The sequence below is a fragment of the Bradyrhizobium sp. LTSP849 genome, from assembly GCF_000938255.1.
Taxonomy (GTDB): domain Bacteria; phylum Pseudomonadota; class Alphaproteobacteria; order Rhizobiales; family Xanthobacteraceae; genus Bradyrhizobium.
The window spans coordinates 282475-338918 of record NZ_JYMR01000004.1 but is presented as its reverse complement, the minus strand read 5'-3'; the positions used below and the strand labels follow the sequence as shown (position 1 = coordinate 338918).

Below are 56444 nucleotides of genomic sequence, written 5' to 3'. Positions count from 1 at the left end.
CGGCGCCTGGTCCGGATAGCGCTCGACATCGCGGCAGGCAAAGCCGGTGCGCACGCCATAGGTCTTCAGTCCCATCGCGCGACCGGCGCCGATATCGCGCAGGCTGTCGCCGATCAGCACGGAGCGGCCGAGGTCGATGCCGAAATCGGCAATGGCCCTGCGAAACAGCAGCGTTCCGGGCTTGCGGCATTCGCAGGCGATCTGGAAGTCCGGCGCGCCGCCCGGCCTTCCCCGCTCCGGATGGTGCGGGCAGAAATAGATGGCATCGACGAGGCCGCCGTCCTGCGCCAGCAATTCGCGGACCCGTGCGAAAATCGTCTCAAGGCCGGCGAGCGTGACAAAGCCCTTTGCCACCTGGGCGCGGTTGGTGACGATGATCGCGAGATAGCCGGCCTCGTGCGAAGCCCGCACGGCCTCACCCGCGCCCGGGATGAGCCGCACGTCATCCGGCCCCAGCACGCCATGGCCGCCGGGCTCCTCGTTCAGCACGCCGTCGCAGTCGAAGAAGATGGCAGGGCGCATCAGGCGGATTTTCCGGCCGGTTCGGTATGCTTTTAGTGCGTCACCTGGACGGAGCGAAGCGAAAATCCCATATCCAAACCCTATTGTGCTGCGCGTCGTCCGCGGTCTATGAGCTGCGGCAAAGCCGCCATCCATGGAGATTCTATGCCAGCCCCAGGCCAAAGCCCTGAGCGGAGCGCGAAGGCGCTGCTGCTCGAAGGCGTCAATGACAGCGCCGTCGACCTGTTCAAAAGCGCGGGCTTCACCAATGTCGAGCGGCTGACCAAGGCGCTGGACGGCGAGGCGCTGCGGCAGGCGCTCAAGGGCGTGTCGCTGCTCGGCATCCGCTCGCGCACCCAGATCACGGACGACGTGCTGGAGGCCGCCGATGGGTTGCTCGCGGTCGGCTGCTTCAGCGTCGGCACCAACCAGGTCGATCTGTTAGCGGCGCGCAAGCGCGGCATTCCCGTGTTCAACGCGCCATTCTCCAACACGCGCAGCGTCGCCGAGCTCGTGATCGGCGAGATCGTGATGCTGCTGCGGCAGATTTTTCCCCGCTCGGTGTCGGCTCATGACGGCGGCTGGGACAAGTCCGCGACCGGCAGCCGCGAGGTGCGCGGTCGCACGCTGGGCATCATCGGTTATGGCAATATCGGTTCGCAGCTCTCGACATTGGCCGAAGCGATGGGCATGCGGGTGATCTATTACGACCGCACCGACAAGCTCCGCCACGGCAACACCGAGCCGGTCGATAAGCTGGAGGAACTGTTGGCGCAGAGCGACGTGGTCAGCCTGCACGTGCCGGAAACGCCGGAGACCGCCGGCATGATCGGCGGGGCCGAGCTGCGGGCGATGAAGCCTGGCTCGTTCCTGATCAACAACAGCCGCGGCACCGTGGTCGATCTCGACGCGCTGGCGGCCGCGCTGCGCGACGGTCATCTTGCGGGTGCCGCCATCGACGTGTTTCCGGTCGAGCCGTCCTCGAACGCGGAACGCTTCAAGAGCCCGATGCAGGGCCTCGGCAACGTCATCCTCACGCCGCATGTCGGTGGTTCGACCGAGGAGGCGCAGGAGCGCATCGGCGGCGAGGTGGCGCGCAAGCTGGTCGACTTTTTCATCACCGGTTCCACCATGGGCGCGGTGAATTTCCCCGAAGTGCAGTTGCACTTACGCCCCTCCGGCGCACGCTTCAGCCACGTTCACCGCAACGTGCCGGGCATGCTGCGCCGTCTGAACGAGGTCTTCCTCCAGCGCGACATCAACATCGCCGCGCAATATCTGGAGACCGCGGGCGACCTCGGCTACGTCGTGCTCGATGCCGACCTCGGCGGCCAGGATTCGGCGACGTTGTTGGCGCAAATCCGCGGCCTCGATGGTACGATCGGGGCGCGGCTCGTGTTCGAACACTAAACGGCGAGAGCCCCACGTTCCAGTTGCATTCCGCCGCAAAGGCTCTCTACACTGCGCTGCCGTCTTCGACGCGGATGTGACAAATCGCGTCGAATTTGAGTTTCAGTTGCGTGGGTGCCGCCATGGAACGGGACGCCGTACTGATCGATCTCGCGCTTCAGGGCGGCGGTTCGCACGGCGCCTTTACCTGGGGCGTGCTCGATCGCCTGCTGGAGGAAAAGTGGCTCACCATCGCCGCGATCTCCGGAACCTCCGCAGGCGCGATGAATGCGGCTGTGCTGGCCGATGGCTGGACAGCCGGTGGCGCCGAGGGTGCGCGTGATGCGCTCGAACAATACTGGCGCCGTGTTTCGAAGGCCGCGGCCTTCAGCCCGCTCCAGCGCTCGCCGCTCGACCGGCTGATGGGGCGCTGGACGCTCGATACGTCGCCCTTCTACATCCTTACCGATCTGATGTCGCGCGTGCTGTCGCCCTATGACCTCAATCCGACCGGCTACAATCCGCTGAGCAAGGTTCTGGCCGAGAGCATCGATTTCGAGCGCCTCGCGCGTTCGCCAATCAAACTGTTCATCACCGCGACGCGCGTACGCACGGGGCGCGGGCGGATCTTCCGCAACGCGGAGATCACGGCTGACGTGCTGCTGGCATCGGCCTGCCTGCCGACCATGTTCCGCGCGATCGAAATCGACGGTGAAGCCTACTGGGACGGCGGCTTTGCCGGCAACCCGACGATCACGCCGCTGATCCGCGAGAGCGACGCGCACGACACCATCCTGGTGCAGATCAATCCGACCGAGACGCTCGAAGAGCCGCGGACGGCAGCGGAGATTCTCAATCGACTGAACGAGATTTCGTTCAATTCGCCGCTGATGAAAGAGTTGCGCATGATCGCGCTGCTGCGCCAGGCTGCCGACCCTGGCAGCGGCGAAGGCGCGCGCTGGGCGCAGATGCGGACGCACCGCGTCAAGAGCGACATGCTGGCGAAGTTCGGCGCCTCATCCAAGCTCAACGCCGAATGGGAGTTCGTCTCGATGCTGCGCGCCGAAGGACGTCAGGCGGCCGAGACGTTTCTCGACGAGCATGGCGCGGATGTCGGCCAGCGCACGACCGCCGATCTCGACGTTCTCTTGTCGGAGTGCTGAGACGTGGGCCTTCTCGGCATTCTGGTGGGGCTCGGCCTGCTCGTGCTCTTTGCCTTTCGCGGCTGGAGCGTCCTGCTGCTTGCGCCGTTCGCGGCCCTGGTGGCGGCGTGGTTCGGCGGCGAGCCGCTGCTGGCGAACCTGACGCAGGTCTTCATGGTGAACGCGGCAGGGTTCCTGGCGCAGTTCTTCCCGATTTTCCTGCTCGGCGCCGTCTTCGGCAAGTTGATGGACGATAGTGGGGCGGTCACGTCGGTTGCCGGCTTCATGGCGAAGCGCCTCGGCGAGCGGCGCGTGATCCTGGCGGTCGTGCTGGCCGGTGCCATGGTTACCTATGGCGGCGTCAGCCTGTTCGTCGCGTTCTTCGTTATCGTTCCGATGGCCCGCTCGCTGTTCCGTGCGGCTGCGATTCCCCGGCGGCTGATCCCGGCGGCGATCGTGCTGGGGACGTCGACCTTCACCATGTCGGCGCTGCCGGGCACGCCGTCGATCCAGAATGCGATCCCGATGCCGTTCTTCGGCACGACGCCGTTTGCCGCGCCGGGCCTCGGCATCATCGCCTCCCTCATCATGTGTGGTGCGGGATTGTGGTGGCTGCATCGCGCCGAGGCCGCGGCTCGCCGGGCCGGAGAAGGCTATGGCGAAGACGTCGAGGATGGGACGGAGTACGTCGTCGATGACGAACTGGTCCGTGAACACGCGACGAGGGCGCGGGAGTTCGATCCGGCCGAGATTCGGCATGGACGGCGCAGCGAGGCATCTTCTCCGGTAGTGAGTGCCATCCTGCCGCTGGCCGTCGTCGTCGCTGTCAATCTCGCGATGTCGCTCCTGGTGCTGCCGCGGCTCGATGTCTCGTATCTGAGCGAGCAACGCTTCGGCGAGACATCGTTGGCCGCGGTCGCAGGTGTGTGGTCGGTCAGCGTCGCGCTCGGCGCGGCCATCGTCACGACCATCATCCTGAACTGGACCCGGCTTCCCTCTCTGCGGCAGACCATGGACGCCGGAGCCAATGCGTCGGTCCTGCCGGCGTTGAGTGTCGCCAGCCTCGTCGGATTCGGCGCGGTCATCGCGGCACTGCCGGCGTTTGCGACCGTGCGCGACTGGGTGCTCGCGATCGAGGGCGGTCCGCTGGTCTCGCTTGCGGTAGCGACCAACATTCTGGCCGCGCTGACCGGCTCGGCATCCGGCGGCCTGACCATTGCCCTCGACGCGCTCGGCCCGACCTATGTCGAGCTCGCCGCGCGCACCGGCATCGACCTTTCGCTGATGCATCGCGTCGCGGTCATCGGTTCGGGAACGCTGGACATCCTGCCGCACAATGGTGCGGTGGTCAGCCTGCTCGCGATCTGCGGCCTGACCCATCGCGACAGCTATCTTGACATCGTGATGGTGGGCATCGTGACGTCGCTCGTGGCGCTGGTGGCCGTGATCGCCCTGGGCAGCGCGCTCGGATCGTTCTGAACGGAATGACAGCGTGAGCGATTGACGGCAGGGCGAAGGTTGCATTGAATGCGGCCAACTGTCGAACGCAACAAAATCGAGAAAACCGGGTGGAAACGATGGCGCGAATGAGTGCAAGGCTGTGTGCGTTGCTCCTGGGTTCGGCGGCGGCACTGAGTGCGGGTACTTCGTCCGCGGCGACGCTGGCGGAGGACGCCGATACGGCCTGCAAGGGCTTCGTCGGCGGCACTGACGCCGTGAAGATCGATTCCGCGACATTGCAGGCGCCGTCCACGCTCGCCGTTGCCGAGCGCGGGCCGACACCATCGGGGCGCGTCACGCCGGCTAATCCCGCCTTCTGCAAGCTGCTCGGCCATATCGACCCTGCCGATCCCAAGGCGCCGCCGATCAAGTTTCAGGTCAACCTTCCCGTCGAATGGAATGGGCGTTCGGTCCAGTATGGCGGCGGCGGCTTTAACGGCGTGCTGATCACGGGGCTTGGGCTGCCGCCGGCCTATCCCTTCGACAAGCCGTCGCCGCTGGCGCGCGGCTTCGTTACCTACGGCACCGATTCCGGTCATGAGTCCAGACCGGGCGAACCGCCGCAGCTGTTCGCGCTCAACGACGAAGCCTTCGAGAATTTTGCTCATCGCGCCTACAAGAAGGTGCGCGACGCCGCCGTTACGCTGATGGAGCGTGCCTACGGCAAGAAGCCGGAAAAAATGTACTTCATGGGCTCGTCCGAGGGCGGCCGCGAAGGCCTGACCATGGCGCAGCGCTATCCCGACGATTTCGACGGGATTTTCGCACGCGTGCCCGTCATCAACTGGGTCGGCTTGCAGCATGCCGGCACCCGTTCCGGCCTCGTCACCATGGGTGAGGGCTGGATCAACCCGGCGCAGGTGAAGCTGGTCGGCGATGCGGTGCGGGCGGCTTGCGACAAGGCCGACGGCTCTGACGATGCGCTGGTGCAGGATCCCGTCGCCTGCAAGGCGGCGTTCAAGGTCGAGACGCTGCGCTGCGCGAGCGGAAAGACCGGCGATCAGTGCCTGACCGAGGCGCAGATCAAGGCGGTCGATACCTTGCATGCGACCTACAAATTCCCGTTTGCGCTGGCTAACAGTCTCGACGACTATCCGGGCTGGGGCGTCTCCGGCGAGGATACGCCGGCGATCGGGCCGACCGGCGGCTGGCTCGCATGGTGGCTCGGCACAGCCCCGCCGGCGCAGCCGCCTGCACCCAACAACGGCATCGCCTGGATCTACGGCGCCGGCGGCATTCAATATGTGTTCGCGCGCGATCCCAAGCTCGACGTCACCACCTACAAGGTGGAGGAGCACAAGGCACGGCTGCTCGAAGTATCAAACCTGATGGATTCGACCGATCCCGATCTCAGCCGCTTCCGCGCCCGCGGCGGCCGGCTGATCATGCTTGAGCACATGTCAGACTATGCGCAGAGCCCCTACGCCGGCATCCGCTATTTCGAGAGCGTCGAGCGCAAGCTCGGCAAGGCCGAGACCGCGGAGTTCGCGCGGCTCTACACCGCGCCCGGCGTCGATCACGTCGGCTCCGGCGCGCCGGCCAATGTCGACATGCTGAGCGCGCTGGTCGACTGGGTCGAGAAGGGCAACGCACCCGGCGACCTGGAGGTCACCGAGCAGAAGGTCGAGGCGCCGTCATTTGCAACGCTTCGCGCGATGCCACTGTGCCGCTGGCCGGCCTGGCCGCATTACAAGGCGGGTGCGGTGACGGAGGCGGCAAGCTTTACCTGCGCGCCGTAACGAACGGCGCGCAGCTCCGGCGAGGCGTCACCCCGCTGCCATCGCCTGTGCGCCTCCCAGCAATCGCGCATTGAGCCGGCCGCCGGAGAACAGCATGTCGTCCAGGGCTTCGTCGATATCGGCGGAGATGACGGAGTTGCCGCCATCGCGTGCGAGGCTCGCCTGCGCCAGCCGTCGCATCAATTCCTTGATGAATGCGCAACTCGTACCGTCACTGCGCCGGGCCGCCTCGGCGACCACCGCGTCCTCGATCGGCAGTCCTTTGCCGTAGAGCCGGACCAGCTTGTCGCGGCCCGTCTCATCAGGAAGCGGCACTTCGATGGCTTGGTCGATGCGACCGGGGCGACCGGCGAGGGCGCCTTCGAGATCTTCCGGCCGGTTGGTGGTCAGGACGAACAGGATGTCCGCATCCTCCTTCAGCCCATCCATTTCGTTGAGCAACTTGTTCAGCATGGATTCCTCGCACGGTCCCATGTCATCGCGATCGCGAGCAATGAGATCGACATCCTCGATCACCACCATCGAGGGCTGAAGCAGTCGCGCCAGGCTCATATAGGCACCGAGAAGGCCGATCTGCTCGGCGGTGATGATCAGCGTCGTATGTCCGGGCAGATGCGTTGCGAGGTAGCGGATGGTGTGGGTCTTGCCGGTGCCGGGCGGTCCGTACAGCAAAATGCCCTTGCGCGTCGACTGGCCGAGCCGGCGCAGCTGATCGCGGATGCCGACAAAATTCAACACGTTGCGATCGAGCAACCGAAGGGTCTGCTCCGGCAGGATCACCTCGTCCCGTGCAACCGGCGGCAAACGGTGCACGGTGATGCCGCGCGAACGGCCGCGATAGTCGCTGTCGGCATCAAGCGAGAGGATCTTGCCGCGATAGGTCCGCGCAGCCTGTACGGCCTCTTCCAGCTCACTAAAGCATTGCTGGACGAGCGCCGCGCCTGCGGAACCTGACGGCACCAGGATCTCGATCCGAATTCCCGGCTCGCGGCTGTACTCGCGGTGCGCGCAGAGCAAAACCGCATAGCGAAGACCATCGTGCTCGCACAGCCATAGTCCGTTATCCAGACACTTGACCGGGCTCTTCTCGCCGACGTCGACGTCGGAATATTGCAGCGGGGCAATCGCGAGCGCATAGCGGCCCTCCTTGAGGAGCCGCGACACCGATAGCGTTTCATAGCGCTGCTCCTCGTTCAGCCCGAACAATCTGACGGCCTTGCCGAAGAGCCGGTCGACCGCGGCCTGGACGTCGACCCGCATATGGCCCGGAAACTGCCGGATCGTGGTGACAAGCTTGCTGCGCGGGACCTTGGTAAAGTGCCAGTCCATTACGTCGCAGGCAAAATCGAACTCTTCTTCCGCTTCATCGGCCTTGTCATCTGCCGCGCGCATGCAGTCGCTGCACAGCCAGATCGTACGGCTTCCGATCCGTACGTCCATCCGGCCTTCGGGCTTGCCGCAGAGCTCGCAGGGCGTCTTGATCGCCTCGAGCGTGATCCGAAGGCTGTGACCTTGCAGGGAAACGCGTTGCTGCGCCGATGTGAACAAAGCTTCCGCGACGGATTGCGGATAGGGCCCGCAGACCGCCTTTTCTTTCTGCTCGATCTGAGTGATCAGCGCAGCCGCTTCGCGTTCCGACTTGCCGAAAACCTGACGGAGCAAATCGATGACGAACTGATCCGGAGTGTCGTCGTCATTGTGAATGACGAGTTGGGCCGGCTCGTTCTCACCACGCGTACTCATCACGACATGCTCCATGGCAATCTAAGATTGAATGGAACATATAGGGAACATAGAACAATGCGGCCGTCAAGTGTGGCGGCCGCATTAAATTGGCGATCGGCTCTCGAACCCTTTAGTGCGTGCCACCCCCGCCGGCCGCCTTGACGCGCCGCGTCAGCAGCACCGCGATCGCGGCGAGCACCAGCACCACGCCGATCACCGCAAACGTGTCGGAATAGCCCATCACCAGCGCCTGACGCTTGACGGTCTTGCCGAGCGCGATGATGGCCTGCTCACGCGCGGCGTTGGGGTCGGGCACGCCGTGGGCCATGAAATAGTCCGTCAGCTGCGCGATGCGGGTGCGGACTTCTTCGCGGCCGAGCGTGACGGAATGGCCGATGATGTTGGAGTGGAACTGCTCGCGCTTGGTGACGATGGTCGCGAGCACCGCGGTGCCGATGGCGCCGCCGAGGTTACGCATCATGTTGGAGATGCCGGAAGCCGCGGGCGCATCCTGCGGCGCGACGCTGCCGAGGCTGAGCGCAGAGAGCGGCGCCAGGGTGAGCGCCTGGCCGATCGCACGCACGACGTTGGGGACGAAGAACTGATCGCCGGAATAGTCGAGCGACATCATGATGTTCATGAAGGAGCTCGCGGCGAACAACAGCAGGCCGACCGTTGCGATATAGCGCGCGTCGAACCGCTGCATCAGCTTCGGCACCAGCGGAATCAGCAGGAGCTGCGGCAGGCCGGTCCAGGCCAGCACGTTGCCGATCTGCTCGGCATTGTAGCCCTGGACTTGGCCGAGATAGGCGGGCAGCAGATAGACCGAGCCGAACAACGCGAAGCCGAGAAAGACCGCGGCGAGCGTGCCGACGCCGAAATTCCACTGCGTCAGCAGGCGCAGGCGCAGCAGCGGCTTTTCCACCACGAGCTCGTTATAGATGAACAGCGACAGGCTGATCGCGGCGATAATGGCCAGACGCACGATGAAGGGCGAGCCGAACCAGTCGTCCTTGTTGCCCTCCTCGAGCACGGCCTGGAGCGACGCGAGGCCAACCGCCATCGTCGCAATGCCGAACCAGTCGCCTTCGCGCAGCAGCCCGAGATTCATCGGCTGGCGCTCCAGCGTGAAGAACAGGATGGTCACCATGATTGCGGTGGGCAGCACATTGACGAAGAAGATGGTCTGCCAGCCGTAATTCTCGGTGAGATAGCCGCCGATGGTCGGGCCGATCGCTGGCGCAAAGGTCACGGCGAGCGAAAACATGGCGAGCCCGATCGGCTGCTGGCCCTTCGGCAGCTTGGTGAAGACCAGCGTGAAGGCCATCGGGATCAGCACGCCGCCGAAGAAGCCCTGGAGGCCGCGCATCGCGATCATCGAGGGCAGGTCGTGGGTGAAGGCGCAGGCGACGGAGAATGCCGCAAACAGCGTCGCGAAGCTCAGCATGATGTTGCGGAAGGAAAACATCCGCGACAAATAGTCGGTCAGCGGAATCACGATGATCTCGCCGATCAGATACGACGTCGAGATCCAGGAGCCGTTGTCGACACCGGTGCCGATGCCGCCCTCGATGTTGAGCAGCGAGGCGTTGGTGATCTGGATGTTGAGGATCGCCATGAAGGCGCCGATCATTGCCGCGAATACCGCGATCCAGATCGTTGCGCTCGCCCGGTTGGGATCGGCGGCAGTGCGCTCAGGCGTCGCGGCCGGTATTGCGGGTGCTGGCGTCGAGATTGAGAGGCTGTTTGACATGGCACGACCCTCCGGAAACAAGCTTTGCTTTCGATGTTGTTTGGGGCGTCGTTGCCGCTTGCGCGGTCGGCGCTGAACGGGTTGCGATCGTCGGAATCACGGACATGCCGGGCCGCAGCTCGATCGCAGGCGCAGTCTCGGCATCCAGCGCGATCTTCACGGGAATGCGCTGCACGACCTTGGTGAAATTGCCGGTGGCGTTGTCCGGCGGCAGCAACGCGAATTCCTGGCCGCTGGCCGGCGCGATGGAATCGACGTGCCCGTGCACCAAATGGCCCGGGAACGTGTCGACCTCGATCTCGACCTCCTGTCCGGCGCGGACGTGGGTGAGCTGGGTCTCCTTGAAATTGGCCACCACATAGGCGCCCTCGGCCGGCACGATCGACATCAATTGCGTGCCGGCCTGCACGTATTGGCCGACGCGGAGCGTGCGGTTGCCGACGACGCCGTCGATCGGGGACACGATCGTCGAGTAGCCGAGATTGAGCTCGGCCTGATGCTGGAGCGCGGCCGCGCGAGCGGCGGCGGCCTTGGTCTGCGTGATCTCGGCCTTCAGGAGCTCGACCTGCTTGAGGGCTGAGGCGAGATTGGCGGTGTCGCGCTGGATCGAGGCCTCTGCACCGGCGTTGCGCGCCTGTGCTTGCTGCGCGTTCTGCACGCTGCCGTAGCCTGTTGCCGCAAGGTCGGTGTAACGCTTGTTCTCCTGCTGGGCGAACATCTGCGTGGCATTGTCGACATCGATGGTCGCTTTAGCCGCGGCGATCACGGTGTCCTGAACATCGAGCTGGGCCTGTTTGCTCGTCACCGTTGCATTCGCAGCGGCGACATCGGCCTTGGCCTGATCGAGGGCGACCCTGAAGTCGCGGTCGTCGATCCGGGCCAGCACCTGGCCTGCCTTCACATGCTCGTTATCGCCGACCAAAACGCGGTCGAGATAGCCGCTGACCTTCGGCGCGATGGTGGTGTTGTCGGCCTTCACATAGGCGTCATCGGTGGAGACGAGGAAGCGGCCGACCGTCCAATAGTCGTAGCCGTACCAGCTTGCGCCGGCCAGCGCGGCAGCCGCCACACCCACCAGCAACAGCTTGCGAAGGCTGAGCTTTTGACGGCGGGCCGGGGATGGCACGGCGGGCAGGACGCCCTCCGGCGGCAACGTGGGAACCACGGTGGATTCGGTCTTGGGCGGGGCGGTGTGCACGGTCATGGCCGGCTCCCTGAATTAGGAAACTTGATAATTTCCAAAATAGGATTAGCTTCGGGACTGTCAATAGAATGACAGGCATCATGTAAAGACATGGCTCAGGCAAAATCTTCGATGGCAGAATCTTCAACGGCCAAATCTTCAACGGAATACCGCCCGCGCGGGCGGCCGCCAGTGCGCAGCGACGAGGAGACGAAGCGGATCGTGTTCGACGCCGCGCGACACGCCTTCGCCGTCGATGGCTATGCCGCGACCAGCACCGAAGAGCTGGCGCGCGGTGCTGGTATCTCGACCAAGACGCTCTATCGCCTGTTTCCGGGCAAGGCTGCGCTGTTCGAAGCGATGTGCGCTGATCGACTCGAGCGGCTTCTGTCCGCCGTCGATCTCCAGGCCAGCGGCGAGGTCGATATCGAAACGGGACTGCGCGCTGCGCTGCTCGCCTGCGCCGATCTGGCGCTCGATCCGGAAGTCGTCGCTTTGCAGCGCATGGTGCTCCAGGAATCGGCCGCGTTCCCAGATCTCGCTGCGAACTTCTACAAGAACGGCATTTCCCGCACCGCCACCACACTTGCGCGCTGGCTGCGCGCCCAGGTGAAGAAGAAGCTGATCGCGCTAGATGACGTCGACGAGGCCGCCGGCATGCTGATCGGCATGGTCGCCTCGGCGCCGCAACGTGCGGCGATCTATGGTGGCATGCCGCTGCCGTCGCGCAAGGACATCGAGGGACGCGTGCGAACCTGCGCGGCCCTGTTCCTGGACGGCTGTCGCGCCGCATCGGCCTAGCGGTAGCCCTTTGACAAACCTCGTCACCTCCGTTATCTATTTCGCATGCGAAATAAAGAGACCGCGGCGAGGCATCACCGGCTGATCTACCTGCTGAGCGTCGCGCAGCGGCGGTTGCAGCGCTGGATGGCGGCGCGGCCTGAGAATGAGGTGACGCCGGCGCAGGCGGGGCTGCTGTTCATCCTCGGCAAGCAGGACGGCATCTTGATGGGCGAGGCGGGTGCCGCGCTTGATCTTGGGCCGGCCGGCATTTCCGGCCTCGTCGACCGCACCGCAGCCGCAAAGCTGGTCGAACGGCGCGCGGATAGCGAGGACGGACGTGCTTGGCGCGTCTGGCTGACGTCGAAAGGCCGCACTGCACTCGCGCAAGCGAAGGCGGGCGCTGCCGAGGTCAATGCGGCGTTGACGGAAGGATTTACCGGCGCGGAGATCGATATTGTCGCGCGCTGGCTGACGAGCATTCAGGATAAATTCCCAAGAGGAGAGACCAATGACTGAGCATGTCCGGATCGAGAACAACGGCGGAATTCTCACCCTTACGCTGGCGCGTCCCGACAAGAAGAACGCGTTGACGGATGCGATGTATGGCAAGCTTGCCGACACCATCGAATCCGCCGAGCTCGACGCGTCCGTCCGCGTCATCCTGATCCGCGGCGAGGGCGACATGTTCACGGCCGGCAACGACGTCGGCGAGTTCGCGGCTGTCGCGGCGGGCAAGTCGGAAGGGAGCCGTAACGTCGTGCGCTTCCTCCAGTCGCTGGCGCGCAGCACCCGGCCACTGGTGGCAGCTGTGCAGGGCCGCGCCGTCGGCGTCGGCACCACGATGCTCTTGCATTGCGACCTCGTCGTGCTCGCCGACAACGCCCAATTGTCGACGCCGTTCGTCAGCCTCGCGCTGGTGCCGGAAGCTGCCTCCAGCCTGCTGATGCCGGCACGCATCGGCTATGCCCGCGCTTACGAGATGTTTGCGCTCGGCGAAACCGTGCCGGCCAAGTCTGCGCTGGAATGGGGGCTCGCCAACAGGGTCGTGCCGCTCGACAAGCTCGATGCCGAGGCGCTTGCGCTCGCCCAACGTCTCGCCCGCCAGCCGGCCGGCGCGCTCACCGCCACCAAGCGGCTGATGCGCAATGGCGAGGCGCTGGTTGCGCAGATGAATGCGGAAGGCGAGCACTTTGCGCAGCGTCTACGTACTGCCGAGGCGCGCGAGGCCTTCACGGCGTTTGCCGAGCGCCGTCCGCCGGATTTCACCAAGGTCGCGTGATGCCGTAACCTACTAAAAGAATTGGCAAATCTGGAATTCTTGCCAATTCGATTAAAGCCTTAACGGAACATTGGCATGTCGCTGTGCAAGGTGGCCTCTCGCGAAGAGTAGGCCCCGTGACTCATGGCAATGTTTAAGAAATCGGTAAGTTCGCTTCTCCTGACGCTGATGGCCCTGCTGGCGGCCGGTGCGCTGGCCTCTACGGCAATCCAGATGGTCGGGGCTTTCGGCCGCTACAGCGACAGTCTTGAAACTGCGCGACTTGCCGCTGCTGACAAGTCGATCTTCCAGGGCGTGCTCGCACTGCGCAACAATCGCGGTGACGCCCAGAGCGCGCTGCTCGGCGAGGATGACGCGCGAGCGAAACTCGAAACGGCGGAGAAGGCCGAACTGGCCGGTTATGAGGCTGTCGGTGCGGCCCTCGCCACTGTCGATTTCGCTCGACGCGACGAGTTCGCGAGCACGCTGAAGCAGCGCTGGACTGAAGCCGCGCCGCAATTCCAACTGTTTTATGATGAGGCCAAGCGCCCGCGCGCCGAGCGCAAGATGGAGCGCACCGGCGCCTGGTATGATGCCGTCACGAAGGTGATAGATACGGCCAACCTTGCTTCCACCGCGGTCTCGAACCGCGCCTGGATGAACGATCCCTTCATCGCGCGCATGATCCAGGTCCGCCGCCTCGCCTGGCAGGTGCGCGACCGCTACGGCATCCAATGCTCGACGCTGCGTCCGAACGTCAACACCAGCAAGCCGCTCGACGAGGCCCAGAAGCAGACCCTGGCGAACTGGAACGGAGTCATTGCTGCGGGCTGGTCCGGCATGGACGACCTGCTGGCCGCGCCCGACGTGGCTGCGGACATGGTCACCGCCGCAAAGGACGCGCGGGCCAAGACCGACGGCGTACTCAAGCAGATCGGCGATCTCACCAAGAATCTTGACGGCAGCGGCAAGCCAGCGATGGCCGCCGCGGAGTGGAACGTGCTGTGCCAGTCGCCATTCGCCTTCATCGTCGCAGTCGCCACCAAGGCGCTCGATCAGTCGATCGCGCGCGCCGAGACGGTGCAGGCGAAGGCGCTCACCAACCTCGTCGTGCAATCGCTCGCCTTCCTGATGGCGCTCGCCGTGACCTTGGCTGGTGTGTACGTGGTGCGCAATCGCCTGATGCGCCCGGTCCGTGCCATCCTCGACGCCATCGCCCGGATCGGTGCGCGCGACTACGCAACGCCGGTTCCGCAATCCAGATATCCTGACGAGTTCGGCACCATGGCCGCCGCGCTCGAAAGCCTGCGCGAGAGCGCCGCAACCGCGGAGCGTCTGGGCCAGGAGCGCGAATCGCAGCAGGCGCTGCAACTCGCGCGTTCCGGCACCGTGGATGAGGCGTGCCGCAGTTTCGACGACACCGTGCAGGCCGTCATCCACAGCGTTGTCGCGTCGGCCAAGGAGCTCGATGCGACCGCGACCGACGTGCGCACGCTGGTCTCGGAGTCGACCAGCCAGACCGCGGCGGTCTCCAACGCGGCCGAGCAGGCGACCAACAATCTCGAAACCATCGCGGCCGCGACCGAGGAACTCTCCGCCTCCGTCGGCGAAATCTCCGCGCAGGTGCAGTCCAGCGCGCGCGAGGCCCGCGAAGCTGTGTCGCAAGCCGCGCAGACCAACGCCACCGTCGAGATCCTCGACCAGACGGCGAGCCGCATCGGCGAGGTCGTGAAGATGATCAACGCCATCGCCGGCCAGACCAATTTGCTGGCGCTGAACGCCACCATTGAGGCCGCCCGCGCCGGCGAAGCCGGTCGCGGCTTTGCCGTCGTTGCCGGGGAGGTCAAGAGCCTCGCGTCGCAGACGGCAACAGCGACGGAAGAAATCTCCCGGCAGGTCGCCGAGATCCAGGGCGCTACGGGCCAGGCTGTCGCCGCCATCCGCTCCATCGGCGGTTCGATCAGCGGTATCGACGAGAAGATGACGGCGATTGCGGCGGCCGTGGAACAGCAGCGCGCGGCCACCACCGAGATATCGCGCAACTTCCAGCAGGCCGCCCAAGGCACCCGCGAGGTCACCGATACCATCGGTAGCGTCGCCAAACTCAACCAGGAGACCGGCAACGCCGGCACGGTGCTGTCCCAGTCCGTGAAGAAGATGTCGGCCGATGCCGACCGCCTCCGCGTCGCGGTCGAGGGCTTCCTCGGCGCGGTGAAGACCGCATAACTCCCACATTCTCTGTTCCAACGGCGCATGGATCGGCATTGCCGCCGATCCATGCGCCGAGTACATCTGTGACGTCGGGCGCGTGCGGCGACAGACAAGTACATCAGGGACGGAGAGTTCGATGCCGGTGACGCCCCACGACAAGGCCCAGCGCCCCTATCGCGGCGTGTTCCCGGTCGTGCCCACCATCTTCGACGAGCGCGGCGAGCTCGACCTCGACGGACAGCGTCGCTGCGTCGATTTCATGATCGATGCCGGCTCGCACGGCCTCTGTATCCTCGCGAACTTTTCCGAGCAATTCGTGCTCACCGATGCCGAGCGCGAGACCGTGATGCATGCGGTGCTGGAGCATGTGTCGGGCCGGGTGCCTGTGATCGTCACCACCACCCATTTCAGCTCGGCCGTGTGCGCGGCGCGCAGCCAGCAGGCTGAAGCTGCGGGCGCCGCCATGGTCATGGTCATGCCGCCGTATCATGGCGCGACCTTCCGGGTGCCTGAAAAAGGCGTCGTCGAATTCTTCAAGGTGCTCTCGGGCGCGATCAATATTCCCATCATGATCCAGGATGCGCCGGTCGCCGGCACGCCGCTGTCGGTCGAGCTGCTGGCGCGGCTGTCGCACGAATTCTCCAACATCCGCTATTTCAAGATCGAGGTGCCCGGCGCAGCCGCAAAGCTGCGAAGCCTGATCGAGGCGGGTGGCAAGGACATCGAAGGCCCCTGGGACGGCGAGGAAGCGATCACGCTACTCGCCGATCTCGACGCCGGCGCGACCGGTGCGATGACGGGCGGCGGCTATCCCGACGGCATCCGCCAGATCATCGATCCCTATTTCGCAGGCAGACGCGAGGAGGCGAAGGCCGCCTATGAGCGCTGGCTGCCGCTGATCAACTACGAGAACCGCCAATGCGGCCTGATCGCCTGCAAAGTCATGATGCAGGCCGGCGGCGTGATCAAGTCGGACACCGTGCGGCACCCGCTCCAGCCGCTGCATCCGGCAACGCGCGCGGGGCTGTTGGAATTGGCGAAGGAGCGCGAAGCGCTGGCGTTGCGGTGGGGGAAGTAGAGTCACACACTCCGCAGCCGTAGGGTGGGCAAAGCGAAGCGTGCCCACCAACTTGTATGCCGAATAGAGTGGTGGGCACGGCGCTCCGCGCCTTTGCCCACCCTACGAAGGTGGGGCCAGCGTCCACTCGCCGATGATGCGAAACCGCGCCTTGGCATCATCCTGCCTAAACAGCGCGATGCGATCGATCGCGAGCGTATCGAGCTTCAGCCCTGCAAACCTTCCCCGCAGCATCTCCAGAATCGGCGCCCGCCGCTCCGCATCCAGCCGGCCCGTCAGCGTCATGTGAAAGCGGAATTGCTCCATCACATAAGGGTAGCCCCAGCGATCGAGATAGTCGCGCTGACGCTCGCTGAGCTTCTCGGGCTTGCGCCGCGCGCGGTCCTCCGCGCTCAGGGGGGCGCGGAAGGAATCGAAATCGCGGACGCAATCGGCAGCGAGCTGCTGGAGATCGCCGACTGGCTCGGCCGGAATGACGGCGATGAAGCCGCTGATGGAATCGACGACCGGGCGGATCAGCGGAATCGTCCGCGCCCGGTCGGCGAATGTCGCGCAGGCAGCAGTGAGTTCGGCTTCGGTCTTGCCTGGCGCCAGCGCCATCGGCGCCTTCAGCGTGGCGTGAAAGCCGTATTTGCGCGGATCGGCGGTGATGTCGCGCCAGTCCGGTGCCGTGCGCAGCGGCTCTTCCGAAAATGGCATTTTATTGCCGGTGTGGGCGTCGTAGCCGAGCAGTTCCGCGCCGAAGCGCGAGAGCGCACTGTCGGCATCGGCGGCGAAGTAGATCGCGTAGCGGGGGAAACCTGTCATCACCTCAGCATAACCAGTTTATGCCGCAACGACAGTCTCGCGCGGCGCCGCCGCCGCGCCAAGCAACCGCGTCGCATCGGTCAGATGCACCAGCCGACCTGCCGCAATCACCGCAACGAGCCGCGGCCGCAGCGGAATGCTATCATCGACCAGCAAAATATCGGCCCGACGCCCCGCAGCGAGCATGCCGCGATCGGTCAGGCCGGTGGCTTGCGCGGGTGCCGCCGAGACCAGCTTCCAGGCCTCCGTCAGCGGCAGCACGCCGTCGGCCGCGAGCCTGAAAGCGGCAAGCAGCGGCGCGGGATAATAATAGTCCGACGCGAGCACCGAGCAGAGCCCTTTTGCAATCATGTCGGACGCCCTGGTCCAGCCGGTGTGGCTGCCGCCGCGCAGGACGTTCGGCGCGCCGTAGACGATAGCGTCGCCGGCGTTTGCCGCTTCCCGCGCCGTCTCCTCGTTGATCGGAAACTCGGCGAGCGTCACGCCGAGGCAGCGAAAACCTTGGCGCATCGCCGGGGTCGCATCGTCATGCGAGAGCATGCGCACCTCGGCCGCGCGGGCAGCAGCGGCAAGCCGGGTGATCGACGCCGGAACATCGGTGGCGCGCGACACGATGTGCGCCACCAGCGTGTCGAAATCCTCGCTCGACAGCCCGGTGCGCTCCACCATGCGGTTGCGCTTGCGCGGCTTGGCCATGTCGCCGATGGTGCCGTCCATATGGTCGTTGAAGGCGAACAGGTCAACGCGGCCCTCGGCCAGCCATTGGCTGATCTCGTCCTCGGCATCGAGATTGTAGGTCTCGTGCCGCAGGTGGAAGCGGGTGTCGGCGGCGAATTGCGGGCGCTGCCGCTCGATCGCCTCCAGCAGGCGCCGGGCATTGTCGCCGCTGCGAAGGCCCGGCTCCCACGACCAGGTCGTGGCGTGAAACACCGTGGTGATGCCGTTGCTGATGACCTGACGGTCCGTGTCGGCGAGCGCGACGTCGATCGGGAAGTCGACGCCGGCGCGCGGCATCATCTGCCGCTCGAAGGCGTCGCCATGGAGATCGACGATGCCGGGCAGGACCAGCAGGTTGCGGGCATCGATCGCCAGCCGCGCGCGAGCGCGAGACGCATCGATTTGCGCAATGTCCGTTCCGGATACGGCGATTGAAGTTTCGACGAGCTCGGAGCCGATCAGGGCCCGGCCGCCTTCAAGGAAAATGTCTGTCACGCGACCGCGCTTCGTTTGCTGGCAGAGGAATGTGCCCCTGCTTCGTATGTCGTCAGGAAATCTTCAATCGTGAGCTTGCGGAAATCGGGCAGTGCTGCACGCAATTTGTCGTGATCCCAGTCCCACCAGGCCAGCTTCGCAAGCCGTCCCGCAACCTCTTCCGAGAACCGCCGCCGTACGATCCGCGCCGGATTGCCGGCGACGATGGTGTAGGCCGGCACGTCCTTGGTGACGATGGCGCCGGCCGCGATCACCGCGCCGGTGCCGATGTTGCGGCCGGGCAGCAGGATCGCGCCGTGGCCGATCCAGACGTCATGGCCGATATGGACGTGATGCTGGCGCCGCCAGTCGAAGAAGTCGGTGTCGTCGCTCTCACCCGGGAAGTAGGCGCTGGAGCGATAGGTGAAGTGCGCTTGGGTCGCGCGGTGCATCGGATGATTGCCGGGATTGATGCGCGTCATCGCCGCGATCGAGCAAAATTTTCCGATGGTCGTGTAGGTGATCTGCGCATCGTTCACGACGTAGGAGTAATCGCCCATCGTCACTTCGTTCAGGATCGTGCGCGCGCCGACCTCGGTATAGGCCCCGAGCCGGGTCTCATGCAGCTTCGCGGAAGGGTCGATGGTCGGTTGGACCGAAAGCGCTTTGGCGGCCATGGTGTAATCCGAAAGACTGAGGCAGGCGGTTCTCTTCGAGCGACTTGATGACAACGTCATGACGGCGCGATGACAGGGGATGAGGTGTGTAGCATCGCCGCACCGCAGCGTGCGTGTCACACAAGTGTCAAGCGCCGGCGTTAGCGGTTGGTCCCAGCTACTCTGGAGCCCTGCATGCTGGTGGTTGAAGGTCTGACGTGCCGCTTCGGCGCAAAAGCCGCGGTGGACGATGCTTCGTTTCAAATCTCTCCCGGCGGCTTCGTCGGTGTGATCGGGCGTTCCGGCGCCGGCAAGTCGACCATGCTGCGCATGATCAATCGCCTCGCGACGCCGACGCAGGGCCGCATCCTGTTCGACGGCGTCGACGTCACCGCGCTACGCGGCAAGGAGCTGCGGCAGTGGCGGGCGCGGTCGGCGATGATCTTCCAGCAATTCAACCTGGTCGGCCGGCTCGATGTGCTGACCAACGTGCTGATGGGCCGCCTTGCCAAGATGCCAACCTGGCGCTCGCTGTCGCAGACCTGGCCTGAGCAGGACAAGGCGATGGCGATGTCTGCGCTCGAACAGTTCGACATCGCCTCGCTCGCCGCCCAGCGTGCCGATCAGCTCTCCGGCGGTCAGCAGCAGCGCGTGGCGATCGCGCGCGCGCTGGTCCAGCAACCCGACATCATCCTCGCCGACGAGCCGATCGCCTCGCTCGATCCGCGCAATACCAAGATCGTGATGGATGCGCTGCTGCGCATCAACAAGCATTTCGGCATCACCGTGATCTGCAATTTGCACTCGCTCGATCTGGCGCGCAGCTATTGCGACCGCCTGATCGGCATGTCGGCCGGCCGTGTGGTGTTCGACGGCGCGCCGGCGGCGCTGACCGATCTCGTTGCACGTGAGCTCTACGATCTCGAAGCCACCGACGTCATGGGTGGCACGCCTGCGCCGGCGCCCGAAGGTATCCCGGCGCTCGGCACCGCCGCGGCCGCTTGAGCCGCATCAGCATTTTCAGTTTTGCGTCAACCGACCCCAACCGATGAAGAGGGTATCATGATCACTCGCAGACTAGTCCTCGCCGGCGCAGCCGCGCTCGCCTTCACCGCCTCCGCTTCCGCCGAAGACTGGAAAGCCAAATATCCCGAACTGACCTTCGCGGTTGTTCCGGCCGAGAACGCCTCGGGCGTGACCGAGCGCTGGGCCCCGTTCGTCGAATATCTGTCGAAGCAGCTCGGCGTGAAGGTCACGCTGCGCATCGCCAACGACTATGCCGCTGTCATCGAAGGCCAGCGCGCCGGCAACATCCACATTGCCAGCTACGGCTCGGCCTCGTTTGCCCGCGCCCGACTGACCGGCGTCAAGACCGACGCCTTCGCCAACGACATCAACGCCGACGGCTCGACCGGCTACTACTCGGTGTTCTTCGTCAAGGCGAGCAGCCCCTACAAGAGCATCGATCAGCTCAAGGGCAAGAACCTCGGCCTCGTCGACCCGAACTCGACCTCCGGCAACAACGTGCCGCGCTTCGAGCTCGACAAGATGGGCATCGCGGACGCCGACACCTATTTCGGCAAGGTCGTCTTCACCGGCAGCCATGAGAACGCAATCCTGGCGCTGGCGCAGGGCACGGTCGACGTTGCGGCCAACCAGTGGACCAACGATGACGATTCGACGTTGGCGCAGATGTTGACCAAGAACATGCTGAAGAATGCCGACGGCTCGGCGATGAAGAAGGATGATTTCCGCATCATCCACAAATCGGCGCCGATCATCAACGGCCCTTACGCCTATAACGCCGACCTGCCGGAAGACGCCAAGGCGGCGATCACGAAAGCGTTCTTCGACGCCCCGGCCAAGGACAAGGTCGCGTTCGAGCGTCTCTCCGACGGCCAGAAGAAGGGTTTTCATCCCGCCACCACCAAGGACTGGGATGGCACGATCGAGCTGATCAAGTTCGTCGATGCGCTGCGTAAGAAGAAGGCGTCCTGAGTTTTTGGGACGACGCACTGGAGCCGGGTCATGGACCCGGCTCTTTCTCTTTTGACGGACCACGTTCCATTCCATGACGGTTGCGGTTTCGATCCTCCCCGAGCAACAGCTCGCAGCGCTGAACGCCGCTTATAACCAGGCGGTCGCGCGCAAGCGGCTGCGCCTTCTGCTTGGGGTCGCGCTGTTTGTCGCAGCGTTGCTTCTCGCCGCGATCGGTGCGGAAGTGAACCTGCGGACCCTGTTCACTTACTTCGGCAATTTCCTCAGCTATTTCGACCGCATCTTCACGCTCGACAGCGGCCAGCGCGTTTGGACCGATGTCGGCGAATGGCTGTGGGGCTGGCGCAAATGGCTGAAGATGCTGGGCGAGACCTTGTTGATCAGCTACGTCGGCACGCTGACCGGAGCGGTGTTCGCCTTCGCCCTCAACTTCTTCGCGGCTGAAAACACCTCGCCGGGGCCATGGCTGCGCTTCGTGGTGCGGCGCCTGCTCGAATTTGCCCGCACCGTCCCCGGCATCGTGTTTGCGCTGATCTTTGTCATCGCCTTCGGCCTCGGGCCGATGGCCGGCGTGCTCGCGATCGCGATCCACTCCACGGGCACGCTTGGAAAACTGTTTTCCGAGATCGTCGAGAACGCCGACATGAAGCCGGTCGAAGGTATTCGCTCGACCGGCGCAAGCTGGCTTTCCTGCATGCGCTTCGCCATCGTGCCGCAGGTGACGGCAGGCTACGCCAGCTATGCGCTGCTGCGTTTCGAGATCAATGTCCGCGAGGCGTCCGTCATGGGTTTCGTCGGCGCCGGCGGTATCGGGCAGGAGCTCGTCGTCGCCATCCGAAAATTCTACTATTCGGACGTCAGCGCTATCCTGCTCATGATCATTGTCACCGTCTTCATCATCGACATCTCGACCGGCTGGCTGCGTGGCCGCCTGTTCGGCAAGGAGGCGCGGACGTGACGGGGCCGCAGGAGGTCGATACCGCGCAGATCCGCGCGCGCTATCCCGATGTGTTCGACCGCCCGGCCTCGGCGCGGCTTGCGACCCCGGCAATGATTGTCGCGGCGCTCGGCATTTTCATCTACGGCCTGGTCGATCTCGATTTCTCTCCGTCGCGCTTCATCGCCGGTCTCAGCCAGCTTGGCTGGATCAGCATGATGATGATCCCACCCGATCCCGGCTCTTCCCTGCCGATCTATCTGAAGGCGCTCGGCGAAACCCTGTCCATCGCGCTGCTCGGCACCACGCTGGCCGCAATATTCGCGCTGCCGGTCAGTCTGCTCGCGGCGCGCAATGTTGTCCCGAACATCCTGCGCTTCCCCGTGCGCCGTTTCCTCGATTCGATCCGCGGCGTCGATACGCTGATCTGGGCGCTGGTGTGGATCAACGTGGTCGGGCTCGGCCCGTTCGCTGGCGTGCTCGCCATCGCCGTGTCGGATTTCGGCGCCTTCGGCAAGCTGTTCTCCGAGGCGATCGAGGGCGCCGACCAGAAGCAGGTCGAGGGCATCCGCGCGTCCGGCGGCAGCGCCTTGCATGAGATCCGTTTCGGCCTGTTGCCGCAGGTGCTGCCCGTGATCGCCGGCCAGGTGCTCTATTTCATCGAATCCAACACCCGCTCGGCCACCATTATCGGCATCGTCGGTGCCGGCGGCATCGGCCTTCAGCTCGCAGAGCAGATCCGCGTGCTGGAATGGCAGAAAGTGTCGTTCCTGATCCTGATGATACTGGTCGCGGTCGCTGCGATCGATTTCATTTCGAGCAAGCTGCGTTTTGCGATCATCGGGCGGCGGGCGGTGGCGTAATCGCCGGTGCCGTAGGGTGGGCAAAGCGAAACGTGCCCACCATTTTTACCGACGCTTGGACAGAGGGTGGGCACGGCGCAAGAGCGCCTTTGCCCACCCTACGAGTCCGGATTCGTGGAGAGAGCGCTCCCCTACGGTTCCACCAAAAACTCCACCCGCTCAGCCACAAACCGCGAATGCTTGGTCACCAGCGGCTTGCCGTCGAGATCGAGGTCGGTGGCGTCGACCACCAGGATCGGCCGTCCCAGCGGCAGATCGAGCCGCGCCGCGTCGGTCGCGTCGACGATGCCGGCGGTGATCCGGGTCGCGCCGCGGCGATAGTCGCGGACGCCGTAATGCTCAAGCAGCTTTGTCATCGAGCGCGTCGCCGCGAATACGACTCCCGCATTCGGAAACAGTTCTGCCGACAGCCAGGTGGTGGACACACAGATCGGCGTGCGGTCGGCGAGGCGAATGGCCTCGATTCGCACCAGCGGCGCGCCGATCTTCAAGCCCAGCTCCCGCGCGAGTTCGCGGGTCGCGACGTCTTCGGACGCCTCGATCAACTGGCCCCGCGGCTCGCGGCCGCCGGCGCCGACGATCTCGGAGAAGCGCGTGCGCGAGCGCAGCGGATAGGCGAGCTTCTGCGCCTCGACATAGGTTCCGCTGCCGCGCTCGGCGCGTACCAGGCCACGCTCGGCAAGGGCTGCCAGCGCACGCCGCACGGTGTGGCGGTTGACGCGATAGGTTTCGGCGATCTCCATCTCGCCCGGAAGTTTGTCGCCTGCGGCGAAGCGGCCGTCGGCGATGCCGCGCTCGATGCCATCGGCAACGAGGCGCCACAGCGCGACGCCTGAAGAGGCGGTGTCCTGCATGCTCATGTCGCCGGTCAGCCTATCCCGAAAATCACACCTTTGTCACGAAACAGTCATGGCGCTTCCGTATCAAGTTGTCTATTATCATAGACAACTTGAATTCGGCAAGGTCGGTGGTTTCGGTGACCCAGCACACTACCCAGCAAGCCCAGCGCAAGGCCGCCATGGCCGTGCTGGCGCACGCGGAGGCGGGCGAGATCGCCGCTCGCCTCCGCGCGATTCCCCTGCCTGGCCATCAGGATCTGCGCGAGCCGGAAAACGGCCTGGTGATGCTGCGCGGCCGGGTCGGCGGCGACGGCGCGCCGTTCAACCTCGGCGAGGCCACGATGTCGCGCGCGGCGGTGCGGCTTGCGAGCGGCGAAGTCGGCTTCGGCTACACCCTCGGGCGCGACGGTGAGAAGGCGCGGCTCATTGCGCTGTGCGATGCGCTGGTGCAGTCGCAGGATTTTGGCGCGACCGTCGAACGCGATGTAATCGCACCGTTGCGCGAGCAGCTTATGATTCGGCGCAAGCAGGCGGCCGAAGAGACCGCTGCGACGAAGGTTGATTTCTACACCATGGTGCGCGGTGAGGGGTGAGGCCATGACCACGATTGCGGAACTGCCGCCCGGTTTCGTCGACAAGGTGTTGTCGGCGCAATCGACCTTTCGCTCAGTCATGGACGCGATGGCGCGACCGGGCTCGGTCCAGCGCATTGTTCCTATGGCGGGAACGCCTGACACGATGATGCGCGGCACGGCTGCGATCGCGCTGACGCTGTTCGACCACGATACGCCGCTCTGGCTCGATGCGCGGATGTCGGAAAGTTCCGACGTCGTGAAATGGCTGAAATTCCACACCGGCGCACCAGTCATCCAGGATTCCTCGATCGCGAGCTTCGCGCTGATCAGCGATGGCGCCTCGCTTCCGGCGCTGGAGCGCTTCGCGCTCGGCACCAGCGAATATCCGGATCGTTCGACCACGGTGATCATTCAGGTCGAGAGCCTGGACCGAGGACGGAGCTTTGAGCTGCGCGGCCCCGGCATCGACGGTGTCGCGACACTCCAGGCAACGATCCAGCCGGCCGATCTGTTCGAGCGGTTGCGTATGAATGAGACGCTGTTTCCGCGTGGCATCGATTTGGTTCTGGTCGCCGACGACGCCGTGGTTGCGATCCCGCGCACCACGCGCGTCGTGAGCAAGGGAAGCTGAAGCATGTATGTCGCAGTCAAAGGCGGCGAACGCGCCATCGAGAACGCCCATCGCTTGCTCGCCAATGCGCGGCGCGGCGACCAGAGCGTTCCGGAAGTCTCGCTCGACCAGATTTCGGAGCAGCTTGGCCTCGCCGTGGATCGTGTCATGAGCGAGGGCTCGCTCTATGATCGCGAGCTTGCAGCGCTCGCGATCAAGCAGGCGCGCGGCGATCTGATCGAAGCGATCTTCCTGGTCCGCGCCTTCCGCGCCACACTGCCGCGCTTCGGCGCCAGCGAGCCGGTCGACACCGGCGCGATGCGGGTGCAGCGGCGGGTGTCGTCGACCTTCAAGGACATCCCCGGCGGCCAGATCCTCGGGCCGACCTTCGACTACACGCATCGGCTGCTTGATCCCGCGCTCGCCGAAGGTTTCGTGCCTGAAGTGCCGGCAATGGGCGAGGCCTCGACGGCGCCGACGCCGCGCGTGACCGATATCCTGGGTCGCGATGGGTTGATTGAATCCTCGCCGCAAGCCGAAGACGGCGCCAGCGTGGGCGATCTCACCCGCGAGCCGCTGAACTTTCCGGCAGACCGCGACCTCCGCCTGCAAAATCTCGCGCGCGGCGACGAAGGGTTTCTGCTGGCGATGGGCTACTCCACCCAGCGCGGCTATGGCCGAAACCATCCCTTCGCCGGCGAGATCCGCTTCGGCGAGGTCGAGGTCGAATTCGCCGCGGAGGACGTCGGCTTTGCCGTGCCGCTCGGCTCGATCGAGCTCACCGAGTGCCAGATGGTCAACCAGTTCAAGGGCTCTGCGACGGAAGCGCCGTGCTTCACCCGCGGCTATGGCCTCGCCTTCGGCCAGAGCGAGCGCAAGACCATGTCGATGGCACTGGTCGACCGCGCGCTGCGCGCCCGCGAGCTCGGCGAGGAAGCACTGGCACCGGCGCAAGATGAAGAATTCGTCATGTCACATTCGGACAACGTCCAGGCGACCGGCTTTGTCGAGCATCTGAAGCTGCCGCATTATGTCGACTTCCAGTCCGAACTCGGACTCCTGCGCAAGCTGCGGAAGGAATTTGCCGAGGCCAATACGCCCAACGCCATGAAGGAGGCCGCGGAATGAACGCGCCCGCCTACAATTTCGCCTATCTCGACGAACAGACCAAGCGGATGATCCGCCGCGCGATCCTCAAGGCGATCGCGATCCCCGGCTATCAGGTGCCGTTCGCAAGCCGCGAAATGCCGATGCCCTATGGCTGGGGCACCGGCGGCGTGCAGGTCACCGCGGCGATCCTCGGGCCCCAGGACGTGCTGAAGGTGATCGACCAGGGTTCTGACGACACCACTAACGCGATCTCGATCCGCAAATTCTTCGCCAAGACCGCGGGCGTTGCCACGACGACGGCGACGGAAGATGCAACCGTGATCCAGACTCGTCACCGCATCCCGGAAACGGCGCTGCACGAAAACCAGGTGCTGGTCTATCAGGTGCCGATCCCGGAGCCGCTGCGCTTCCTCGAGCCGCGCGAGACCGAGACGCGGCGGATGCATGCGCTCGCCGAATACGGCCTGATGCATGTCAAGCTTTATGAGGACATCGCCCGCTTCGGCCACATCGCGACCGCTTACGCCTATCCGGTGAAGGTGAATGCGCGCTATGTGATGGACCCGTCGCCGACGCCGAAATTCGACAATCCCAAGATGGACAATTGCCCGGCGCTGCAATTGTTCGGCGCGGGACGTGAGAAGCGCATCTACGCGATCCCGCCTTACACCCAGGTGGTGTCGCTCGATTTCGAGGATCACCCGTTCGAGCCCTATCGCTTCAACGCGCCTTGCGCGCTCTGTGCGGCAGAAAATTCCTATCTCGACGAAATCGTCACCGACGACAAGGGCGGGTGCATGTTCGTCTGCTCGGATACGGACTTCTGCGAAGGCCGCCAGGCCGCCGGCCATCACGGCAGCCTGAGTGCGGCGCCGTACAAGGAGAAGGCGCAGGAGAAGTCGAATGGCTGATCAGAACGCGCTTGAGCACGACGAGCCCTTGCTGGTCGCAAAATCCCTCAGCAAGTCCTACGGCCGCATCGCCGCGTGCCGCGACGTGTCCTTCTCGCTCTATCCCGGCGAGGTGCTGGCGATCGTCGGTGAATCCGGGTCGGGCAAGTCGACGCTGCTCCAGCTCCTGTCCGGCCAGCTCGCCGCCAGCGGCGGGCATGTGTCCTACCAGATGCGCGACGGCGTCACCCGCGATCTCGCCACGCTCGGCGAAGCCGAGCGGCGCTTCCTGTTCCGCACTGATTGGGGTTTTGTGCATCAGGACCCCGCGCAGGGCCTGCGCATGGCGGTCTCGGCCGGCGCCAATGTCGGTGAGCGGCTGATGGCGGTTGGCTGGAATCACTACGGCCGCATCCGCGACACCGCGTCCGACTGGCTCACCCGTGTCGAGATCGACGTCGCGCGCATCGACGATGCGCCGCGCACCTATTCCGGCGGCATGCGCCAGCGCCTCCAGATCGCGCGCAACCTCGTCACCGAGCCGCGGCTGGTGTTCATGGACGAGCCAACCGGGGGGCTCGATGTGTCTGTCCAGGCGCGCCTGCTCGATCTCCTGCGTAGTCTCGTCGCCGAGCTGAACCTCGCCGTCATCATCGTCACCCACGATCTCGCGGTGGCGCGATTGCTGTCGCATCGCGTGATGGTGATGAAGGGCGGCCGCGTCATCGAGACTGGCCTCACCGACCAGGTGCTCGACGATCCGCGCGAGCCCTATACGCAACTCCTCGTCTCCTCGATCCTGCCGCCATAAGTCTTCCAAGATGAGCCTTCCAATGACCGCCATGATCGATATCACTGACGCCAAGAAGACCTTTACGATGCACCTGCAAGGCGGCATCGAATTGCCGGTGGTGAGCGGCGTGACCTTTCACGTCGACCCGGGCGAATGCGTTGTGCTGTCCGGGCCGTCCGGTGCCGGCAAATCGTCGATCCTGAAAATGATCTTCGGCAATTACCGCTGCGACTCCGGCCGCATCGGCATCCGCCACCGCGGCGAGGTGATCGATCTGGCCACTGCCGAGCCGCGGCAGGTCCTCAATGTCCGCCGCGCTACCATCGGCTATGTGAGCCAGTTCCTGCGCGCGGTGCCGCGGGTTGCGACCGTCGACGTCGTCGCGGAGCCCTTGATCGTGAACGGAATGGCTCGAGCCGACGCGCAAGCGCGTGCGGGAGAGCTTCTGCATCGTCTCAACATCCCCGAGCGGCTGTGGCAGCTTCCGCCCGCGACGTTCTCCGGCGGCGAGCAGCAGCGCGTCAACATCGCGCGCGGCTTCATCTCGGAGCTGCCGATCCTGCTGCTCGACGAGCCGACCGCCTCGCTTGACGCGGCCAACCGCGCCGTCGTGGTCGAGCTGATCGGCGAGAAGAAGCGTCAGGGCGTTGCCATGGTCGCGATCGTCCATGACGACGAGATCCGCCATCTGATTGCCGACCGCATCGTCGACGTCACCAGCTTTGCCGCCGCGGCCTGAAGGAAGAGAACGATATGAAGCCGAAGGACACCGTGATCGCCAACGCCAGGATCGTGCTGGCCGACCGGGTGATCGAGCAGGGCTGGCTCGCTCTTGCCAACGGACGCATCGCCGAGATCGGTGAGGGCAGGGCGCCCGCGGGCGCCGACGACGCCGGCGGCGATTTGATCATGCCGGGCCTGATCGAGCTCCATACCGATCATCTCGAAGCGCATTACGTGCCGCGGCCAAAGGTGTTCTGGAATCCGGTCGCAGCCGTCATCTCCTATGACGGCCAGCTCGCCACATCGGGCATCACCACCGTGTTCGATTCGCTTCGGGTCTGGCGCGAGGACGGCGCCGAGGAGGTCGATGGTCGTGCCGGCGTGCTCGCCGCGGCGATCACGACTGCGCGTGATGGCGATCTGCTGCGCGCCGACCACTTCCTGCATCTGCGCTGCGAGATCCCGATGCCGAGCGTGGTCGAGGAGGCCAAGGAGCTGATCGACCGTCCCGACGTGCGGCTGATGTCGCTGATGGACCACACGCCCGGCCAGCGTCAGTTCCGCGATGAAGGCAAGCTCCGCGATTATTATCGTGGCAAGGGTGGCGGCAAGACCGACGCCGAGCTCGACGAATTGTTCGCAAAACGCTTCGAGTATCAGAAGGCCTATGCCGAGACCAACATGCGCCAGATCGTTGCGCTGGCGCATCAATACAAAATTCCGCTCGCCAGCCACGACGACACCACTGAGGAGAATGTCGTGGATGCGGTGCGCGACGGCGTTTCGGTGGCGGAATTCCCAACCACGTTAGAGGCTGCGCGCGGCCTGCACCACGCCGGCATTGGCATCCTGATGGGTGCGCCGAACGTGGTGCGCGGCGGCTCGCACTCGGGCAACATCGCCGCCGTCGATCTCGCCCGCGAAGGCCTGCTCGACATCCTGTCGTCGGACTACATCCCGTCCAGCCTCCTGATGGCCGCGCTGCAACTGCCCGAGCATGTGCCCGCGATCAGCCTGCCGGCGGCGGTTCGCACCGTGACGAAAGCGCCCGCCGAGGCGGTCGGCCTCACCGACCGCGGCGAGATCGCAATCGGCAAGCGCGCCGATTTGATCCGCGTGCATGTCGCGGGCAGCGTTCCCGTCGTTCGCAGCGTCTGGCGCGAAGGGGGCCGCGTCGCATGAGCGAGACCGTCACGACGGCAGCGGAGCAGGCTGGCGCGATCGGGCCCGGTCGGCTTGTGCTCGTGGTCGGCCCGAGCGGTGCCGGCAAGGACACGCTGCTGCGTCTGGCGCAGGCGGCCTGTGTCGATGATCACGATGTCGTCTTCCCGCGCCGTGTCGTGACGCGCGAATCCTCCGCTGACGAAGACAATATTGCGCTCGGTCCCGACGAATTCCGTCGCGCGCGCGAGCGGGGCGAGTTCGCCGTGTCGTGGGACGCTCACGGGCACTCCTATGCCCTGCCGCTCGACATCAACGACGACATCCGCGCCGGCCGCGCCGTCGTCGTCAACGTCTCGCGCACTGTCATTGCCGCGCTGCGCGAGGCCTATGCCAACGTCGTCGTGGTCGCGATCACGGCGCCGCCGGACGTGCTGGCGCAGCGGCTTGCCGCGCGCGCCCGTCACAGCGATGGCAATATCACAGAGCGCCTCGCGCGCAGCGTCGATGACACCGCTGCGCAGGCCGATGTCACTATCCTCAACGCCGGCAGCGCGGACTATCACGGCCGCCAGCTTGTGCGCGTAATCAGGAATGAATGCTGGCGCGACTAGCCCGGCACAACCGGGAGAGGGCGGAATGACGGTGATCAAGACGGTCGAAGAGCTAGAGGCCATCTACGGCGCCGTCGGTGACGCCTCGACCGTGAAAGTCGCTGACCACGTTACCCCGCTCTACCGCATCTTCATCGAGAAGGCGCCATTTGCAGCGCTTGCCACCATCGGGCCGGAGGGCATCGATTGCTCGCCGCGCGGCGATCTCCCTGGCTTCGTGCGCATCCATGATCGGCGGACCCTGATGCTGCCGGATCGCCGCGGCAACAACCGGGTCGATTCGTTGCGCAACATCGTGCGCGATCCCCGCGTGTCGTTGATGTTCCTGATCCCCGGCTCCGGCAACGCAGTCCGTGCCAACGGCCGCGCCCATCTCTCGGTCGATCCGGATCTGTTGGCTTCGTTCAAGGTTGAGGGCAAGGCGCCGCGCAGCGTCATGGTGATGAATGTGGAGGAAATCTACTTCCAGTGCGCCCGTGCCATCGTCCGCTCCGATCTCTGGAATCCGGACAAGCGCATCGACCCGAAGGCGCTGCCGACGCCGGGTCAGATCCTCGCCGAGATGAGCCAGAACACGGTTGGCGGCGATGAATACGACCGCATCTGGCCCGAGCGCGCAGCCGCGACGATGTGGTGAGCGTTTTCTTCCCTCTCCCCTTGTGGGAGAGGGTGGCTCGCCGCGTTAGCGGCGAGACGGGTGAGGGGTCTCTATCCTCCCGAAAAGCGTTGCGCGTGGAGAGAATCCCTCATCGGGCGCTTCGCGCCACCTTCTCCCGCAAGGGGAGAAGGAAGATCGCACTAATTAAACGCCATCCCGCCGCTCAGCGCGATGGTCTGCCCGGTCATATACGCGTTGTCGACCAGCAGCATCACGGCCTTGGCCACCTCGTCCGCCGTGCCGAAGCGGCCGAGCGGGATGCGACTGATGAGTTGCGGCTGCCCGCTCATCATGTCGGTTTCGATCAGCGACGGCGCCACCGCGTTGACGGTGATGCCTTCCTTGACCAGCCGCGCCGCATAGCCGCGCGTCAATCCTTCCATGCCAGCCTTGGATGCATTGTAGTGCGGCCCGATCGAGCCAGCGCCGCGCGCGGCGCCGGAGGAAATGTTGACGATGCGGCCCCATTTCTTGGCGCGCATCGCGGGCAGCACCGCCTGCGTGCAGAGGAAGACCGATTTCAGGTTGACCAAAATCGTCCGGTCGAAATCGTCTTCGGTGAGATCATCGACGCCGCGCGTAATCGCAATGCCGGCATTGTTGACGAGGATGTCGATCGGCCCGAGCTGCGCCGTGACTCGTTCGACCATCGCGGTGACAGCTTCACGCTGTGACACGTCGGCGGCAATGGCGACGGCGCGGCCACCGCTTTTGTTGATTTCACCCGCCAGCTGTTCCGCCTGCCCGATCCGCTCACGGCAGTTGATCGCCACCGCCGCGCCGGCTTTGGCCAGCGTGCGGCAGACGGCTGCACCAATCCCGCGCGAACCGCCGGTGACGAGCGCCGTGCGCCCCTTCAGATCATTCGCCATCGCCGGCCTCCCTGCCATTTGTTCCATGTTGGCCCGACAGTAGCACGGCCGGCCGCGCGGCTGCGTTGAACTCATCGCGAGATGAATTCGTTTGCCGCTGCTTCCACCCGGAGAAGTGCCAATGCGCGCCGGCGCTAATTATGGATAGCCATTTCATTGACCAATCGGCCCGAACACTCGATATTTGCGGCATCGAAACTGCTCCTTGAGCCGAAGCCGCCATATGAGAACCGATCACCAGCGTAGCCCGAACGACATGCACGAATGCATGACGCGACGCTGTTTCTCGGCGGCCACTGGCGCCTGTTGTTGTTGCTGATCGTCCTCTAGCAACATCTCACACCGCAAATCTTAAGACAGGAACGCCGAACTCCCGGCGAGCGAGCAGCCATGTCCCAAGGCCAATTTCAAGCCCAGTCAAACGCCTACATCATCGAAATTCACGACCGCGCCGCCGGCATCGTCACAAGGGATGCGCGCGGCTTCCGCTTCTTCTCCTCAGAGCGCCTGTTCGACAGCCTCGAAGGCCGGCAGTTCCGCTCGGCACGCGAGGCCGAGCGCGCTGCACGCGCCGTGTACTCCGAGCGGAGCCGGCGCGCGAATTCTCAACTCGCCGCCCACTGATCTTAACCGAAAGGACCACGTCATGATTACGAGACGATACATCCTCGCAACGACACTCCTGCTCGCAACTGCCCTGGCCGCGCCCGCGCACGCCGAGGACAAGCCGACGGAAATCCGTATCGGAACGCAGAAGGGCGGTTTCTTCCCGGCCGTGCGTCAGCGCCAGACGCTCGAGAACGCGTTCAAGCCGCTCGGCATCGAGATCAAGTGGATCGACTTCCAGTTCGGTCCGCCACTGCTGGAGGCCATCAATGTCGGCAGCGTCGATTTCGGCTATGTCGGCGACGCCCCGCCGGTCTTCGCGCAGGCCGGCGGCGCCAGGATCCGCTATGTGGCGGCGGTGAAGTCGGACGGCAAGAGCCAGGCGATCGTCGTGCCGAAGGACTCGCCGATCAAGACGCTTGCCGACCTCAAGGGCAAGCGCGTCGCCTTCGGCAAGGGATCGAGCGCGCACAATCTCCTGGTCGCGGCCCTTGAGAAGGCCGGCCTCGCCTGGTCCGACATTACGCCGGCGCCGCTTGCGCCAGCCGATGCGACGGCCGCCTTCGTCAAGGGTTCGGTCGATGCCTGGTCGATCTGGGATCCTTATTTTGCGCTCGCCGAACTGAAGGAAAATGCGCGGGTGATCGCCCTCGACAAGGACGTCCATCAGCCGAACGCCTTCTACATCGCCGGCACTGACTTCGTGGATAAATATCCGTCCCTGGTCGCGAAGCTCAATGCGACCTTCGCCTCCGAAGGCGTGTGGGCGGAGGCGCATCACGAGGAGGTGTCAAAAGCGCAGGCCGACGCCACCGGCGTCGACATCGAAGCGATCAGACGCTTCGTCGATCGCTCCAACTATCGCACGGTGCCGGTCGATGCGGACGTGATCAAAAGCCAGCAGGCCGTCGCCGACCGCTTTGCAAAACTCGGCCTGATCCCGAAGCCGGTCAACGTCTCCGATATCGTCTGGAAGTGGACTCCGGGCTCCTGAGCAGGCCTCAACCCCTCAGCGCCGCCAGCAACTCATCCGGGCGCTCGGCCATGATCATGTGGCCCGCGCCCGGCACGACGACAGTCCTCGCATGCAGAATCGCGGCCGCCAGCGCCTTGCCCGCTTTCGCCGGCGTCATCATGTCCCGCTCCCCGAGAATGAGCGTGGTCGGCACCTTCACGCTTGCGGCAGCGGTGAGCGCATTCGCGTAAGCATTGCAGGCTGACAAATCCTTGAACAGCACGCCCGGCTGACAATGCTTCAGCACAGCCTGCGCGCCGCCGTGCATCCACAGGCCCGGTGCGAGGCTGCCGCCGAGATCGGCGTTGAAGCCGAGACCCCAGATCGAGACCATGTCGTTTGCATCTTGCGAGTTGGCCTCGGCTGCCTTCAGGAGATCCGGGCCGACCGTCATGGTCGCGGCCGTGCCGATCAGGCTCAGCGCGAAGACCTTGTCCGGATGACGCGCCGCCGTCTCCAGCGAGATCAGCGAGCCCATGGAATGGCCGATCAGATGCGCCTTCGCGACACCGGCCGCATCGATCAGCGCAGCCGTCCAGTCAGCCATCTCCGCGATGCTTCCCAGCGAAGGCCCGGCTGAACGACCATGACCGGGCATGTCGGGCGCCAGCACCGAAAAGCCGTGATGCGCGAACCAGCGCGTGTGCAGCGCCCAGGTCGAATGATCGAAGCCGGCGCCATGGATGAACACCACCGCGGGCAGGGATTTGTCGAATTCGCGGCCGCCGGTTGCGACAAACACCTCAGTGCCGTTGACGGAGAGCTTCATCGTGTCAAACCTTCTGCGAGATGCGCAGCGCCTGCGCGAGATCGTCGATGATGTCGCTTGCGGTCTCGATGCCGACCGACAGCCGCACCAGCTCCTCGCCGATGCCGGCGGTTTTGAGCTGCTCGGCGTCCATCTGCTGATGCGTGGTCGAGGCGGGATGGATCACCAGCGTCTTGGCGTCGCCGACATTGGCGAGATGGCTGATCATGCGTAGCGATTCGATGAACTTGCGCCCCGCAGGCCGTCCGCCCTTGATGCCGAAGGAGACGATCGAGCCGGCGCCGCGCGGCAGCAATGTCTTTGCGAGCTGATAGTCGGGGTGGTCCTCGAGCGAGGGATGCAGAACCCAGTCGACGGCCTTGTTGGCCTTGAGCGCCTCCAGCACGAGGTGCGTGTTCTGCATGTGACGGTCCATGCGCACACCCAACGTCTCAACACCCTGCAAGAGCTGAAACGCGTTGGTCGGCGACAGGCAGGCGCCGAAATCGCGCAGGCCTTCGGTGCGCGCGCGCATGATGAAGGCCGCGGTGCCGAACTGTTCGTCGAAGACGATGCCGTGATAGCCGCCATAGGGCTCGGTCAGCACACCAAACTTGCCGGAGTCGCGCCAGTCGAAACGGCCGCCATCGACGATGGCGCCGCCGATGGCGATGCCATGGCCGCCGATCCATTTGGTCGCCGAATGCATGACGATGTCGGCCCCCAGCTCGATCGGTCGGCTGAGATAGGGCGTGGCAAAAGTGTTGTCGATCAGCAGCGGAATTTTTGCGTCATGCGCGATCGCCGCGACCTTCGGGATATCGAGCACTTCGAGGCCGGGATTGCCGATGGTCTCGCCGATCACCAGCCGCGTGTTCGGCTTGATCGCCGCGCGGAACGCATCGATATCGCGCAGCTTCACAAACGTCGTGGTGATGCCGAACCGCGGCAGCGTGTGCACCAGCAAATTGATGGTGCCGCCATAAAGCGAACTCGACGCCACGATGTGGTCGCCGGCATTCAAGAGCGTTGCGATGGCGAGATGCAGCGCGGCCATGCCGCTCGCGGTGCAGATCGCACCGACGCCGCCTTCCAGCGCCGCGAGCCGCTCCTCAAGCACGCCGGTGGTCGGATTGGAGATGCGCGTGTAGATGTGTCCGGCGCGCTCCAGATTGAACAGCGCAGCCGCGTGATCGGAATCCTGGAACACGTAGGACGTGGTCTGGTAGATAGGCACCGCGCGGGCGCCGGTCGCGGGATCCGGATGCTGGCCCGCATGCAGGCTCAGGGTCTCGAAAGCAGGCGGTTTGGGTGCGGGCATGCTTGGCCTCGTTGGTCGGTCGGCGATGGCGGCCCTTTTGCCACAAAACGACGCGCCAAGTCAGCCCATTGACAGCGCTGTGTGACAGGTCGCAGCGCTAGGCAGGACGGTCGTGGATCGCCTGCTCAATGGTCCGCGCTTCCCGCAGCAAAATCTCCGCGACCTCCTGCTCGCGGCGCGGGCCGAGCCTCGTCCGAACGGACGACACTGTCATCGCCGCCGCGGGGTGTCCGTCCGGCGTCTTGATCCAGGTCGAGATCGATTTCGTGCCCTGCACGAGGCCGATCTCCCGCATGCCGTACCCGCGCCGCCGCGCCGCGGTGACCTGGCCGAGCACGGTCGCAGTATCGGTCCGGTAGGCCTCGAACCGCTTCTCATTGGCTGCGACGATTTTTCGCGCGTCAGGCGCCGGCATCGCGGCCAGGATGGCGACGCCTGCGCTGCTGACGCCGAGCGGGCGGCGTGCACCGACCTCGATCGACAGCACCTGGATCGGAAAAGCGCCGATCCTGCGGTCGACGCACAACGTGTCGTTGCCGGTCCGCACCGTCAAAAACAGCGTGTCGCCGATCTCGGCGGAGGCGCGCCGCAGCGAAGGACCTGCGGCGACCAGCAGCGGCGAGGGCCGCGGGCGCGCGAGTGCCAGCTCCGGCACCTGGTTGCCGATTGCGTACCGGCCAGTTTTATCGTGCCGTTCGACGATGCCTTCCTCGATCAGCACGTGAACGATGCGATGTACCGTCGGGCGGGTGAGGCCGGTCGCCTGCACGACCTCGGCCAGCGGCACGCCGTCTTCGCGGCCTGCGGCAAGAATACGCAGCACCGACAGGGCGCGCCGGATTGCCTGCGCGCCCTGTCGCGGTTCTGTCATGCCGCGGGCGGTTATCGAGGATGGTCTCTTGTCCATAATATGGACAAGAACGCCACAATTCCCTCGACAGGTAAAGCGCGCATCCGAAGATTGCGGCCCGATCGGAGCGCCGCGGGCGGCGCCGGTGAGCAACAAGAACAGGGCGGGCCGGATCCGCCTGCGGGAGGTTGAGATGAGATCGCTCTGGATAGTTCTGGCTGCTGTTGCTGCAATGCTGGCCGGGCCGGCGGCGGGCCAGCAATGGCCGGCGCGCAGCGTCAAGCTGCTCGTGCCCTATCCGGCCGGCGGCAATGTCGACAGCGCGGCGCGCATCATCGCCGACAAGCTCCAGGAAAAGCTTGGCCAGCCCTTCATCATCGAGAACAAGGCCGGCGCCGGCGGCATGATCGCGGGCGAGGCCTTCGCGAAATCGCCCGCCGACGGCTACACCCTGTTCGTCGGTGCCAACGGTCCGGTGCTGTTCGCGACCGAAATCAACAAGCGCGACGCCTATAGCTGGAAGAAGGATTTCCTGCCGATCTCGACCATTTCGATGACGCCGCTGGTGCTTGAGGTCCATCCCTCGGTGCAGGCCACGACGCTGAAGGAATTTTTGGATCTCGCCAAGCGCGAGCCCGGCAAGCTGACCATGGCTTCGCCCGGTCCCGGCACCACCAATCATCTGCTCAGCGAATTGATGCAGTCGACGCTCGGCCTGCAATGGGTCACGGCGCATTACCGCGGCAATGCACCCGCGACCAACGATCTGCTCGGCGGGCAGGTGCAATTCGCATTCGACCAGCTCTCGGTCAGCCTGCAATACATCAAGAGCGGCCTGTTCCGCGCGCTGGCCGTGACCAGCCCGCATCGGCTGAACGCGCTGCCGGACGTACCGACCTTCGTCGAGCTTGGTTACAAGGATTTCGACGCCCAGACCTTTACCGGCCTGTTCGCGCCCGCGGGCACGCCGGCGCCGATCGTCGACAGACTGCACGAGACGCTGGTGGCGATCCTGAAAGACCCCGCCGTGGTTGACAAGTTCGACAAGCTCGGCGCCGAAGCAGTGCCGATGACGCCGGCCGAGTTCACGGCCTATCTCGAGCGTGAGGACGCCAAATGGATTCCGATTGTGCGCAAGGCCAACATCAGGGCTGACTGAGCGATGCAGATCGACCCCACCGAGCTCGGCGCGGAGCGCATCTACCGATTGATGACCGGCATTGTGGTGCCGCGTCCGATTGCCTGGGTGACGAGCCTGTCGCGGAGCGGCGTGCTCAACCTCGCCCCCTTCAGCGCCTTCACCTTCGTCTCGCAGAAGCCGCCAATGCTCGCCATCAGCGTCGGCCGCAAGGGCGCCGATTACAAGGACACCGCGCACAACATCCTCGATACCGAGGAATATGTGATTCACATCGCCGATACCCCGCTGATGTCTGCGGTGCATGACAGCTCCGTGGAGCATCCGCCCGAAATCAGTGAGGTCGCGGAGCTCGGCCTCGAGACGCTCGCCAGCGAGCGCATCAAGGTGCGCCGGCTTGCGGCCGCACCCGTCGCGATGGAGTGCCGCTTCCGGCAGTGCCTCGAGTTTGGCGACGCCCGCAGCCGGCTCATCGTCGGTGAGGTCGTGATGTTCCACATCCGCGACGGTCTCGTGACCAACGGCAAGGTCGAGACCTCGGCGCTCGACCCGATCGCGCGCATCGGCGGCCCGCGTTACGCCCGCCTCGGCGAGATCGTGACGCTTGGCGCCGTGTTCCAGACCCCGAAATCGACCGACTGAGCGCACCGGCCGCGCCGCCTGACGACCATTGGAGTGAACGACAATGCGCTTGCTGAGCTATCTCTTGGACGGAGAACCGCGTTACGGCGCGACGATCGACGGCGGTGTCGTCGATCTGACAAAGCGGATCGGCCACGATTTTTCCGACGTGAAGGCGCTGATCGCGGCCAACGCGCTCGCCGATGCGCAGCAAGCGGTGGCCGGCCAAAAGCCGGACTACGCGCTCAGGGATCTCGTCCTGCTTCCGCCGGTGCTGGCGCCGGAAAAGCTCTGGTGCATCGGCGTCAACTACGCCGAGCGTAACGCCGAATATAAGGACAGCTCGGACCTGCCCAAATATCCGAGCCTGTTCGTGCGCAGCATGTCGTCGATGACAGGCTCCGGCCAGCCGCTCGAGAAGCCGAAAGTGTCGGAGCAGCTCGATTACGAGGGCGAGCTCGTCATCGTGATCGGCCAGGGCGGCCGGCACATCCCGCGCGACAAGGCCTTCGCGCACATCTTCGGCATGACGTTGTGCAACGAAGGCACGGTGCGGGACTGGTTGCGCCACGGCAAGTTCAACGTCACGCAGGGCAAGAATTTCGATCGCTCCGGCAGCATCGGTCCCTGGATCGTCACCGCGGACGAACTGGATCCGCGCGGGCCCCATGACATCATCACGCGCGTCAACGGCGAGGTGCGGCAGCAGGACACAACCGAGCGGTTGATGTTCCCGTTCGACTTTCTGATCTCGTATCTCTCCACATTCGCCACGTTGAAGCCCGGCGACATGATCGTGACGGGGACGCCGACCGGAGCTGGTGCCCGCTTCGACCCGCCGCGCTGGCTCAAGGTGGGCGACGTCGTCGAGGTCGAATCGAGCCGCATCGGCGTGCTCAGCAACACCGTGGCTGCGGAGCAATAGGCCATGCTGGATACTGCCACGATCGAACGCCTTGCCGCGCGCCTGGATGAAGCCGAGCGCAGCAAGGTGCTGATCCCGATGTTCTCGAAAGAATATCCCGATTTCGCCATCGAGGATGCCTACGCGATCCAGCGCGCCTGGACCAAGCTCCAGCTTGGCCGCGGCCGCGTCATCAAGGGCCACAAGATCGGCCTGACCTCGAAGGCGATGCAGAACGCAGTCGGCATCGCTGAGCCCGATTACGGCGTGCTGTTCGCCGACATGTTCTACGCTGACGCCACGCCCATTCCGTTCGACCGTTTCCACGCGCCGCGGATCGAGGTCGAGCTCGCCTTCGTGCTGAAGGCGCCGCTACGCGGGCCGGATTGCACCATCTTCGACGTGCTCAACGCCACCGACTATGTGACGCCGGCGCTCGAAATTCTGGAGACGCGGATGCATCGCGTCGATCCGGAGACTGGCAAGACCCGCAAGGTTATGGACACGATCTCGGACAACGCGGCCAATGCCGCGCTGGTGTTGGGCGGCCGCCCGTTCCGCCCAATGGATGCGGATCTTCGCTGGATCGGTGCGCTCTTGTTCCGCAACGGCGAGGTCGAGGAGACCGGGCTTGCAGCCGGCGTACTCAATCATCCCGCCAACGGCATCGCCTGGCTCGCCAATCGGCTGGCGCCGCATGACGAGCATCTCGCGGCCGGCGAGGTCGTGCTGGCCGGATCGTTCACGCGTCCGGTCGACATCCGCCGCGGCGACACGTTTCATGCCGACTATGGCACGTTCGGCTCGGTGTCGTGCCAGTTCGTCTGAACCAATAAGAGAGAGGGAGCGCACCATGACGGATCAACCGCGGCGCAAGAGCATTCATATCGGCGGCTTCAAGCACGCCAATCCGATTCCGAACGCCTGTCGCATCGGCAATCTGGTGATGTCCGGCGTCATCCTCGGCCGCGATGGTGCGACCGGCGCGATGCCGGAGAGCCTCGACGCCCAATGCGCCAACATGTTCGCGCATATGAAGGCGACGGTGGAGGCCGCCGGCGGCTCGACCGATGACATCATCAAGATGACGGTGTGGCTGAAGGACCGCACACAGCGCGGACCGGTGAATGTCGAATGGCTCAAGATGTTTCCGGACGAGCATTCGCGCCCGGCGCGCCATGCGCTGCCGATGGACAACATGGATGGCGGTGCGCTGGTGCAGTGCGATTTCACCGCTGTGATCGACTGAAGGAGCATTTTGCATGCCGACCTATCTGCCGTTCGACCCCAACCCGCGCCGTCCAATCAAGGCGCCGCCGCCGAAGACCGTCGACAGCCAGTTTCATGTGCTGGGACCGCTGGACAAATATCCGATCCGCCCCGGCGCGGCCTACCAGATGCCGAGCGCGACCTGGGAAGCGGCGCTCCGCGTGCACAAGACGCTCGGCATCGAGCGCGGCATCATCGTGCAGACCACGACCTATGGCGCCGACCATTCCGTTGTGCTCGATGCTCTTGCGGCGATGGGCCCCAACTATCGCGGTTGCGCCAACGCGCTGGTGTTCGCGGAGGCGAATGACACTTATCTTGCGAAGCTGCATGACGCGGGCGTCCGCGGCGCCCGCTTCAGCTTCCGTCAGGAGCTCGGCGCCGTGCTGTCGGATCAGGATTTCGCCCGAGCCATCGCGCGAATCCGCGAGCTCGGCTGGTACGCAAAAATCCAGCCCGAAAAGGACGGCATCGTTTCCAGCGTCGCGAAGTACGAGAATCTCGACGTGCCGGTGCTGATCGACCATATGGCGCGACCCGAACCCTGGCGCGGCAAGGATGATCCGAACCTGCGAAAAATGCTCGAGCTGCTCGCCAAGGGCAATTTCTGGGTGATGCTGTCGCTCGGCGAGAAGACCTCGCAGGCCGGGCCCCCCTATGACGACGTGATCCCGATCGCGCGGACCTATATCGAGGCAGCAATCGACCGCTGCGTCTGGGCCAGCGACTGGCCGCATCCGGTCTCCGTGAAGCAGCCGCCCAACGATGCCGACCTGCTCGAGCTGATGTTCCGCTACGCGCCGGACCAGGCCGAGCTAGAGAAGATCCTCGTGCACAATCCGGCAAAGTTGTTCGGGTTTTCGGATTAGTAAGGCCTCGCCGTGATGAGGCTGCTAGCTCCGTCATCCTGAGGTGCTCGCGTAGCGAGCCTCGAAGGATGGACGGCCCCGATGCAGCCGGGCTGTCGCGCTTCGAGGCCTCCGCTTCGCTTCGGCGCCTTCAGCGACAATGGCTTTGCCATTGCGCGGAGGTGATGGTGATGGAGTAGCACTCGCGGCCCACATCATAGTGACGGGGCCGTCGCATTAACCTCTCGGTAACACCGGAGGCGCCGCGCGGCGCATTCGTGGCGTAACTGAGTTCTTAACGAATTGCCTCTAGTTTGCGCATTCCCACCTCGTGATGGCCTGCTGCCCGATTCTGTGGGCGCGGCGCCCAGCAACATCGAAGAGGCAGAATGCCGGCTCTCAAGAACCTGGTTTCCCTTCGCTCGATCGGCGCCAAGCTCGCGATCATGACATTGGTCGGTGCGATCTGCATGGCGCTGGTCGCCTCCACCGTGCTGTGGATCGCGCGCAACCAGCTCGTCACCGAGCGGATCGAGAAGGCGCATGCCGCCGTCGATATCGTCTGGAACCTGGCCGACGGTTACTACAAGGCCTTCAAGGCCGGCCAGATGACGGAGGAGGAGGCCAAGAAGCGCTTCCTCGAAGCCAATAATTACGTCTGGTACGAAGACCACAGCAACTACGCCTACATCTACGACTACGAGACCGGGCTGTGCGTCTCCAACCCAGGCATTCCCCAATTCGTCGGCAAGGACATGCGTCCGAACAAGGATGCCAACGGCATGCTGTTCGCGGTCGCGCTGATGGATATGGCGAAGAAGGGCCAGGGCACGTTGCGCTACGCTTTCCGCCGCAGCGGCTCGGATCCCACCCCGCTCGACAAGGTTGCCTTCACGCGCGGTTTCGCGCCGTGGAACCTGATGATCGGCTCGGCCGAATACATGGCGGAGGTCGACAACTCCTTCTGGTCGATGGTGCAGACCGCGTCCGTCGTTATCGCCGTGCTGATGCTGATTTCGATCATGATTGCCTGGGCCGTTGGCCGTAGCGTGGTCAAGCCGCTCATGGGCCTGAAGGAGCGCATGGCCTCGCTCAGCGCCGGCCAACTTGATGCGCCCGTCGCCCATGCTGATCGCCGCGACGAGATCGGCGAGATGGCGCGCACCGTCCAGGTGTTCCGCGACGCCATGTTAGAGACGAACCGCATGCGCGAGCAGCAGGCGATCACCGAACTGCGCCAGGTCGAAACGCGCAAGGTCGACATGAACCGGCTTGCCGATCAGTTCGAGCACGAGGTCGGCGAGATCATCGAGTTGGTGTCGGTTGCCGCCGGCCAGCTCGAAACGTCGTCGACGACGCTCTCCAAGACGGCCGACACCGTCGCGCAGGTCTCTGGCCGCGCCTCCACGGCGTCGAACGAGGCGTCGGCGAACGTGCATTCGGTGGCGGCCGCGAGCGAGGAACTCGCATCCTCAATTGGCGAGATCAGCCGCCAGGTCGAGACCTCGGCGCGGATTGCGGGCGAGGCTGTCAGCCAGGCACAGAAGACCGACTCGCGTATGAGCCAGCTGTCGCAGGCCGCCAGCCGGATCGGCGATGTCGTCGATCTCATCCAGACCATCGCCGGCCAGACCAATCTATTGGCCCTGAACGCGACCATCGAGGCCGCGCGCGCCGGCGAGGCGGGCCGCGGCTTTGCCGTGGTGGCGTCCGAGGTGAAGACGCTCGCCGAACAGACCGCCAAGGCGACCGACGAGATCAGCCAGCAGATCTCCGACATCCAGTCGGCAACCAAGGATTCGGTTGCGTCGATCAAGGAGATCGGCGCGACGATCGGGCGGATCTCGGAGATCGCGGCTGCGATCTCGACCTCGGTCGGGCAACAGGGCTCCGCCACGCAGGAGATCTCCCGCAACGTGCAGCGCGCCGCCGAAGGCACCTCGCAGGTCGGGACCAGCATCGCCGACGTTCAGCGCGGCGCAGCGGAAACCGGCGGTGCCTCGGCCCAGGTGCAGTCGGCCGCGCAGTCGCTCGCCAATGAAAGCATCCGCCTGAAGCGCGGCGTCGCCAACTTCATGAACTCGATCAGGGCGGCGTAGAGCATGATCCGGAAAAGTGTGCAGCGGTTTTCCGAAAAGATCATGCTCAAACAATAAGGCGCTGGCGTCGCGCCCGTCCGCCGGCGTCTATGACAAGCCGCGCATGAGCCAGATCACCGCGACCAGGTTCAGGAGTGCGGTTCCGGCGGGGCCGAAGGTTTTCATGCGATCATGGATCGTCAGTCCGACGAGGGCGTCGCATCCTTGAACGATGATCATGCTCCAAGCCATGGCCAGGAGCCATTGCGCCGATCCGGTTAGAAGAGGGATCACGCTTGCGATCGCGAGGGCTATGCTGCGGGCGCAGGCGTAGAGCGCCATGGTGCGAGCATTGCCGATTGCGCCCAAGGCTGCCGCCAGCGAAAATCCGAGGCTTATGATCGCGCTGATCAGCGTCACCAATGCGCAGAAAATGAACGGTAAGGTCATTCGCGAAATCCCGTCGTTGCGTGTTCTGACTCCCCAGTTATCACGCGCGGATCATGCGGCAGTAGTCCACAGCCTGTCACGCACTTCGGCCGCGACCTCGAACGAGCGCAGCCGCGCGGCGTGATCGTAGATCTGTCCTGTCGTCATCAGCTCGTCCGCGGCGGTGTCGGCGATCAGCGCCTTCAGTCCGCGCTCGATGAAGTCGGGCGCGCCGACCACGGAGCAGGACAGCGACTGGCCGACCATGGCCTTCTCCGCCGGCGACCATAGCGCGTCCATGTCATCGACCGGCGGCGGCAAGGGGCCGGGCGTGCCGCGGCGCAGATTGATGAACTGCTGCTGGAGCGAGGTGAACATGCGCTGCGCCTCGACATCGCTGTCCGCGGCGAACACGTTGACGCCGACCATCGCGTAGGGCTTGTCGAGCTGCACTGAGGGCTCGAAGCGCGCCCGGTACTCGCGCAGCGCGGGCATCATCATCGCTGGTGCGAAATGCGAGGCGAATGCGAAGGGCAGGCCGAGCATGGCCGCGAGCTGTGCGCCGAACATGCTGGAGCCGAGGATCCACAGCGGTACCTTCAGCCCCATGCCGGGCACGGCGCGGATCGCCTGGTTCGGCTGTACGTCGCCGAACAGCGCCTGCAATTCCAGCACGTCATGCGGAAAATTCTCGGACGTGGTGGCGAGATCGCGCCGCAGCGCCCGCGCGGTGAGCTGGTCGGTGCCCGGCGCCCGTCCGAGCCCGAGGTCGATCCGTCCGGGATAGAGCGATTCCAGCGTGCCGAACTGCTCGGCGATGATCAGCGGCGAATGGTTCGGCAGCATCACGCCGCCGGAGCCGACGCGGATCGTCTTGGTGCCGCCCGCGACATGCCCGATCACGACCGACGTCGCGGCACTCGCAATCCCCGTCATGTTGTGATGCTCGGCCAGCCAGAATCGCTTGAAGCCCCAGGCTTCGGCATGCTGGGCGAGATCAAGCGAATTGCGAAACGCCTGCGCCGCATCGCCACCCCTTCGGATGGGAGCGAGGTCGAGCACGGAGAAGGGGATCATGCGATGGATACCGGATGGGGCGCGAGCTGCGCCGGAGCCTCACATATAGGGACCTCAGCCCAGCCTGTGAGGGCGCCGACGCCGCTTTCGACGCCTAGCGCGGGCATTGCTGGTATGCCAATGTAGTGTCGTGCCAAACCCGCCGGAGGTCAGCATGCGAGCGAACATCACGAACATAGTGGGAGCACTTTGCGCCATCGCAATGGTCGCGAGCGCACACGCTGCGGTCAAGGAAGAGCCGGTCACCTACACAGACGGCGAGACCACGATGAAGGGCTTCGTTGTCTATGACGATGCGACCCAGGCCAAGCGGCCCGGCATCGTCATGGTGCACGAATGGTGGGGCATCACCCCGCATATTCATAATGAGGCGCGCAAGTTCGCGGAGCAGGGCTACACAGCCTTCATTGCCGACATGTACGGCGACGCCAAGAGCGCCGACAACCCGAAGGACGCCGGCGCGCTCTCGGGATCGGTGATGAAGAACCCGAAAGCGATGGAGTCCCGCTTCAACGCAGCGCGCGCAGAACTCGCCAAGCAGGCCTCGGTCAATCCGCAAGCGATCGGCGCCGTCGGTTACTGCTTCGGCGGCGCGGTGGTGCTGAACATGGCGCGCAGCGGGGCTGATCTCGCCGCCGTTGCGGGCTTTCACGCTTCCCTTGGTCTCAACACGCCCGCGCCTGAGCCGGGAACCGTCAAGGCGAAAATCCTCATTCTCAATGGCGCGGACGACCCGTTCGTGAAGCGCGAGCAGTACGATGCGCTCAAGAAGGATTTCGACGCAGCGAAGGCCGATTATCGGATCATCGAATATCCCGGCGCCGTGCACGCGTTCACGAACCCCGAGGCCACCGAGCTCGGCAAGAAGTTTAACCTGCCGCTCAGATACGACGAGAAGGCCGATAAGGAATCAAAGGCCGAAGCAGCCAAGCTCTTCGCCGCAACCCTGAAGAAATGAGCAAAAAGGCCACCGACACGGTGGCCCCTTTTCCATCTGGTGCTGCCTTAGCGCGTAGGATCGGTTTCGCTTCGCTCGACCCGTCCTGCGAGCTGGTCACTGTCGCGCAATGCTCTCTCCGCGCAACGTCCCGCGCTTTCGCCGCATCCATAGGTCGGCCATGACTTTGATGGCCGCAGCCAGGACCAGCGCGCAAAGCGCCGCCTTCGACACCGTCTCCATCGTCCCTTCGATCAGCAGGCAATGGACCACGCTGCCTGCGACGATGACGATCGCGAGGGGGATATGCACCATGCGCCACGTCCGCAGCCGCAGTCCCAATCGCCGGCGCAGCGCAGCCAGAAGCGCGACAGTAAAAATGGCCCACATCGCGATCACGCCAAAGGGGGAGAACGGCGTCGGCGATGAGAACAGCAGGGCGTCGATCATGTCAGGCGGACTGGTGATCCAGAGGCCGGCGACATGGATCACCACCGCCACCACCAGCGCGCCCCCGATCCAGTGATGCGCGCGCCGTCCCCGATAAGCCGACAGCGGGGTCAAGTATCCGCCGATCAGCAGAGGCTGGACCAGCACGAGACCCAGCGCGATCATCCCTGCGAATCCGGCCAGGATGTAGACCGGACCGCGCCATGCGAGCAGCGGGCTCATCGCTGCGGCGGCGATCGGAACGCCAACGGCTGCCGCAAGGGCAACCCAGATCAGGGCCACCCGGGCCGATCTCCATTCCTTCATTTGCAACGCGGTCAGGCCGCCTGAAGGACGAAGTGTGCCTCCAGGCTCGTTTCCTTCGCGCTGCGCATCACCGGCCGCAGAAACACGGTTTTGAATTCACCGCTGTCATAGGCGAGGTGACCATGCGGCTGGCCGAAGATGGGAATGATCTGCGGCATCTCGAGCCGGAACGCCCCGTCCTTGTCGGTGAGCGTGGCGCCATGGCTCTGCGGCTCGTGCTCCTGCCCTTCGACGGTGTGCGCCCAAATCTGGATGCGTTGGCCGGCCAGCGGAGCCCCGTCGCCCGCACGGCGCACGGACCCGCTCATCCAGAAGCCGCCCTTGCCGATCCGGTCCACGATCGGCGCGCCCTTGCGGTAGTTGTTCGCCCCGCCCGACATCGAATCGGTCGGCGCGACGCCTTCCGCGCGCGCGGGCAACAGGAGCCCGGAAACGCCGGCTGCAAAAACCCCGGTTACGAAGACGGAGCCGGCGAGGAGGGTGCGGCGGTTGAAGACGACCGTAGTCATGTCAATTCCTCCTGGCGACCGTGCAGTGGCTCCGCCAAGGATACAACAACGCGCGCGAGCCGCCCAGTGGCGGCAAGGCGCGCGACAGGTCGCAATAACAGTGTTGTGAACGGCTGTGCCGACTGCCAAACCGCAGGCTCGGTCGCGCAATGATGGCCGTCAGCGATGAGCTGGAGCGGCCCACGGAGGAGGGACGATGGCGGCGGCGTTGAGCGGACCTTCAAAGCGAAATCGAATTGAACCTGAAGGCCATTCCGGATGTCTATTAACTGCCGGCCTTGTGCGTCGCCTGGAGCGATGAATGCCGGTGGTCTTTTGGCCCGAGCGCACGAGGGAAGCTGTGATGCGAGGATATTCGCAAAAACACCGTTATGCGCTGGCCTTGCTCGCGATCGTCCTCGGCCTGACGGCTGCTCCGGCATTCGCACAGCAGGACGATCTCAACGCGATGCGCGCCAATACCGACAAGCTGCGCCTCGAGCGAAAGTATGATGAAGCGCTGGCCGAAGCCCGGAAATACGAGGCTGCGATCAAGGAGAGATACGGCGTCGACGACTTCTACTATGGTGTGGCTCTGGTCAAAATCGCCAACGTCTATGCGGCTCAAGGGAAGTTCCAGGACGCGCTCGATCTGCTGACGCGCGCAGTCGCGATCCAGGAAAAGGATCCCGACCGCGATCCCGTCGAGTTCGCGAAGTCGCTCAACAATATCGGCAACTCCCAGAGAGCCAACGGCGACCTCGCCAAGGCGGAAAGCTATCTGCAGCGCGCCCTTGCCATCAACGAAAAGGCGCTCGGACCAGGCGACGCCCTGGTTGCGCTCAATCTGAACAATCTCGGCGTTGTCTATCGCAATCAAAAGAAATTCGACCTCGCCGAGGACAACTTTCAGAAGGCGTTGTCCATCCGCATGCAGGCGCTCGGGCCTGACGACGTCGCGGTTGCGAGTACCACCAGCAACCTGGCGTCGCTGTATCAAGCCCAGAAGAGATACAAGGAGGCGGAGGACCTGTACCAGCAGACGCTGGCGATCTACGAGAAAGCATCCGATCCGCGGAATGTCGCGCGAACGTCGATGCGCTTTGCCGGGCTGTATACCGACCAGGGCAAATATCCTTCAGCCGAAAAGCTCCTACTCAAGGCCATCGCGGCCGATCGGGAGATGGGCGGCGCCGATGGCCTCGAGTTGTCCGACGGGCTGTTCCGATTGGCCGGAAACTATCGCACTCAAGGCAAGAACGCTCAGGCTGAAGCGCTCTACCAGCAAGCCCTGTCGATCGCCGAAAAATCCGCCGGGCCGGACAGCCCGAAGGTTGCGGATATCCTGTCGGGGCTGCTCATGGAGTATATGGCGACGCAGCGCTGGCGTGAAGCCGTGGGGGTCGCCGAACGCGCACTCGCGATCCGTCAGCAGGCATCCGGCCCGAACTCCGTTGCATTGGCCAATGCGCTCTCCGACCTCGGAATGATCTATTCCATGACCGGCCGCACCAAGGACGCTCACGCGCCGATGGATCAGGCGTTGGACATCTACGAAAACTCTGTGGGCAAGGATAGTCCTGCGGTCGCAAGCGTGCTCACCCGGATCGGAAATCTGTATCTGTTCGAACAGAACTACGGACCGTCTGCCGCTGTCCTGGAGCGCGCGCTCGCGATCTACGATGCCAAAAGCAGCAATCCGCTGCTCGCTGCCTGGCCTCTCGATCGATTGACGATCGTGAAGCAGCGGCAGAAGGACTACCCGGCTGCGCTTGCGCTTGCCGAACGCAGGATCAGCCTCCACGAAAAGATGCTCGGACCATCAAACTTCATGGTGGTGAGCGATCTCAGATCCGCCTCGGACGCCGAGGTCTCGCTCGGCGATCTCGACAAGGCCACCCAATATTCGCGGAGGGCGGTCGCTGTCGCGTCCGACTATCTCGCGCAGCAGGACGATACCACGTTGCAGGCGACGGAGGACAACGGGAGGCTGGCCGACATGCAAGCGGCTGTGTTCCAGTTGAATGTCGCCAATCTGTCGGGCCTTGCCGACAAGGATTCGAAATCTGCGGCCGCGTTCGGAAGCGAGGCTTTTCGTTCCGCGCAATGGAGCTCGCAGTCTTCCGCGGCTGCTGCGATCCAGCGGATGGGCAACCGCTTTGCCGCTGGCAACGGCGCCATCGCCGATCTCGTGCGGCAGAACCAGGACCTCCTGCATGCCTGGAGCGACAAGAACAAGGCGCTCAGCACCGCCACCGGGGTCAAGGACGATGCCGGAGCGGACAACAGCGAAACGCTGCGCAAGCAGATGAGCGATATCGAACGCAAGCTCGCCGACGTTCGCGGCAGGCTCGATACGCAATATCCGGAATATGCAGCACTGTCGCGGCCGCGGCCGACGACATTGGAAGAAACGCAAAAACTGCTTGGACCGGACGAGGCCATGGTTTTCTGGCTGGTCGAGAACGACAACACCTACGTCTTTGCCGTCGGGCCTTCGCAGTTCGGCTGGTCCAGAATTGCGGTCAGCAAAACCGCGCTGACGCAGAAGGTCGCGGCCTTTCGAACCGGGCTGGACCTGGACAAGCTGGAGACGATGCCGGCTGGGGCCAAGCCCGAGCTGTTTGATCTTGACGGAGCTTACGCGCTGTACACGACGCTGTTTGGTCCGGTCGCAGATATCATCAAAGGCAAGAAAAAACTCATCCTGGTGCCGACCGGAAATCTGACCGCGGTGCCGTTCCACCTCCTCGTGACGCAGAAGCCGGCGGAGCGGCCGGCGAGCCTCAACGACGCCGCGACGTATCGCAAGGCGGCGTGGCTGCTGCGCAGCTACAGCATTTCGGTGCAGCCATCGGTCTCGAGCATTCGGGTGCTGCGCAGCTTCGCGCGGCAGAGCACCAGCTCCAAACAGCTGATCGGCTTTGGTGATCCGATTTTCGGATCGGAACCGCCGCCTCCCGCGCCTGAGCCGCCGCCGGCGGCCGCGAAGCGGGTTGAAAACGCAAAACCCACGCAGCCGCCGCCCGGCAAAAAGAGCGGCAAGGCAAGGTCGATCGATGCCGTGGGGGCCTACTCGGATTACTGGCATGGCGCTTCGGTCGATCGTTCACTGCTGAGCCGGGCGCTGCCGCGCCTTGAAGACACTGCCGAGGAGCTCTCCGGAATCGCCAAGCGGATGGGCGTGCCGAGCAGCGATCTGCATCTGCGGGCCGATGCCAGCGAGACGACTGTCAAGACCGCCTCGCTGGCCGACTACCGCATCGTCTACTTCGCGACCCATGGCCTTGTCGCCGGCGACGTGCAGGGACTGGGGGAACCGTCGCTCGCGCTCTCGCTTCCCAAACAGGCGACCGATCAGGACGACGGACTGCTGACCGCCAGCGAAATCGCGCAGCTCAAGCTGAACGCGGATTGGGTCGTGCTGTCCGCCTGCAACACCGCGGCTGGCGGCAAGCCGGGCGCCGAGGCTCTGTCCGGCTTGGCGCGCGCTTTCTTCTACGCCGGCGCGCGGGCGCTGTTGGTCTCGCACTGGGCGGTCGCATCCGACGCGGCGACCAAGCTGGCCACGTCGACCTTCGAGGCGATGAAGGCCAATCCGAAGCTTGGACGGTCGGACGCCTTGCGTCAGGCGATGCTGTCCTACATGGACGACGAGTCCGATCCGATGAATGCTTATCCCGCGCTTTGGGGACCGTTCGTCGTCGTCGGCGAGGGTGAGCGAAACTAGAGCATGATCCGGAAAGGCGCGAAGCGGCTTTCCGGGAAGATCATGCTCAATCAACCCCTGAAGCCCCGATGACGGTTCGGCACGATCTGATCGCGCGTTTGATCCACGGGACACCACCCAATTCTTGCCGCAGATGGCGATGAAGCTTATCCTCGCGCGATGGTTGCCAATGCCCCCGATATGAAAGCGTTCCTGCTCGCGACGCCGTTCTTCGGCGGTCTGCCGGACCCAGGTCTCGATCTCCTGATTTCGATGCTGGTCGAGTGCCGCTTCGATGCCGGCGCGACCGTCGTGGCAGAAGGCGATCCGGGACGCTCGATGTTCATCGTCAAATCCGGCCGGCTGGTGGTGAGCAAGCGGGCGAATGTGGGGAGCGTCATCCCGATTTCCGTTCTGGAGCCCGGCGACTTCTTCGGTGAAATGACGCTGATTGAAATGCAAAACCGCTCCGCCACGGTGGTCGCGGAGGCGCCGACGGTGTTGTATGAGCTCACGGCCCAGAAGCTCTACGCTTGCTACAAGGCCGATATCCACGCCTATGTGATCGTTCTGCAGAACATCAATCGCGAGCTTTGCCGACGGCTGCGCCGTTCCGACGATCGCTTCGCTGGACATCAGGTGGGTGAGGACAAGTGATAATCCGTAGGATGGGTTTCGCTTCGCTCTACCCATCCTACGGGCTATCTGAGCCCTTCCTTTGCCTTTCCCTTGCGTCAAAGAGTTGCCCGGTTCAGAGCGGCAACAGCCAGGGCACGAGCAAGACGCAGACTATCAAAGCAACCAGGGAAAACGGTACGCCGACGCGTACAAAGTCACCGAACGTGTAATGTCCGGGGGCGACCACCAACGTGTTAACCGGCGACGACACCGGCGTCATGAAGGCAGTCGAAGCAGCCAGGGCCACGGTCATTGCAAACGGATACGGCGAGGCATGCATTTCCTTCGCGACAGCGATGGCGACGGGGGCCATCAATACCGCCGTCGCGGTATTCGAGATAAACATCCCAAGCAGCGCCGTCATGGCAAAAAGCGTGGCGAGCATGACGTGATGGCCGGCACCGCTGGTTATGGCTCTTAGTCCATCGGCCGCCAGTTCGACCCCGCCGGTTCGCTCGAGGGCGACCGAAAACGGCAACATTCCGACAATAAGGACAATGGTCTTCCAGTCGACCGAACGGTAAGCGCTGGCAATGTCGATACAGCCCAGTGCGCCCATCAGCATGCATCCGATCAGGGCGGCCTGCACGTTCGGGATGAGGCCGCTGACCATCAATCCAACGACGAGCGCCAGGCAGATCACCGCCTGCGGCGCCTTGCCCGGCACCTGGAGAACCTGCCCGGCCTCGGCAGCCAGCCTGATGATGACCAGATCCGTATTGGCAGACCGGAGCTCTTCGATGTCACCCCAGGGACCAATCAGCAACAGCGTATCGCCGACCGCCAGCGCATCGTTCAGAAGGTCGTCTTGATGCGCAACCACGCCGCGCCGCAGGCCGATCACGGTCAATCCGAACCGGCTGCGAAACTTTGCCTGGACGATCGTCTTGCCGATGAGATCCGAAGTCGGCATCAGCAGAACCTCCGCCATGCCGATATCCTGCGATCGATCGGTGAAATAGCTTCCGCTCAACGGAAGCTCTTCCAACGCAAATCTATTACGCAGCTCACCTATGTTGCTGTGGTTTGCAAACAGATCGATAAGCAAGACATCATTGACCGCGAGCTCCAGCTTAGCGGTCGGACGCAGAACCTCCGTGGAAAATCTGCGGCGGCGTTCCACGGCCAAAATGCTTGCTCCGGACGAGCCGCGAAGGTTCAGGTCTTCGATGGTCATGCCGGCGAGAGATGATTGCTCTGTCACGCGAAGCCGGTATTCGCGATCGGCGAGTTTGTATTCATCGATCCAGACAGAGAAGTTCGGGTTGCCGGCGTTCTTCGCCTTCACTTTGTCAGGCAGCCAGCGATGCGCGAAGCACATGTACAGGATGCCCAGGGCGAGTATCGGCAAGCCGAACGGCGTGAAGCTGAAGAAGCGAAACCCTTCAATTCCGTGACGCTCGAGTTCACCGTTGATGACCAGGTTTGGTGCCGTCGCGACGAGCGTCAGCATTCCGCTTATGAGCGCAGCGAAACTGAGAGGCATCATCAGTTGGCCCGGTCCGACACCCGTGCTGTTTGCAATTCGCAGCGCGACTGGAATGAAGATGGCGGTAACGGCCGTCGAACTCATCGTCGCGCCGAGGCCACCGACGATCATCATCAGAAGGACAATCAGCGTGATCTTGCTGTCTCCGGCCTTCGCGATCAGCCAGTCGCCCAGCAGTTGCGCGACACCCGTTCGAACCAGGCCGTCGCCGAGCACGAATAGAGCGGCTATCAGAACGATGTTTGGATCGCTGAAACCCGCCAATGCTTCACCCATGGTGAGGACACCGGTGAAGGGGAGCGCAAGGAGCATGATCAGTGCGACCACATCCAGGCGCGGCTTGTTGATCGCGAACATCAGGATCGCAGCCGCAAGAAGGACCAGGACAATCGTCAGATCAAACATGGATGCCTGCCATGGAAGCCGCCGACTTCAATTCGAATGATGATGATGACAAGACGGACGAGGAAGCAAGGACACATCGACTGGCCGACAATTTCAGTGATCGACGGTCGCTTCAACGACATTCATGGTGATGCGGGGATTGACATGACTTGCACCGAAACGTTCATCCGGCTGAATGCATCCGCCGGACCATCCCACGTGCCGGAAAGCGGAGACGCCTTTTCCTGTTCGCGCGTCACGGCGACGGGGATGTGTTCACTGCCGACGATCTTGTTGTTGGTAGGATCATAGCCGCGCCATCCGGCTCCGGGGATATAGATCTCGGTCCATGCGTGCGTGGCACCGTGTTGTCCTTCGGCCATCTGGATGTAGCCGGTGACAAAGCGCGCACCAAATCCCCAGTAGCGGGCAGCTTCCATCATGAACACCGCATAGTCACGACAGGTCCCGCTGCCGAGCCGCAATGTTTCGTTGGGTGATTGAACCCCGAGAGTCTCGCGGGAAATGTATTTGAACGATTGGTAGATGTGAGTATTCAGATTGTTCAGAAGGTCCAGCGTGCCGATCAACTGGCCGGGTTTGTAGAGGTCGTGCAACCATCCGAGGAGGGCGGTCGCGTCGTAGAGATAGCTCGGGAGACGATACACCATCAGCTCAATTTGCTCTTCCGGGGGATATTGGAAGGGAAATGAACTGGCGAATGGCGCAATCCGCCATTCGATGGGGTCGTCGTAGTAGAGGTCGACGTCGACCTCGCTTGCGATCTTGAGCTTGTCGGATGATTCCAAAAAGGTCAGGACTGCGATGGCGTTGTCGTAGTTGTCGCGCAACCAGCGCACCTCCGCGTTCGGCTCGATATCCACCGACCCTCTCACGATGTGGACGTCATGTCCCTCGCGAGGCCGCATCATGGCTCGATGAGTACCGAAGGTGACGGACTGATTGTAGAAATATTCAGTCTTATGAATGATCCGGATTTGCCTCATGAGTAGCTCCCGCCACGTAGCAGCGATGGATGTTGCGGCGCCCGTTACCGTTGGATGTAAATCGCGAGCGCGCAAGCCGATTCGAAATGCCACTTCCTCACGTCATGGCGTGAGGAACCGATGGTTGCGGAAGCCGATCGTAGACGGCCGCCGCAGTCGGATAGGCAGTGTACCACATGTGAAGTTTGATCTGTCGGGCAAAACACCCGCCTTGCGCGGAAAACCCCGTCAACCCGCCCACGCGAAAATATTCCACTTTACCGAAATTCGGAATTACGGCATATATCCCCCATCCCGGCCCAAGGAGAGGGACGATCGTACGTCGTAACGAACGTGGGTCGGGGTGCGGTGGACGTGGCAGCGACGGGCACGCGAAGGCGGGACCAGGGCGAGATGAACCTCGTGAGGTCCTTCTGCGTGCGGACGAACGGCGCTTTAAGTCCTGCGAAGCTCGTGGTCAAAGCCGGACGTGTCCGGCGAAGCCTTTGGGCGAAGCCGGATGAGCTGCGTACGGCAAAATCGCGTGGTCCTGGCCGTCGTTGCTACGGTCAAGCCTTGCGGAGATGGATCGGGGCTCAACCGGGTCTCGAGGCATCGCCAGTTCGCAAGGTGACGGTGACAAAAGGGAACTCGTCGCCGGGGAGAGCGCGCATAAGCCGTCAACCCACTGCGCAGGGAAGGCCGAGTGATTGGCTACACCTGTATGCTGCTGTGCGGTTTCCTCTGCGCTACCTGCGCACAGTAGACCGCGGGTGCCAGCCGGCACCCGGTCTTCCCTGCGCCCTCTTCACAAGAGAGGGCGAAAGAGGAGAACAAAACTCGGGCGTTTCGAGCCGCGAGAATGCGGCTTCATGCGTGAATTGAGAATGGCGCTGCCCGATGGGATTGATGGAGACGCGGACGCGTGTCGCCCAAAATCCACACCGCGTTCAAAATCTCCAGCTTTCGTGCCTCAAACGGTCGCGCCCGCGGACGCGATGTCTTTGCGCTCCCTCGACCAGGTTCCATAGTGCCAGTCGATGATTCGCAACCGGGGGGCGGGGTATCCAATGACAGCGCGTAAGTGTTTCATCGTGGCCGCGGGCTTGATGACGGCGAGCGCCGCCCATGCCGAGGACATTCCATCCAACGCCGAACTGTTTCACATGCTGAAAGCGCAGCAGCAGACCATCTCCGAGCTGCGCGCTGAATTGAAGCAGGCGAAACAGGAGCGGCGCACGGCCACTCCGAGAGAGGCGGCTGCACCGGCAGCGAGGCCGGCCGGACGCGACGCCGCGACGGAGACGGTGCCGGCAACCCCGCCCACGCAGGCCTATGCGATGTACGCCAAGGCGCCCGCGGTGTCGCCGGCGTCCGGTGGCGGTGCCTATGTCGGCGTTTTCGGCGGCGGCGGCAGTCGCGGCGGCACCGACATCAGCCAATTCGGCACCGTCTTTTTCGCCGAGGCCCTCGGAGGTCCCTTGGCCGTCGATGCCACGGGGCGGACCAGCAGCGGCGGCGTCGGGTTCGGCGGCGCGCATCTCGGTTATGAATGGTCGTATGGCGCGTATGTCCGGCCCGCTCTGGAGATCGAAGGTTTCTATCTGGCAGGCAATCAGCCGCGCGCGACGCTGGTGAATCCTACTGACCGGCTTGCTGAACGCACGTTCGATGCTACTTTCCCGACCCGCACCACGGTGCTTCTGGCGAACATGGTTGTCGGCTTCAACACGCCTTATCAAGGCATCACGCCCTATATCGGCGGTGGCATCGGGGCCGCCAACGTCTCCATCAACGGCGCTACGTCCACCCAGACCGACCCGGCCGAGCCTGGCATCAACCACTTCAACGCGAGGCCGGACTCCTCAGCCTGGACCTTTGCGGCACAGGCAAAGGCCGGTGCGCGCTTCGCCCTCGGCAACAGCGGCGCTTACCTGTTCGGCGAGTATCGCTATTTGTATGTCGGCGCCGCGAATCAGGTTTTTGGCTCCACCGTGGATCCCACTCATGCTGCGACCAGTTCGTGGACGGCCAGCTTCGGCGGGACGTCCCACCATCTGGCAGCCGGCGGCGTCGGCTTCGGCTTTTAGCCGAGTTTGAGCGGGTGGTTTTTCCTGCGTCCTCTTCGTCGAGGAGGGCGCGGGAAAAGAGCAAAACTCGGGCGCCTCGTGCCGCGAGAAAGTTGATCTGTGCGTGAGGTGACCCAGGGAATGGTGCTGCCAGACAGGATTGAACTGTCGACCTCTCCATTACCAATGGAGTGCTCTACCACTGAGCTACGGCAGCATGTGCTGGGGTAAGAATCGGCCGCCACGAGGGGCCTACCAAGCGGGCCGATATCTGCCACAGGCCTCCCCACTGTGCAAGCTTGCCGGCCCGGCGAAATCGACAAAATCGACCCTGTTACGCGCCGAAATCAGCGGTTTTGCTCCGAAATGACCGGTTTTGGCTCGATTTGGTTCCCGCAAAATCCCCAGCCAATCGGGCAGTTGGCGGTATCTGCGAATTCGACCAAATCTGCCGGCTTCGTTGTCGCGGCCGTCCCGCACCCTCT

At 64.1% G+C, this 56444-nt stretch carries 53 protein-coding genes and 1 tRNA gene (1 of these 54 running past the window's edge); 35 read left to right on the top strand and 19 right to left on the bottom strand.

Going from position 1 to position 56444, the window contains the following annotated elements; all coding sequences use genetic code 11:
- Positions 1–522, bottom strand: the 5' portion of a protein-coding gene (locus UB31_RS03940) for a D-glycero-alpha-D-manno-heptose-1,7-bisphosphate 7-phosphatase (RefSeq protein WP_050044717.1). It extends 93 nt beyond the left edge of the window; the window shows 522 of its 615 coding nt (coding positions 1–522); its start codon is at positions 520–522; its stop codon lies off the left edge, out of view.
- A 144-nt stretch (positions 523–666) separates the two neighbouring features.
- Between UB31_RS03940 and serA the strand changes: the two genes are divergently transcribed.
- From serA to UB31_RS03920, 4 genes are all read left to right on the top strand, one after another.
- The gene (gene serA, locus UB31_RS03935) at positions 667–1911 is read left to right on the top strand and encodes a phosphoglycerate dehydrogenase (RefSeq protein WP_045001871.1); all 1245 of its coding nucleotides are present in this window, start codon (positions 667–669) and stop codon (positions 1909–1911) included.
- Between the two features lie 122 nt (positions 1912–2033).
- Positions 2034–3053 (top strand): patatin-like phospholipase family protein, encoded by a 1020-nt coding sequence (locus UB31_RS03930; protein WP_045001869.1) that lies wholly within the window; start codon positions 2034–2036, stop codon positions 3051–3053.
- Between the two features lie 3 nt (positions 3054–3056).
- Positions 3057–4511 (top strand): GntP family permease, encoded by a 1455-nt coding sequence (locus tag UB31_RS03925; RefSeq protein ID WP_045009876.1) that lies wholly within the window; start codon positions 3057–3059, stop codon positions 4509–4511.
- Positions 4512–4609: 98 nt separating this feature from the next.
- Positions 4610–6271 (top strand): tannase/feruloyl esterase family alpha/beta hydrolase, encoded by a 1662-nt coding sequence (locus UB31_RS03920; protein ID WP_045009875.1) that lies wholly within the window; start codon positions 4610–4612, stop codon positions 6269–6271.
- A gap of 27 nt (positions 6272–6298) precedes the next feature.
- Here the strand turns inward: UB31_RS03920 and UB31_RS03915 are convergent, their stop codons facing one another.
- The 3 genes from UB31_RS03915 to UB31_RS03905 all read right to left on the bottom strand — a co-directional run bounded on the left by UB31_RS03915 (position 6299) and on the right by UB31_RS03905 (position 10953).
- Positions 6299–8014: an ATP-dependent Clp protease adaptor ClpS gene (locus tag UB31_RS03915; RefSeq protein WP_045009993.1), complete on the bottom strand. Its 1716-nt coding sequence runs from the start codon at positions 8012–8014 to the stop codon at positions 6299–6301.
- A 112-nt stretch (positions 8015–8126) separates the two neighbouring features.
- On the bottom strand, positions 8127–9749 hold the full coding sequence (locus tag UB31_RS03910; protein ID WP_082078396.1) for an MDR family MFS transporter: 1623 nt from the start codon (positions 9747–9749) through the stop codon (positions 8127–8129).
- Complete coding sequence (locus UB31_RS03905; RefSeq protein ID WP_045009874.1) at positions 9691–10953, bottom strand: HlyD family secretion protein; 1263 nt, start codon at positions 10951–10953, stop codon at positions 9691–9693. Before UB31_RS03905 ends, UB31_RS03910 begins: the two co-directional genes overlap by 59 nt.
- 171 nt (positions 10954–11124) lie before the next feature.
- On the opposite strand from UB31_RS03905, the gene UB31_RS03900 reads away from it, so the two are divergent.
- The 5 genes from UB31_RS03900 (at position 11125) to UB31_RS03880 (ending at position 16262) form a co-directional block, all read left to right on the top strand.
- Complete coding sequence (locus UB31_RS03900) at positions 11125–11733, top strand: TetR/AcrR family transcriptional regulator (RefSeq protein WP_349643862.1); 609 nt, start codon at positions 11125–11127, stop codon at positions 11731–11733.
- Positions 11734–11778: 45 nt separating this feature from the next.
- Entirely contained in the window at positions 11779–12231 is a 453-nt protein-coding gene (locus UB31_RS03895; RefSeq protein ID WP_045001859.1) for a MarR family winged helix-turn-helix transcriptional regulator, read from the top strand.
- Positions 12224–12994, top strand: a complete 771-nt coding sequence (locus UB31_RS03890) for an enoyl-CoA hydratase (RefSeq protein WP_045001858.1) — start codon at positions 12224–12226, stop codon at positions 12992–12994. Before UB31_RS03895 ends, UB31_RS03890 begins: the two co-directional genes overlap by 8 nt.
- Before the next feature lie 123 nt (positions 12995–13117).
- Positions 13118–15199, top strand: coding sequence for a methyl-accepting chemotaxis protein (locus UB31_RS03885; protein WP_045009873.1), 2082 nt, complete (start codon positions 13118–13120; stop codon positions 15197–15199).
- A gap of 121 nt (positions 15200–15320) precedes the next feature.
- Positions 15321–16262, top strand: a complete 942-nt coding sequence (locus UB31_RS03880; RefSeq protein ID WP_045009872.1) for a dihydrodipicolinate synthase family protein — start codon at positions 15321–15323, stop codon at positions 16260–16262.
- 102 nt (positions 16263–16364) lie between these two features.
- On the opposite strand, the gene UB31_RS03875 is transcribed toward UB31_RS03880, so the two are convergent.
- From UB31_RS03875 to UB31_RS03865, 3 genes are read right to left on the bottom strand one after another with little or no spacing between them, the layout of a single operon-like run.
- On the bottom strand, positions 16365–17069 hold the full coding sequence (locus tag UB31_RS03875; protein WP_045009871.1) for a DUF1045 domain-containing protein: 705 nt from the start codon (positions 17067–17069) through the stop codon (positions 16365–16367).
- 18 nt (positions 17070–17087) lie between these two features.
- Entirely contained in the window at positions 17088–18281 is a 1194-nt protein-coding gene (locus tag UB31_RS03870; protein ID WP_045009870.1) for an alpha-D-ribose 1-methylphosphonate 5-triphosphate diphosphatase, read from the bottom strand.
- Positions 18278–18937, bottom strand: a complete 660-nt coding sequence (locus UB31_RS03865) for an LbetaH domain-containing protein (protein WP_045001960.1) — start codon at positions 18935–18937, stop codon at positions 18278–18280. The genes UB31_RS03870 and UB31_RS03865 overlap by 4 nt, the downstream gene beginning before the upstream one ends.
- Positions 18938–19111: 174 nt before the next feature.
- On the opposite strand from UB31_RS03865, the gene phnC reads away from it, so the two are divergent.
- The 4 genes from phnC (at position 19112) to phnE (UB31_RS03845) (ending at position 22714) form a co-directional block, all read left to right on the top strand.
- Entirely contained in the window at positions 19112–19921 is an 810-nt protein-coding gene (gene phnC / locus UB31_RS03860) for a phosphonate ABC transporter ATP-binding protein (protein WP_045009869.1), read from the top strand.
- Between the two features lie 57 nt (positions 19922–19978).
- Positions 19979–20914: a phosphonate ABC transporter substrate-binding protein gene (phnD, locus tag UB31_RS03855; protein ID WP_045009868.1), complete on the top strand. Its 936-nt coding sequence runs from the start codon at positions 19979–19981 to the stop codon at positions 20912–20914.
- A gap of 73 nt (positions 20915–20987) precedes the next feature.
- Entirely contained in the window at positions 20988–21872 is an 885-nt protein-coding gene (phnE, locus tag UB31_RS03850) for a phosphonate ABC transporter, permease protein PhnE (protein WP_045009867.1), read from the top strand.
- Entirely contained in the window at positions 21869–22714 is an 846-nt protein-coding gene (phnE, locus tag UB31_RS03845; RefSeq protein WP_045001847.1) for a phosphonate ABC transporter, permease protein PhnE, read from the top strand. The genes phnE (UB31_RS03850) and phnE (UB31_RS03845) overlap by 4 nt, the downstream gene beginning before the upstream one ends.
- A gap of 131 nt (positions 22715–22845) precedes the next feature.
- Here phnE (UB31_RS03845) and phnF read toward each other — a convergent pair whose 3' ends face one another.
- Complete coding sequence (gene phnF / locus UB31_RS03840) at positions 22846–23574, bottom strand: phosphonate metabolism transcriptional regulator PhnF (RefSeq protein WP_045009866.1); 729 nt, start codon at positions 23572–23574, stop codon at positions 22846–22848.
- Between the two features lie 158 nt (positions 23575–23732).
- Between phnF and phnG the strand changes: the two genes are divergently transcribed.
- Genes phnG through UB31_RS03795 form a run of 9 tightly spaced genes read left to right on the top strand, consistent with a single transcriptional unit; the run spans position 23733 to position 30666 of the window.
- On the top strand, positions 23733–24146 hold the full coding sequence (gene phnG, locus UB31_RS03835) for a phosphonate C-P lyase system protein PhnG (protein ID WP_045001845.1): 414 nt from the start codon (positions 23733–23735) through the stop codon (positions 24144–24146).
- Positions 24147–24150: 4 nt separating this feature from the next.
- Complete coding sequence (gene phnH / locus UB31_RS03830; protein ID WP_045009865.1) at positions 24151–24759, top strand: phosphonate C-P lyase system protein PhnH; 609 nt, start codon at positions 24151–24153, stop codon at positions 24757–24759.
- A gap of 3 nt (positions 24760–24762) precedes the next feature.
- A complete protein-coding gene (locus UB31_RS03825; RefSeq protein WP_045009864.1) occupies positions 24763–25866 on the top strand; it encodes a carbon-phosphorus lyase complex subunit in 1104 nt (367 codons plus the stop codon).
- Positions 25863–26759 carry an alpha-D-ribose 1-methylphosphonate 5-phosphate C-P-lyase PhnJ gene (locus UB31_RS03820; RefSeq protein ID WP_045009863.1) on the top strand — a complete coding sequence of 299 codons (897 nt, stop codon included), beginning with the start codon at positions 25863–25865 and terminating at the stop codon, positions 26757–26759. The genes UB31_RS03825 and UB31_RS03820 overlap by 4 nt, the downstream gene beginning before the upstream one ends.
- Positions 26752–27549, top strand: a complete 798-nt coding sequence (phnK, locus tag UB31_RS03815) for a phosphonate C-P lyase system protein PhnK (RefSeq protein ID WP_045009862.1) — start codon at positions 26752–26754, stop codon at positions 27547–27549. The genes UB31_RS03820 and phnK overlap by 8 nt, the downstream gene beginning before the upstream one ends.
- A 22-nt stretch (positions 27550–27571) precedes the next feature.
- Entirely contained in the window at positions 27572–28270 is a 699-nt protein-coding gene (phnL, locus tag UB31_RS03810) for a phosphonate C-P lyase system protein PhnL (protein WP_045009861.1), read from the top strand.
- 14 nt (positions 28271–28284) lie between these two features.
- Positions 28285–29436 carry an alpha-D-ribose 1-methylphosphonate 5-triphosphate diphosphatase gene (locus tag UB31_RS03805; RefSeq protein WP_045009860.1) on the top strand — a complete coding sequence of 384 codons (1152 nt, stop codon included), beginning with the start codon at positions 28285–28287 and terminating at the stop codon, positions 29434–29436.
- Positions 29433–30029: a phosphonate metabolism protein/1,5-bisphosphokinase (PRPP-forming) PhnN gene (gene phnN / locus UB31_RS03800; RefSeq protein ID WP_045009859.1), complete on the top strand. Its 597-nt coding sequence runs from the start codon at positions 29433–29435 to the stop codon at positions 30027–30029. Before UB31_RS03805 ends, phnN begins: the two co-directional genes overlap by 4 nt.
- Before the next feature lie 25 nt (positions 30030–30054).
- A complete protein-coding gene (locus UB31_RS03795; RefSeq protein WP_045009858.1) occupies positions 30055–30666 on the top strand; it encodes a pyridoxamine 5'-phosphate oxidase family protein in 612 nt (203 codons plus the stop codon).
- 161 nt (positions 30667–30827) lie between these two features.
- Here UB31_RS03795 and UB31_RS03790 read toward each other — a convergent pair whose 3' ends face one another.
- Positions 30828–31559, bottom strand: coding sequence for an SDR family NAD(P)-dependent oxidoreductase (locus UB31_RS03790; protein ID WP_045009857.1), 732 nt, complete (start codon positions 31557–31559; stop codon positions 30828–30830).
- A gap of 390 nt (positions 31560–31949) precedes the next feature.
- Here UB31_RS03790 and UB31_RS03785 point away from each other — a divergent pair, with 390 nt between their 5' ends.
- Positions 31950–32183, top strand: a complete 234-nt coding sequence (locus UB31_RS03785; RefSeq protein WP_045009856.1) for a hypothetical protein — start codon at positions 31950–31952, stop codon at positions 32181–32183.
- A gap of 22 nt (positions 32184–32205) precedes the next feature.
- Positions 32206–33159 carry an aliphatic sulfonate ABC transporter substrate-binding protein gene (locus UB31_RS03780; protein WP_156175157.1) on the top strand — a complete coding sequence of 318 codons (954 nt, stop codon included), beginning with the start codon at positions 32206–32208 and terminating at the stop codon, positions 33157–33159.
- Positions 33160–33166: 7 nt separating this feature from the next.
- Here the strand turns inward: UB31_RS03780 and UB31_RS03775 are convergent, their stop codons facing one another.
- From UB31_RS03775 to UB31_RS03765, 3 genes are all read right to left on the bottom strand, one after another.
- A complete protein-coding gene (locus UB31_RS03775) occupies positions 33167–33949 on the bottom strand; it encodes an alpha/beta fold hydrolase (RefSeq protein WP_045009855.1) in 783 nt (260 codons plus the stop codon).
- Between the two features lie 4 nt (positions 33950–33953).
- The gene (locus tag UB31_RS03770; RefSeq protein ID WP_045009854.1) at positions 33954–35249 is read right to left on the bottom strand and encodes an O-acetylhomoserine aminocarboxypropyltransferase; all 1296 of its coding nucleotides are present in this window, start codon (positions 35247–35249) and stop codon (positions 33954–33956) included.
- 97 nt (positions 35250–35346) lie between these two features.
- Positions 35347–36156, bottom strand: a complete 810-nt coding sequence (locus UB31_RS03765; RefSeq protein ID WP_045002350.1) for an IclR family transcriptional regulator — start codon at positions 36154–36156, stop codon at positions 35347–35349.
- Positions 36157–36292: 136 nt separating this feature from the next.
- On the opposite strand from UB31_RS03765, the gene UB31_RS03760 reads away from it, so the two are divergent.
- From UB31_RS03760 to UB31_RS03730, 7 genes are all read left to right on the top strand, one after another.
- Complete coding sequence (locus UB31_RS03760; RefSeq protein ID WP_045002595.1) at positions 36293–37258, top strand: Bug family tripartite tricarboxylate transporter substrate binding protein; 966 nt, start codon at positions 36293–36295, stop codon at positions 37256–37258.
- Positions 37259–37261: 3 nt separating this feature from the next.
- Positions 37262–37879 (top strand): flavin reductase family protein, encoded by a 618-nt coding sequence (locus UB31_RS03755; RefSeq protein WP_045002351.1) that lies wholly within the window; start codon positions 37262–37264, stop codon positions 37877–37879.
- Positions 37880–37922: 43 nt separating this feature from the next.
- Entirely contained in the window at positions 37923–38783 is an 861-nt protein-coding gene (locus tag UB31_RS03750) for a fumarylacetoacetate hydrolase family protein (protein ID WP_045009853.1), read from the top strand.
- A gap of 3 nt (positions 38784–38786) precedes the next feature.
- A complete protein-coding gene (gene hpaH, locus UB31_RS03745; RefSeq protein WP_045009852.1) occupies positions 38787–39590 on the top strand; it encodes a 2-oxo-hept-4-ene-1,7-dioate hydratase in 804 nt (267 codons plus the stop codon).
- A gap of 25 nt (positions 39591–39615) precedes the next feature.
- Complete coding sequence (locus UB31_RS03740) at positions 39616–40011, top strand: RidA family protein (RefSeq protein ID WP_045009851.1); 396 nt, start codon at positions 39616–39618, stop codon at positions 40009–40011.
- A 13-nt stretch (positions 40012–40024) separates the two neighbouring features.
- A complete protein-coding gene (locus tag UB31_RS03735; protein ID WP_045009850.1) occupies positions 40025–40900 on the top strand; it encodes an amidohydrolase family protein in 876 nt (291 codons plus the stop codon).
- 368 nt (positions 40901–41268) lie between these two features.
- Positions 41269–42978: a methyl-accepting chemotaxis protein gene (locus tag UB31_RS03730; protein WP_045009849.1), complete on the top strand. Its 1710-nt coding sequence runs from the start codon at positions 41269–41271 to the stop codon at positions 42976–42978.
- A gap of 87 nt (positions 42979–43065) precedes the next feature.
- Here the strand turns inward: UB31_RS03730 and UB31_RS03725 are convergent, their stop codons facing one another.
- On the bottom strand, positions 43066–43377 hold the full coding sequence (locus UB31_RS03725) for a hypothetical protein (protein ID WP_197087158.1): 312 nt from the start codon (positions 43375–43377) through the stop codon (positions 43066–43068).
- Positions 43378–43458: 81 nt separating this feature from the next.
- On the bottom strand, positions 43459–44463 hold the full coding sequence (locus UB31_RS03720) for an LLM class flavin-dependent oxidoreductase (protein ID WP_045009848.1): 1005 nt from the start codon (positions 44461–44463) through the stop codon (positions 43459–43461).
- Positions 44464–44617: 154 nt separating this feature from the next.
- On the opposite strand from UB31_RS03720, the gene UB31_RS03715 reads away from it, so the two are divergent.
- Positions 44618–45421: a dienelactone hydrolase family protein gene (locus tag UB31_RS03715; RefSeq protein ID WP_245305943.1), complete on the top strand. Its 804-nt coding sequence runs from the start codon at positions 44618–44620 to the stop codon at positions 45419–45421.
- Positions 45422–45517: 96 nt separating this feature from the next.
- On the opposite strand, the gene UB31_RS03710 is transcribed toward UB31_RS03715, so the two are convergent.
- Complete coding sequence (locus tag UB31_RS03710; protein WP_045009846.1) at positions 45518–46156, bottom strand: ferric reductase-like transmembrane domain-containing protein; 639 nt, start codon at positions 46154–46156, stop codon at positions 45518–45520.
- Positions 46157–46167: 11 nt separating this feature from the next.
- Positions 46168–46665 (bottom strand): peptidase associated/transthyretin-like domain-containing protein, encoded by a 498-nt coding sequence (locus UB31_RS03705; RefSeq protein ID WP_045009845.1) that lies wholly within the window; start codon positions 46663–46665, stop codon positions 46168–46170.
- Positions 46666–47008: 343 nt separating this feature from the next.
- Here UB31_RS03705 and UB31_RS03700 point away from each other — a divergent pair, with 343 nt between their 5' ends.
- Complete coding sequence (locus UB31_RS03700; protein ID WP_050044716.1) at positions 47009–50374, top strand: CHAT domain-containing tetratricopeptide repeat protein; 3366 nt, start codon at positions 47009–47011, stop codon at positions 50372–50374.
- Between the two features lie 159 nt (positions 50375–50533).
- Entirely contained in the window at positions 50534–51010 is a 477-nt protein-coding gene (locus tag UB31_RS03695) for a Crp/Fnr family transcriptional regulator (RefSeq protein WP_045009844.1), read from the top strand.
- Positions 51011–51104: 94 nt separating this feature from the next.
- Here the strand turns inward: UB31_RS03695 and UB31_RS03690 are convergent, their stop codons facing one another.
- On the bottom strand, positions 51105–52925 hold the full coding sequence (locus UB31_RS03690) for an SLC13 family permease (RefSeq protein ID WP_045009843.1): 1821 nt from the start codon (positions 52923–52925) through the stop codon (positions 51105–51107).
- 122 nt (positions 52926–53047) lie between these two features.
- Positions 53048–53911, bottom strand: a complete 864-nt coding sequence (locus UB31_RS03685) for a transglutaminase family protein (RefSeq protein WP_045009842.1) — start codon at positions 53909–53911, stop codon at positions 53048–53050.
- Positions 53912–54960: 1049 nt separating this feature from the next.
- On the opposite strand from UB31_RS03685, the gene UB31_RS03680 reads away from it, so the two are divergent.
- Positions 54961–55980, top strand: a complete 1020-nt coding sequence (locus UB31_RS03680; RefSeq protein ID WP_245305942.1) for an outer membrane protein — start codon at positions 54961–54963, stop codon at positions 55978–55980.
- A 121-nt stretch (positions 55981–56101) separates the two neighbouring features.
- Here UB31_RS03680 and UB31_RS03675 read toward each other — a convergent pair.
- A tRNA-Thr gene (locus UB31_RS03675) sits at positions 56102–56176 on the bottom strand.
- Positions 56177–56444 lie beyond the last annotated feature (268 nt).

Coding starts and splice junctions, on each gene's coding strand:
- serA (WP_045001871.1), top strand. CDS start 667: ATGCCAGCCCCAGGCCAAAGCCCTGAGCGGAGCGCGAAGGCGCTGCTG.
- UB31_RS03930 (WP_045001869.1), top strand. CDS start 2,034: ATGGAACGGGACGCCGTACTGATCGATCTCGCGCTTCAGGGCGGCGGT.
- UB31_RS03920 (WP_045009875.1), top strand. CDS start 4,610: ATGGCGCGAATGAGTGCAAGGCTGTGTGCGTTGCTCCTGGGTTCGGCG.
- UB31_RS03915 (WP_045009993.1), bottom strand. CDS start 8,014: ATGAGTACGCGTGGTGAGAACGAGCCGGCCCAACTCGTCATTCACAAT.
- UB31_RS03910 (WP_082078396.1), bottom strand. CDS start 9,749: ATGTCAAACAGCCTCTCAATCTCGACGCCAGCACCCGCAATACCGGCC.
- UB31_RS03905 (WP_045009874.1), bottom strand. CDS start 10,953: ATGACCGTGCACACCGCCCCGCCCAAGACCGAATCCACCGTGGTTCCC.
- UB31_RS03895 (WP_045001859.1), top strand. CDS start 11,779: ATGCGAAATAAAGAGACCGCGGCGAGGCATCACCGGCTGATCTACCTG.
- UB31_RS03890 (WP_045001858.1), top strand. CDS start 12,224: ATGACTGAGCATGTCCGGATCGAGAACAACGGCGGAATTCTCACCCTT.
- UB31_RS03885 (WP_045009873.1), top strand. CDS start 13,118: ATGGCAATGTTTAAGAAATCGGTAAGTTCGCTTCTCCTGACGCTGATG.
- UB31_RS03880 (WP_045009872.1), top strand. CDS start 15,321: ATGCCGGTGACGCCCCACGACAAGGCCCAGCGCCCCTATCGCGGCGTG.
- UB31_RS03875 (WP_045009871.1), bottom strand. CDS start 17,069: ATGACAGGTTTCCCCCGCTACGCGATCTACTTCGCCGCCGATGCCGAC.
- UB31_RS03865 (WP_045001960.1), bottom strand. CDS start 18,937: ATGGCCGCCAAAGCGCTTTCGGTCCAACCGACCATCGACCCTTCCGCG.
- phnC (WP_045009869.1), top strand. CDS start 19,112: ATGCTGGTGGTTGAAGGTCTGACGTGCCGCTTCGGCGCAAAAGCCGCG.
- phnD (WP_045009868.1), top strand. CDS start 19,979: ATGATCACTCGCAGACTAGTCCTCGCCGGCGCAGCCGCGCTCGCCTTC.
- phnE (WP_045009867.1), top strand. CDS start 20,988: ATGACGGTTGCGGTTTCGATCCTCCCCGAGCAACAGCTCGCAGCGCTG.
- phnF (WP_045009866.1), bottom strand. CDS start 23,574: ATGAGCATGCAGGACACCGCCTCTTCAGGCGTCGCGCTGTGGCGCCTC.
- phnG (WP_045001845.1), top strand. CDS start 23,733: ATGGCCGTGCTGGCGCACGCGGAGGCGGGCGAGATCGCCGCTCGCCTC.
- phnH (WP_045009865.1), top strand. CDS start 24,151: ATGACCACGATTGCGGAACTGCCGCCCGGTTTCGTCGACAAGGTGTTG.
- UB31_RS03825 (WP_045009864.1), top strand. CDS start 24,763: ATGTATGTCGCAGTCAAAGGCGGCGAACGCGCCATCGAGAACGCCCAT.
- UB31_RS03820 (WP_045009863.1), top strand. CDS start 25,863: ATGAACGCGCCCGCCTACAATTTCGCCTATCTCGACGAACAGACCAAG.
- phnK (WP_045009862.1), top strand. CDS start 26,752: ATGGCTGATCAGAACGCGCTTGAGCACGACGAGCCCTTGCTGGTCGCA.
- phnL (WP_045009861.1), top strand. CDS start 27,572: ATGACCGCCATGATCGATATCACTGACGCCAAGAAGACCTTTACGATG.
- UB31_RS03805 (WP_045009860.1), top strand. CDS start 28,285: ATGAAGCCGAAGGACACCGTGATCGCCAACGCCAGGATCGTGCTGGCC.
- phnN (WP_045009859.1), top strand. CDS start 29,433: ATGAGCGAGACCGTCACGACGGCAGCGGAGCAGGCTGGCGCGATCGGG.
- UB31_RS03795 (WP_045009858.1), top strand. CDS start 30,055: ATGACGGTGATCAAGACGGTCGAAGAGCTAGAGGCCATCTACGGCGCC.
- UB31_RS03790 (WP_045009857.1), bottom strand. CDS start 31,559: ATGGCGAATGATCTGAAGGGGCGCACGGCGCTCGTCACCGGCGGTTCG.
- UB31_RS03785 (WP_045009856.1), top strand. CDS start 31,950: ATGTCCCAAGGCCAATTTCAAGCCCAGTCAAACGCCTACATCATCGAA.
- UB31_RS03780 (WP_156175157.1), top strand. CDS start 32,206: ATGATTACGAGACGATACATCCTCGCAACGACACTCCTGCTCGCAACT.
- UB31_RS03775 (WP_045009855.1), bottom strand. CDS start 33,949: ATGAAGCTCTCCGTCAACGGCACTGAGGTGTTTGTCGCAACCGGCGGC.
- UB31_RS03770 (WP_045009854.1), bottom strand. CDS start 35,249: ATGCCCGCACCCAAACCGCCTGCTTTCGAGACCCTGAGCCTGCATGCG.
- UB31_RS03765 (WP_045002350.1), bottom strand. CDS start 36,156: ATGGACAAGAGACCATCCTCGATAACCGCCCGCGGCATGACAGAACCG.
- UB31_RS03760 (WP_045002595.1), top strand. CDS start 36,293: ATGAGATCGCTCTGGATAGTTCTGGCTGCTGTTGCTGCAATGCTGGCC.
- UB31_RS03755 (WP_045002351.1), top strand. CDS start 37,262: ATGCAGATCGACCCCACCGAGCTCGGCGCGGAGCGCATCTACCGATTG.
- UB31_RS03750 (WP_045009853.1), top strand. CDS start 37,923: ATGCGCTTGCTGAGCTATCTCTTGGACGGAGAACCGCGTTACGGCGCG.
- hpaH (WP_045009852.1), top strand. CDS start 38,787: ATGCTGGATACTGCCACGATCGAACGCCTTGCCGCGCGCCTGGATGAA.
- UB31_RS03740 (WP_045009851.1), top strand. CDS start 39,616: ATGACGGATCAACCGCGGCGCAAGAGCATTCATATCGGCGGCTTCAAG.
- UB31_RS03735 (WP_045009850.1), top strand. CDS start 40,025: ATGCCGACCTATCTGCCGTTCGACCCCAACCCGCGCCGTCCAATCAAG.
- UB31_RS03730 (WP_045009849.1), top strand. CDS start 41,269: ATGCCGGCTCTCAAGAACCTGGTTTCCCTTCGCTCGATCGGCGCCAAG.
- UB31_RS03720 (WP_045009848.1), bottom strand. CDS start 44,463: ATGATCCCCTTCTCCGTGCTCGACCTCGCTCCCATCCGAAGGGGTGGC.
- UB31_RS03715 (WP_245305943.1), top strand. CDS start 44,618: ATGCGAGCGAACATCACGAACATAGTGGGAGCACTTTGCGCCATCGCA.
- UB31_RS03710 (WP_045009846.1), bottom strand. CDS start 46,156: ATGAAGGAATGGAGATCGGCCCGGGTGGCCCTGATCTGGGTTGCCCTT.
- UB31_RS03705 (WP_045009845.1), bottom strand. CDS start 46,665: ATGACTACGGTCGTCTTCAACCGCCGCACCCTCCTCGCCGGCTCCGTC.
- UB31_RS03700 (WP_050044716.1), top strand. CDS start 47,009: ATGCGAGGATATTCGCAAAAACACCGTTATGCGCTGGCCTTGCTCGCG.
- UB31_RS03695 (WP_045009844.1), top strand. CDS start 50,534: ATGGTTGCCAATGCCCCCGATATGAAAGCGTTCCTGCTCGCGACGCCG.
- UB31_RS03690 (WP_045009843.1), bottom strand. CDS start 52,925: ATGTTTGATCTGACGATTGTCCTGGTCCTTCTTGCGGCTGCGATCCTG.
- UB31_RS03685 (WP_045009842.1), bottom strand. CDS start 53,911: ATGAGGCAAATCCGGATCATTCATAAGACTGAATATTTCTACAATCAG.
- UB31_RS03680 (WP_245305942.1), top strand. CDS start 54,961: ATGACAGCGCGTAAGTGTTTCATCGTGGCCGCGGGCTTGATGACGGCG.